This is a genomic window from Lysinibacillus sp. AR18-8 (assembly GCF_001705465.1).
GTDB lineage: Bacteria > Bacillota > Bacilli > Bacillales_A > Planococcaceae > Lysinibacillus > Lysinibacillus capsici.
On record NZ_MDGU01000027.1, the window covers coordinates 1 to 57,671 of the forward strand.

At 37.0% G+C, this 57,671-nt stretch carries 52 protein-coding genes, 1 rRNA gene, 1 pseudogene and 4 riboswitches (1 of these 58 running past the window's edge); of the genes and pseudogenes, 13 read left to right on the forward strand and 41 right to left on the reverse strand.

Annotation, left to right across the window (positions count from 1 at the left end; translation table 11 throughout):
* From BFM98_RS18290 to BFM98_RS18360, 15 genes are all read right to left on the reverse strand, one after another.
* A 16S ribosomal RNA gene (locus BFM98_RS18290) occupies positions 1-107 on the reverse strand; the annotation flags it as partial.
* Between the two features lie 421 nt (positions 108-528).
* The gene (locus BFM98_RS18295) at positions 529-1,830 is read right to left on the reverse strand and encodes an NCS2 family permease (RefSeq protein WP_004230532.1); all 1,302 of its coding nucleotides are present in this window, start codon (positions 1,828-1,830) and stop codon (positions 529-531) included.
* A gap of 131 nt (positions 1,831-1,961) precedes the next feature.
* A riboswitch (purine riboswitch) is annotated at positions 1,962-2,063 on the reverse strand.
* 209 nt (positions 2,064-2,272) lie between these two features.
* On the reverse strand, positions 2,273-2,941 hold the full coding sequence (locus tag BFM98_RS18300) for an MOSC domain-containing protein (protein ID WP_066038119.1): 669 nt from the start codon (positions 2,939-2,941) through the stop codon (positions 2,273-2,275).
* A 174-nt stretch (positions 2,942-3,115) separates the two neighbouring features.
* Positions 3,116-4,669, reverse strand: a complete 1,554-nt coding sequence (guaA, locus tag BFM98_RS18305) for a glutamine-hydrolyzing GMP synthase (protein WP_036076059.1) — start codon at positions 4,667-4,669, stop codon at positions 3,116-3,118.
* Between the two features lie 155 nt (positions 4,670-4,824).
* Positions 4,825-4,926, reverse strand: a riboswitch (purine riboswitch).
* A gap of 32 nt (positions 4,927-4,958) precedes the next feature.
* Positions 4,959-7,142 (reverse strand): DUF4129 domain-containing transglutaminase family protein, encoded by a 2,184-nt coding sequence (locus BFM98_RS18310; RefSeq protein WP_066038120.1) that lies wholly within the window; start codon positions 7,140-7,142, stop codon positions 4,959-4,961.
* Positions 7,139-8,320: a DUF58 domain-containing protein gene (locus BFM98_RS18315; RefSeq protein ID WP_066038121.1), complete on the reverse strand. Its 1,182-nt coding sequence runs from the start codon at positions 8,318-8,320 to the stop codon at positions 7,139-7,141. Before BFM98_RS18315 ends, BFM98_RS18310 begins: the two co-directional genes overlap by 4 nt.
* Positions 8,317-9,261 (reverse strand): AAA family ATPase, encoded by a 945-nt coding sequence (locus tag BFM98_RS18320; protein WP_048395021.1) that lies wholly within the window; start codon positions 9,259-9,261, stop codon positions 8,317-8,319. Before BFM98_RS18320 ends, BFM98_RS18315 begins: the two co-directional genes overlap by 4 nt.
* Before the next feature lie 194 nt (positions 9,262-9,455).
* Positions 9,456-10,136 carry an ABC transporter ATP-binding protein gene (locus BFM98_RS18325; RefSeq protein ID WP_083225410.1) on the reverse strand — a complete coding sequence of 227 codons (681 nt, stop codon included), beginning with the start codon at positions 10,134-10,136 and terminating at the stop codon, positions 9,456-9,458.
* On the reverse strand, positions 10,133-10,933 hold the full coding sequence (locus tag BFM98_RS18330) for an ABC transporter permease (RefSeq protein ID WP_066038122.1): 801 nt from the start codon (positions 10,931-10,933) through the stop codon (positions 10,133-10,135). The genes BFM98_RS18325 and BFM98_RS18330 overlap by 4 nt, the downstream gene beginning before the upstream one ends.
* Positions 10,933-11,385 carry a nitrous oxide reductase accessory protein NosL gene (locus BFM98_RS18335; RefSeq protein WP_233436264.1) on the reverse strand — a complete coding sequence of 151 codons (453 nt, stop codon included), beginning with the start codon at positions 11,383-11,385 and terminating at the stop codon, positions 10,933-10,935. Before BFM98_RS18335 ends, BFM98_RS18330 begins: the two co-directional genes overlap by 1 nt.
* Complete coding sequence (locus tag BFM98_RS18340; protein WP_254660060.1) at positions 11,382-12,653, reverse strand: NosD domain-containing protein; 1,272 nt, start codon at positions 12,651-12,653, stop codon at positions 11,382-11,384. The genes BFM98_RS18335 and BFM98_RS18340 overlap by 4 nt, the downstream gene beginning before the upstream one ends.
* A gap of 58 nt (positions 12,654-12,711) precedes the next feature.
* Positions 12,712-13,335, reverse strand: a complete 624-nt coding sequence (locus tag BFM98_RS18345) for a hypothetical protein (RefSeq protein WP_066038150.1) — start codon at positions 13,333-13,335, stop codon at positions 12,712-12,714.
* Positions 13,336-13,540: 205 nt separating this feature from the next.
* Positions 13,541-13,861 (reverse strand): NAD synthetase, encoded by a 321-nt coding sequence (locus BFM98_RS18350; RefSeq protein ID WP_066038124.1) that lies wholly within the window; start codon positions 13,859-13,861, stop codon positions 13,541-13,543.
* A gap of 159 nt (positions 13,862-14,020) precedes the next feature.
* Entirely contained in the window at positions 14,021-14,845 is an 825-nt protein-coding gene (gene nadE / locus BFM98_RS18355; protein WP_048395002.1) for an ammonia-dependent NAD(+) synthetase, read from the reverse strand.
* Between the two features lie 18 nt (positions 14,846-14,863).
* On the reverse strand, positions 14,864-16,324 hold the full coding sequence (locus BFM98_RS18360) for a nicotinate phosphoribosyltransferase (RefSeq protein WP_082148178.1): 1,461 nt from the start codon (positions 16,322-16,324) through the stop codon (positions 14,864-14,866).
* 312 nt (positions 16,325-16,636) lie between these two features.
* Here BFM98_RS18360 and BFM98_RS18365 point away from each other — a divergent pair, with 312 nt between their 5' ends.
* Positions 16,637-16,978 (forward strand): P-II family nitrogen regulator, encoded by a 342-nt coding sequence (locus tag BFM98_RS18365; RefSeq protein WP_016995352.1) that lies wholly within the window; start codon positions 16,637-16,639, stop codon positions 16,976-16,978.
* Between the two features lie 14 nt (positions 16,979-16,992).
* Complete coding sequence (locus tag BFM98_RS18370; RefSeq protein WP_016995351.1) at positions 16,993-18,291, forward strand: ammonium transporter; 1,299 nt, start codon at positions 16,993-16,995, stop codon at positions 18,289-18,291.
* A 179-nt stretch (positions 18,292-18,470) separates the two neighbouring features.
* Here the strand turns inward: BFM98_RS18370 and BFM98_RS18375 are convergent, their stop codons facing one another.
* Positions 18,471-18,971, reverse strand: a complete 501-nt coding sequence (locus BFM98_RS18375; protein ID WP_066038125.1) for a methylated-DNA--[protein]-cysteine S-methyltransferase — start codon at positions 18,969-18,971, stop codon at positions 18,471-18,473.
* Positions 18,972-19,065: 94 nt separating this feature from the next.
* Between BFM98_RS18375 and BFM98_RS18380 the strand changes: the two genes are divergently transcribed.
* The 3 genes from BFM98_RS18380 (at position 19,066) to BFM98_RS18390 (ending at position 21,595) form a co-directional block, all read left to right on the forward strand.
* Positions 19,066-19,797: an ABC transporter ATP-binding protein gene (locus BFM98_RS18380; RefSeq protein ID WP_016995349.1), complete on the forward strand. Its 732-nt coding sequence runs from the start codon at positions 19,066-19,068 to the stop codon at positions 19,795-19,797.
* Entirely contained in the window at positions 19,794-20,546 is a 753-nt protein-coding gene (locus BFM98_RS18385) for an ABC transporter permease (protein WP_066038126.1), read from the forward strand. The genes BFM98_RS18380 and BFM98_RS18385 overlap by 4 nt, the downstream gene beginning before the upstream one ends.
* 74 nt (positions 20,547-20,620) lie before the next feature.
* Positions 20,621-21,595 (forward strand): proline dehydrogenase family protein, encoded by a 975-nt coding sequence (locus tag BFM98_RS18390; RefSeq protein ID WP_048394992.1) that lies wholly within the window; start codon positions 20,621-20,623, stop codon positions 21,593-21,595.
* 44 nt (positions 21,596-21,639) lie between these two features.
* Here BFM98_RS18390 and BFM98_RS18395 read toward each other — a convergent pair whose 3' ends face one another.
* The 10 genes from BFM98_RS18395 to BFM98_RS18440 form a co-directional block, all read right to left on the reverse strand.
* Entirely contained in the window at positions 21,640-22,251 is a 612-nt protein-coding gene (locus BFM98_RS18395; RefSeq protein WP_048394990.1) for a response regulator transcription factor, read from the reverse strand.
* Between the two features lie 16 nt (positions 22,252-22,267).
* On the reverse strand, positions 22,268-23,416 hold the full coding sequence (locus BFM98_RS18400; protein WP_419776226.1) for a sensor histidine kinase: 1,149 nt from the start codon (positions 23,414-23,416) through the stop codon (positions 22,268-22,270).
* 130 nt (positions 23,417-23,546) lie between these two features.
* Positions 23,547-24,578: a Delta(5) desaturase DesA gene (desA, locus tag BFM98_RS18405; protein ID WP_054548858.1), complete on the reverse strand. Its 1,032-nt coding sequence runs from the start codon at positions 24,576-24,578 to the stop codon at positions 23,547-23,549.
* Between the two features lie 109 nt (positions 24,579-24,687).
* Complete coding sequence (locus tag BFM98_RS18410) at positions 24,688-25,188, reverse strand: GNAT family N-acetyltransferase (RefSeq protein WP_048394984.1); 501 nt, start codon at positions 25,186-25,188, stop codon at positions 24,688-24,690.
* A gap of 95 nt (positions 25,189-25,283) precedes the next feature.
* Positions 25,284-28,715 carry a methionine synthase gene (gene metH, locus BFM98_RS18415; RefSeq protein ID WP_066038127.1) on the reverse strand — a complete coding sequence of 1,144 codons (3,432 nt, stop codon included), beginning with the start codon at positions 28,713-28,715 and terminating at the stop codon, positions 25,284-25,286.
* On the reverse strand, positions 28,708-30,555 hold the full coding sequence (locus BFM98_RS18420; protein ID WP_066038151.1) for a bifunctional homocysteine S-methyltransferase/methylenetetrahydrofolate reductase: 1,848 nt from the start codon (positions 30,553-30,555) through the stop codon (positions 28,708-28,710). Before BFM98_RS18420 ends, metH begins: the two co-directional genes overlap by 8 nt.
* An 89-nt stretch (positions 30,556-30,644) precedes the next feature.
* A riboswitch (SAM riboswitch) is annotated at positions 30,645-30,745 on the reverse strand.
* Between the two features lie 99 nt (positions 30,746-30,844).
* Positions 30,845-32,239: a protoporphyrinogen oxidase gene (locus BFM98_RS18425; protein WP_066038128.1), complete on the reverse strand. Its 1,395-nt coding sequence runs from the start codon at positions 32,237-32,239 to the stop codon at positions 30,845-30,847.
* Positions 32,240-32,478: 239 nt separating this feature from the next.
* Positions 32,479-33,771, reverse strand: a complete 1,293-nt coding sequence (locus tag BFM98_RS18430) for a globin-coupled sensor protein (RefSeq protein WP_048394980.1) — start codon at positions 33,769-33,771, stop codon at positions 32,479-32,481.
* A gap of 630 nt (positions 33,772-34,401) precedes the next feature.
* Complete coding sequence (locus tag BFM98_RS18435) at positions 34,402-35,688, reverse strand: tetratricopeptide repeat protein (RefSeq protein ID WP_066038129.1); 1,287 nt, start codon at positions 35,686-35,688, stop codon at positions 34,402-34,404.
* A gap of 72 nt (positions 35,689-35,760) precedes the next feature.
* Entirely contained in the window at positions 35,761-36,777 is a 1,017-nt protein-coding gene (locus BFM98_RS18440) for a YdcF family protein (protein ID WP_066038130.1), read from the reverse strand.
* A gap of 184 nt (positions 36,778-36,961) precedes the next feature.
* On the opposite strand from BFM98_RS18440, the gene BFM98_RS18445 reads away from it, so the two are divergent.
* Both BFM98_RS18445 and BFM98_RS18450 read left to right on the forward strand, forming a co-directional pair.
* Positions 36,962-37,423: a hypothetical protein gene (locus BFM98_RS18445; protein WP_048394976.1), complete on the forward strand. Its 462-nt coding sequence runs from the start codon at positions 36,962-36,964 to the stop codon at positions 37,421-37,423.
* A complete protein-coding gene (locus BFM98_RS18450) occupies positions 37,411-37,698 on the forward strand; it encodes a DUF2653 family protein (RefSeq protein WP_004224435.1) in 288 nt (95 codons plus the stop codon). The genes BFM98_RS18445 and BFM98_RS18450 overlap by 13 nt, the downstream gene beginning before the upstream one ends.
* 49 nt (positions 37,699-37,747) lie before the next feature.
* On the opposite strand, the gene BFM98_RS18455 is transcribed toward BFM98_RS18450, so the two are convergent.
* The 4 genes from BFM98_RS18455 to BFM98_RS18470 form a co-directional block, all read right to left on the reverse strand.
* Entirely contained in the window at positions 37,748-38,116 is a 369-nt protein-coding gene (locus BFM98_RS18455; RefSeq protein ID WP_048394973.1) for an ion channel, read from the reverse strand.
* 88 nt (positions 38,117-38,204) lie between these two features.
* A complete protein-coding gene (locus BFM98_RS18460) occupies positions 38,205-39,830 on the reverse strand; it encodes an S-layer homology domain-containing protein (protein ID WP_048394971.1) in 1,626 nt (541 codons plus the stop codon).
* 109 nt (positions 39,831-39,939) lie between these two features.
* A complete protein-coding gene (locus BFM98_RS18465; RefSeq protein WP_066038131.1) occupies positions 39,940-41,106 on the reverse strand; it encodes an endonuclease Q family protein in 1,167 nt (388 codons plus the stop codon).
* Between the two features lie 72 nt (positions 41,107-41,178).
* On the reverse strand, positions 41,179-41,349 hold the full coding sequence (locus BFM98_RS18470; protein WP_175400775.1) for a hypothetical protein: 171 nt from the start codon (positions 41,347-41,349) through the stop codon (positions 41,179-41,181).
* Positions 41,350-41,531: 182 nt separating this feature from the next.
* On the opposite strand from BFM98_RS18470, the gene BFM98_RS18475 reads away from it, so the two are divergent.
* The 3 genes from BFM98_RS18475 (at position 41,532) to BFM98_RS18485 (ending at position 42,852) form a co-directional block, all read left to right on the forward strand.
* Positions 41,532-42,110, forward strand: a complete 579-nt coding sequence (locus tag BFM98_RS18475) for a TetR/AcrR family transcriptional regulator (protein ID WP_048394966.1) — start codon at positions 41,532-41,534, stop codon at positions 42,108-42,110.
* A 74-nt stretch (positions 42,111-42,184) separates the two neighbouring features.
* Complete coding sequence (locus BFM98_RS18480; protein WP_048394965.1) at positions 42,185-42,538, forward strand: DMT family transporter; 354 nt, start codon at positions 42,185-42,187, stop codon at positions 42,536-42,538.
* Positions 42,538-42,852 carry a DMT family transporter gene (locus BFM98_RS18485; RefSeq protein WP_048394963.1) on the forward strand — a complete coding sequence of 105 codons (315 nt, stop codon included), beginning with the start codon at positions 42,538-42,540 and terminating at the stop codon, positions 42,850-42,852. The genes BFM98_RS18480 and BFM98_RS18485 overlap by 1 nt, the downstream gene beginning before the upstream one ends.
* Positions 42,853-42,939: 87 nt before the next feature.
* Here the strand turns inward: BFM98_RS18485 and dapF are convergent.
* The 3 genes and pseudogenes from dapF to BFM98_RS18500 form a co-directional block, all read right to left on the reverse strand.
* Positions 42,940-43,796 (reverse strand): annotated as a pseudogene (gene dapF, locus BFM98_RS18490) (diaminopimelate epimerase).
* Positions 43,797-43,848: 52 nt separating this feature from the next.
* A complete protein-coding gene (locus tag BFM98_RS18495; protein ID WP_066038132.1) occupies positions 43,849-44,640 on the reverse strand; it encodes a heme ABC transporter ATP-binding protein in 792 nt (263 codons plus the stop codon).
* Between the two features lie 5 nt (positions 44,641-44,645).
* Entirely contained in the window at positions 44,646-45,692 is a 1,047-nt protein-coding gene (locus BFM98_RS18500) for a FecCD family ABC transporter permease (protein ID WP_066038133.1), read from the reverse strand.
* 146 nt (positions 45,693-45,838) lie between these two features.
* A riboswitch (cobalamin riboswitch) is annotated at positions 45,839-46,025 on the reverse strand.
* A 153-nt stretch (positions 46,026-46,178) separates the two neighbouring features.
* On the opposite strand from BFM98_RS18500, the gene BFM98_RS18505 reads away from it, so the two are divergent.
* Positions 46,179-46,775, forward strand: coding sequence for a biotin transporter BioY (locus tag BFM98_RS18505; protein ID WP_048394956.1), 597 nt, complete (start codon positions 46,179-46,181; stop codon positions 46,773-46,775).
* A gap of 103 nt (positions 46,776-46,878) precedes the next feature.
* The gene (locus tag BFM98_RS18510) at positions 46,879-47,448 is read left to right on the forward strand and encodes a YdhK family protein (protein WP_066038134.1); all 570 of its coding nucleotides are present in this window, start codon (positions 46,879-46,881) and stop codon (positions 47,446-47,448) included.
* Positions 47,449-47,489: 41 nt separating this feature from the next.
* Here BFM98_RS18510 and BFM98_RS18515 read toward each other — a convergent pair whose 3' ends face one another.
* The 6 genes from BFM98_RS18515 to BFM98_RS18540 form a co-directional block, all read right to left on the reverse strand.
* Positions 47,490-48,191 carry a response regulator transcription factor gene (locus BFM98_RS18515; protein WP_048394952.1) on the reverse strand — a complete coding sequence of 234 codons (702 nt, stop codon included), beginning with the start codon at positions 48,189-48,191 and terminating at the stop codon, positions 47,490-47,492.
* On the reverse strand, positions 48,169-49,563 hold the full coding sequence (locus BFM98_RS18520) for a sensor histidine kinase (protein ID WP_175400776.1): 1,395 nt from the start codon (positions 49,561-49,563) through the stop codon (positions 48,169-48,171). Before BFM98_RS18520 ends, BFM98_RS18515 begins: the two co-directional genes overlap by 23 nt.
* 483 nt (positions 49,564-50,046) lie before the next feature.
* The gene (locus BFM98_RS18525; protein ID WP_048394950.1) at positions 50,047-50,589 is read right to left on the reverse strand and encodes an NADPH-dependent FMN reductase; all 543 of its coding nucleotides are present in this window, start codon (positions 50,587-50,589) and stop codon (positions 50,047-50,049) included.
* A gap of 63 nt (positions 50,590-50,652) precedes the next feature.
* Positions 50,653-51,270: a nitroreductase family protein gene (locus BFM98_RS18530; RefSeq protein ID WP_004224402.1), complete on the reverse strand. Its 618-nt coding sequence runs from the start codon at positions 51,268-51,270 to the stop codon at positions 50,653-50,655.
* 70 nt (positions 51,271-51,340) lie between these two features.
* Positions 51,341-52,324 carry a ring-cleaving dioxygenase gene (locus tag BFM98_RS18535; RefSeq protein WP_048394949.1) on the reverse strand — a complete coding sequence of 328 codons (984 nt, stop codon included), beginning with the start codon at positions 52,322-52,324 and terminating at the stop codon, positions 51,341-51,343.
* Positions 52,325-52,374: 50 nt separating this feature from the next.
* Complete coding sequence (locus BFM98_RS18540; protein ID WP_004224400.1) at positions 52,375-52,809, reverse strand: MarR family winged helix-turn-helix transcriptional regulator; 435 nt, start codon at positions 52,807-52,809, stop codon at positions 52,375-52,377.
* A gap of 152 nt (positions 52,810-52,961) precedes the next feature.
* Between BFM98_RS18540 and BFM98_RS18545 the strand changes: the two genes are divergently transcribed.
* Positions 52,962-54,956, forward strand: coding sequence for a catalase (locus BFM98_RS18545; RefSeq protein WP_066038135.1), 1,995 nt, complete (start codon positions 52,962-52,964; stop codon positions 54,954-54,956).
* A 47-nt stretch (positions 54,957-55,003) separates the two neighbouring features.
* On the opposite strand, the gene BFM98_RS18550 is transcribed toward BFM98_RS18545, so the two are convergent.
* Positions 55,004-55,468, reverse strand: a complete 465-nt coding sequence (locus BFM98_RS18550) for a YusW family protein (RefSeq protein ID WP_048394947.1) — start codon at positions 55,466-55,468, stop codon at positions 55,004-55,006.
* A 105-nt stretch (positions 55,469-55,573) separates the two neighbouring features.
* Positions 55,574-57,671 carry the 3' portion of a YcdB/YcdC domain-containing protein gene (locus BFM98_RS18555; protein WP_066038136.1) on the reverse strand. It continues 110 nt past the right edge of the window, so the window shows 2,098 of its 2,208 coding nt (coding positions 111-2,208); its start codon lies off the right edge, out of view; its stop codon occupies positions 55,574-55,576.

Here is a 57,671-nt window from a genome sequence, read left to right on the forward strand (position 1 = left end):
TCCGCCGCTAACGTCAAAGGAGCAAGCTCCTTTTCTGTTCGCTCGACTTGCATGTATTAGGCACGCCGCCAGCGTTCGTCCTGAGCCAGGATCAAACTCTCCATAAAAGAAATTTGATTAGCTCAAATTTTGCTGGCATCATGTTTGATGTCCAAAATTTTTGTTTTGTTCACTAGCAAAACTAGCTACTTAAAACTTTATTGATTACGTTTTGCTTGTTCAGTTTTCAAGGTTCATTTACTAGTTACACTAAGTAACTTTTTATAATTTAACATAATGTTAACTCGTTGTCAACTGTTTATGTTAATATTTTTTAAGTTGTTCGTTTTTTCGTAACAACGTGTTTAAATATATCATCATGAATTTAAGTTTGCAAGTGTTTCATTAAAGTAAAACTATTCGCATTATTTAAAACCGAGTTTCTTCTATATAAATGTAAAAATAATACCTTCTTTTATTTTGGATCAACTCAATAAAAAACACCTTTAATTGTTAGCAACTTACTAACAATTAAAGGTGTCTGTTTAACTAACGTACCCAAATGAAGTATGCAAGGAAAACAAAGAATAGACCATACATCATTGGGTGAATTTCTTTTTTACGACCTGCTAATAACATTGTAATTGGGTAGAATACAAAGCCGATTGCAATACCAGTAGCAATTGAATAACCAAGTGGCATCATTAATACTGTAAAGAATGCAGGTACTGCTATTTCGAATTTGTCCCAATCAATTAAGCGTAAGGACGATACCATTAGTACCCCTACGATTACTAAAGCTGGAGCAGTAACTGCTGGTGTTACCACTGCTAGTAATGGTGAGAAGAATAATGCAACTAAGAACAGTACTGCTGTTACGACTGCTGAAAATCCTGAACGAGCGCCTGCAGCAACTCCAGAAGTTGACTCTACGTACGCTGTTGTTGTTGACGTACCAAATAAAGAACCGATAGTTGTTGCTAGTGCATCTGCCATTAAGGCACGTCCTGCACGCGGTAATTTATTATCTTTTACTAAACCTGCTTGTGTCGCTACAGCCATTAAAGTACCAGCTGTATCAAAGAAATCAACAAACAAGAATGTTAACACTACTACTAAAAACTTCACGTTAAATAATGTACCGAAGTCACCAAGTGGTTCTAGTGCTACCATGAATGTAGAATCTACACTTGGAATAGCTGATACAACGGCTGTCGGAGGATCAATGATACCTGTGATCATCCCAATAACTGCAGTAATCACCATCCCTAAGAAAATACCGATACTGCGCAATTTAATAATAAGAATAACTGAAAGAATAATTCCGAATACCGCTAATAATGTAGCGCCTGTGAAACTTCCTAAAGTGACTAAAGTAGCTGGGCTATCGACAATGATCCCTGCTCCTTGTAAACCAACAAAAGTTATAAATAAACCAATACCTGCAGAAACTGCATATTTAAGTTGTACTGGTATAGCATTAATAACAGTTTCGCGGATACCAGTTAAAGATAAAATAATAAAGATAATCCCTGAGAAGAACACGCCTGTTAAACCAGTTTGCCACGGAATACCGTATGCTCCGACTACAGTAAATGCAAAGAATGCATTTAACCCCATCCCAGGAGCAAGTGAAATCGGAAACTTAGCGAAAATCCCCATAATCAAAGAACCGACTGCTGCTGCTAATGCTGTTGCTACGAAAACAGCACCTTTATCCATCCCTGCATTTTCTAGAATACCTGGGTTAACAGCTAGAATATATGCCATTGCAAGGAAGGTTGTAATACCGCCTATTATTTCGCGGCGATAATTAGTTCCTAATTCATCGAACATGAAATATTTTTTCATTATCAAAAAATCCTCCGTGTGGTCGTCTTCAATATCGAAAACAAAAAAGACACGCTGACTACTCTACTAGTCGCATGTCTACGATATATTTCATCACAATTAGTGTGTGAAACAAATTAGTGTTTATACATTTATGTATAAACCTAAATCGTAGTCAAGTTATTTACGGTAACTTGGTAGAAACTCACGGGCCTTATCCCCGACATTATACGACGACGTATTTAATTTACATTCGTAATATATCATTTCGTTTTTTAGATTTCAACCCTATTTCCGAACATTTTTCTAAAAAGAAATACGAAAGTTCGTGTAAAATTCTTATTTAATGTTCAGATTCTATTAAATGTATTACTAAAGAGGCTTTGTACTGAACATTTCAGCAATTAGTTTAAAGAAAAAATCCCCTAGAAATTCTAGAGGATCCTTCTTTTGAACGTATGTTTTAACTCATCACTTTACTTTGCAAGACTTGAATTCTTTTTTCTAATTTTTCTTTCCAATCTTCTGCTAATGCATCTACTGCTTGTATTTGTTTCATAGCGATTGCATCATTGTTTTTGAAGTACACTTCATTGCAATACAAAACAGAGATACGTGCAGGATGCTTTTCTACAAGCTCAATTGTTGAATCTGCACAGATTGTCCCTTCTTCAAGTACACGCGCAAGGAAACCTGTATAGCCTGTTTCGATTAAACGTTTGAGTAATGTGTTTGCCTCGGTATATCTATCAATCGTACTACATGGAATACGTCCCTGTGTAACTTGAATGACAGCATCTCCAATTTTATAAATATCACCAATACACACATCTGCTTCTAACATATTTGTTACGGTTAAATTTTCGCCAAATGCAGCAACGGGTAACGTTTTTCCAAGTTCCTGTTCCCATTGTATGTAATGCTCCGCAGGATATAAACAAACTGCTCGATCAGGGCCACCGTGATGTTTTTTATCTGCCACATCATCCCCTTCAAAGCCTTGAGAGGACAAATAAACTTCTTGCACTCGTTGCTTTTCAATCCCTGTAATCATTGAACGTCCTTTACTATCAACCAATTCTTTTGGCATCCCAACCGTTAATGTATAAATCATTGGTTTATTTTTCTCCATTTAAATCCCCCCTAATCTGAATAGTATAATTTCTTGTGCATTCATTTAGTTTACTACATACAACACTTTACCAGCAATTGTTGCAGTTGAGATACTTCATTAAGCCATAAATTCAGAAGGAAATAAATCAAAAAAAGCCCTAAAAACCTCTCAGGGCTTTTAGGGCTTTTGCTATTATTCCCACTCAATCGTTGCTGGTGGCTTAGATGTAATATCATACAGCACGCGGTTCACGTGTTTTACTTCGTTTACAAGGCGGACGGAGATTTTCTCTAGTACATCCCAAGGAATACGTGCCCAGTCAGAAGTCATACCGTCGATAGATGTAACGGCACGGATACCGATTGCATAGTCATACGTACGAGCATCGCCCATTACACCAACTGAACGGATATCAGGTAATACCGTAAAATATTGCCAAATGTCACGATCAAGGCCAGCTTTTGCAATTTCTTCACGTAGAATGAAATCAGATTCGCGAACGATTTCTAATTTTTCTTCTGTTACTTCACCAAGCACACGGATACCTAATCCAGGACCTGGGAACGGTTGACGCCAAACGATTTTTTCGTCTAGTCCAAGCTCTAAGCCTAGCGCACGTACTTCATCTTTAAATAAAGTTTTCAGTGGCTCAATTAGTTGGAATTGCATATCTTCAGGAAGACCACCAACATTATGGTGTGATTTGATTGTTTGTGCAGTTGAAGTACCAGATTCAATAATATCTGTGTAAAGAGTTCCTTGTGCTAAGAAATCCATACCTTCAAGCTTAGATGCCTCTTCATCAAATACATAAATGAATTCATTACCGATAATTTTACGTTTTTTCTCTGGATCAGAAACCCCAGCAAGTTTGTCCATGAATCGTTTACGTGCATCAATTTTAATAAGATTCATGTCAAAGTCTTCTGTGAATGTTTTCATTACTTGTTCAACTTCGCCTTTACGGTTTAAGTTGTGGTCTACGAACATACAAGTTAATTGATCGCCTATTGCTTTATGGATTAACACCGCTACCACTGATGAGTCTACACCACCAGAAAGTGCACATAATACTTTTTTATCGCCAACGATTTCACGAATTTTTGCAATTTCAAGCTCAATGAAGTTTGCCATTGACCAATCGCCTTTCGCTTCACAGATGTCGAATACGAATTGACGTAATAGATCATTACCATATACAGAGTGACGTACTTCTGGATGGAATTGTACAGCATATAGTTTACGTTCAACGTTTGCCATTGCAGCAATCGGACAAGATGCACTAGTTGCGATGACTTCAAATCCAGCTGGAACTTCTGTTACATGGTCACCATGGCTCATCCAAACGATTTGTTCTGTAGGTAATTCACCAAATAATTTGTTTGGTGTTGTTACTTGAATTTCGGCTTTACCATACTCGCGTGTTTCAGCACCTTCAACTTTACCGCCGTTTGTATGGGCCATTAATTGCATACCATAGCAAATACCTAAAATCGGTAAACCTAATTCGAAGATAGCTGGATCCACATGAAAGGCATTTTCATCATAAACAGAGTTTGGACCACCTGAGAAAATAATACCTGTTGCGTTCATATCTTTAATTTCTTCTGCAGTTACCGTATGTGGATGTAATTCACTGAAAACACCAAATTCACGAATACGACGTGTAATTAATTGGTTAAATTGGCTACCGAAGTCTAGTACAACGATTTTTTCTTGCTCTTTTAATAAAGGGCTAGCTGTCAAAATTTCCACCTCTTCTATTATTTTTAAAGGATTTTTCATGTGTTCAAAGAAAAACGCGAAGAAAGTAAAAAAACTTTCTACGCGTTCATAAGCTCTAGAATATTGATAAAGGCGAATGCGTAGCAAAGTAAAGTGATTTACTATACTTTTCACCTAACGAAAACATCCGCCTTCATAGAGAAATCATTTAAGGTGATTTCGTAGAAACATCCGAACCCTATTATCGAACTTATATGAAAGCAATCCTTGCATTTAATTTTTTTCATTTTACTCTTTGTCTACGTTAAAATCAACTGATAGTGCGATTGATTAAATATTCCCAACTTTCTTTCAGCTTCACAAAATCAACATCTTCTTTGTCTTTCCCATAAATATGTTGCTCGTAAACTACCGTCAGCTTTTGCATTTCATCTGTTTCTAATGCTGAATCTACACGCTCTGCGAATGCACTTAACGTTTCTCCATCTTTTCTCCGCAAACCAATACGGGATAATTGCTTCAGTAAAACATGGTAGGAAGAATCGAAATTTGACCAATCCGCTACTTTTTTACGGTATGCTCGAACATGCATCTTAGGAATCCACGTTTTACGCTGTAAGAATAAAGAAATACCTGTGATTATTAATAATACAACAATTATCACCCAAACATAGGCAAACTTTTTCATCCATAACCACATTGCATCAAAGCTAAATGTTGATTTTGTCTGTTCCTTCTCGGTTACCTGTTCTTGTGGTTGTGGCTGCTCGGGTTTTCGTTCTGGCTGCGCCACTTCCTCCTCATCAGACGTATCTAACGGAATATCATAATCGATGTTAACATTCCCAGAAAAGCCGATTGTAGGCTCAAACTCCATCCATCCCGTTCCAGGTATAAAAGCTTCTACCCATGAGTGCGCATTGTCATTCGTGATGCGATATTCGCGTAATCCATCTGACACAGGTCCTGCAGTTCCAGGTGCAAAGCCTTTCACCCATCGAGCTGGGATTCCTACTGAGCGTAAAAGTACCACCATTGAAGTGGAGAAATTATCACAATATCCAACTTTTGTATCGAACAAAAATTGATCGACATAATCCTGATTTTCACCAGGAATGGCAGCTTGCGTTTTATCGTACTTAAAACCATTTGTTCTAAAATAACTTTCTACAGCCTTAATTTGTTCATAAACCGTATCTTTCTTTTGCGTTATTTCAGACGCTAAGTCCCTTACACGCTGAGGAAGTTGGTTAGGTAACTGCAAAAATCGATCAAAGGAAGAATCCATTGTTTCAAGTGTTGCTGGATATGACAATTGGAGCTGCTCCATACTATAAACAGGCTCACTATAAGACAATGAATAGTTTGATAATGATTTCGATTCCCCTACCTGTTGTTCTATATTCATTTTTTCAGTCTGCTCATCTTGAATAAATAAAGTGGAATCTTGAGCCGAAACAGAAAGCATACCATATGTTTGAATTAAAAATGGCATTGGAACAGCAATATCTAATTGAATCTGACGTTCACTTTCGGGCGGCCCTACTTGTAAAGAAGTCAGAATGGGTGTATTTGACTCATAAACATTTTTCCCAAAGTTCCCCTCTGAAACAATCCAACCTTTTGACGTATACGTATCTTTTGTTTCAATACGCCAATAATGACGATCACGGGAAGAGGCAGTGAATATTAAAGTATTATCTCCTTGGAACGGACCACCTAACTGACTATCATCCTGGCTATAACCAACTGATTTTTGACCATTTCCATTTCCGTCTTGTCCAGTAACCCCTTGGATAAACGGCACCGGATCTGCCCATGTTGGCCCAGTCTTTGGTAAAAAGTATGCTACAGAACTAACGAGTAATACAGATACTAGCATGGGAATAACAATTTTCCATTTCTCCATTACCGTACTTGTAGTTTCTACTTGAAGCCATAGGCGCTTGACAAAAAGAACACCTGTCATGATTAATCCTAAAACAACAACTTTTACAATTGCCGCTTTACCGTCATAGTCACTAAATGTATCCAAAGTAGCAATAAAGAATACGGTCATGGCAAAGAAGTAGAATATATTTTTTCGCACCGAAACCCAATGGTGAATTAAATAGACCAGCATCCAAATCAATACAAGAAATAACACTGTTCTGAAAACATCTGAAACCTGTCCAAAGTCACCTGTTAGAATCGTGGCCATGTTCCCTCTCCATTCAGCCAATAAAAAAGGCAATGTATCACCAGATAATACAGGACTAGGGCTATAGATAAAAACGACAAACCAGGTAATATAACCAAACTTCACTAATCCTGATAATAAAGGATGTACGCGGAAAAGACTTAGCGCTAAAGACATACCGATAAACACTAAGAAAAGATGCATCCCACCTGTATTCGTTAATTGCATAATGGGAATAAGCCATTCACGCAAAATGAAAAATACAATAACATAAGCTATGGCTAATTCTAAAAATTCTCCTAATGATTGCTTCACGGTCTTATCACCTCCGTGAATAAATGATAGAAATCTGCTGGATTTACATAAATAACTTGTATATGTTTATACCGCATCGCAAGCTCAGATTGCACTGGTTGCTGCTTTGCCACTACAAAACAAATACAGCTTTTCACTATATTCGCAAGAGTATGTAGGAATTCATCTGAAACATCACTTGTCACATAAAGCAGTGTTGCAACTTGTTTAAAGGCTTGTTGGTCATGAAATCGAAACTTGACATTCTCTGTAGGTTTTATCGCAGCTAAATGATACATGACTTGATCTAAATGCTTGTCACCCTGTATAGCTGGGAATACTTTCGTCATTGCTCCAGCAGAAATAAATGATAAATCTCCTCGTTCCTGAACGATCATTTGTAGCATTGAAGCTACTAACTCTACTTTTTCTTCAAACATCGAGGATTTTGTAGCGTCTAGCACTAACATTAGTTCAGATGATTGTCGATCCTCAAATTCCTTAGACTGTAACTTTTGTGTACGTGCAAATGATTTCCAATGAATCCACGAAAAACGATCTCCTGGAACGTACTCTCGTAATCCAACAGCCATCGATGTGTCCTTCACAATAGAGTATGGAGACATCATCAAGCCAACATCATATTTTGTTTGAAGCGCAGCATATTTCATCTCTTGTACTCTTGGGTAAACTAAAATAGTTTGGTCCTTTTCTGCTACGACAACCTTTTTAGCCCAGCCAAAAAAATCATAGAAAACAATTGTAACACCTAGGTAACGATGTTCACCACGTGGCATATTTTCCAATTCATATTGCCAGCTAAAGGTTTTTTTAAATCCAACGAACTTAATGGCATTCGCATTTTGTATTTTAGCTTGCACTAATCCCTCACTATCCACAAGTTCCTCCATTACGATATAGGCAAATGGAAAACGTGTTTTACGTTCTATCGTAATAAGCACCTTCGCTGATTGACCTCGTTCTATATGAATCGGGTCAACCTTGCGTTCGATTAGTAAAATATCTTCTCTAACGACAAAGAAAATGAATGCATATACTAAAAATGGGCTAACCGTAAAAAATACAAACCAGCTCACAAACCCACCTTGGAACATTGCATAACAAAATGTTATGATCATCAAGAAAGCGATTAATAGGAAATGTTTACTTTTTTCTACAAAAGCTTTCCATTGCCTCATTGTTCTGCAAACCTCTTTGTCGGAACTGGTGTTTTAGCAATGATCCGCTGGATAATTTCGTCTGCTGTCACGTTATCATAGCGTGCATCTGGTTTTAAAACTAAACGATGATTAAAAACAAATGGCACTAAATATTGAACATCATCAGGGGTAACATAGCTTCGTCCTTTTAAAAATGCGTAAGCTTGAGAAGCTTTCATTAGCGCTATTGTGGCACGTGGACTCACACCTAAATAGACATAATTATTTTCTCTTGTTAGGGTAGCAAGCTCCACCATATAATTTTTAACAGAATCTTCTACATACACACCTTGAACAAGTTCCTGTAATTCGATTAATTGAGCTACCGATAATACTGCTTCGATTTTTTCAATGGCTTTACCATTCTCAGCTCTTCGTAAAATTTCAACCTCTTGCCCCCTAGATGGATAGCCCATTTTTATCTTTAAGAGAAATCGATCTAGTTGTGCTTCAGGTAAAGGATAGGTACCTTCATGTTCAATCGGGTTTTGTGTAGCCATCACAAAAAATGGCTGATTGATCATCAGCGTTTTCCCATCAATTGTAACAGAAGCCTCTTCCATCCCCTCTAACAACGCTGATTGAGTTTTCGGTGACGTTCGGTTAATTTCATCGGCTAATACAACATCCCCCATGATTGGCCCTGGACGAAATTCAAACTCCATTGTTTTGGGATTATAAATAGAAATACCGACTACATCTGATGGCAATAGATCTGGCGTAAATTGAATACGCTTAAATTGTGCATCAAACGATTTTGCAAGTGCTCGCACCATCATTGTCTTTCCTACTCCAGGTACATCCTCCAATAAAACATGTCCCCTTGCTAATAATGCGACAATACTGAGCTCAGCAACTTCTCTTTTACCAATCATTACCTTTTCTATATTTTCTAAAACATTCTGTATTTGAGCATTCATTAATCGAAAAGCCTCCCATTCCATCAAGCAATTGTGTGAATTGCAAGCAAACTTAATCTAAGCATAGCGAAATCTGTCTTGTAAAACAATTATCTGAAACTTCTACTTCCTACGAACATTCATAAAAAAGGCTTGTTTGATAACATCCAAACAAGCCTAATCCTTATTATATAACGTCATTAACCATTAGAATGTTACAAATTCAATCTTTTTAACCATATTTCTTCTAAAGATGTAGAATTTTCTTGCAAGAAAATTTCAGATATCGCCCCAGAAATGATAATTTCACCTTCATGTAAAACTAATACATCATCTGCTATTTCTTCAGCAAAAGATAGCAAATGAGTAGAGAAGATAACGGTATTGCCTTTTTTCTTCTCCTCCAACATCATGTTTTTCAACTGTGCTATCCAAAAGGGATCTAGACCATTCGTTGGCTCATCTAAAATTAACAATGACCCGTTACCAAGTAAGCTCTGGGCTAGGTTTAGCCGTTGGAGCATCCCTTTGGAAAAGTGTTTAGCTCTTTGCTTCCGAACATCCCACAAGGAAACACGCTTCAGTACATTCTCTTGCTCATATTTATCTACTTGTTTTAAAGATGCCAACAGCTCTAATATTTCAGCTGCAGTTAGCATAATTGGAAAGTTTACATCATCAGGCATAAAACGGATTGTTTGTGGTTGATGCCATATTATTTCACCAGATTGCTGTTTCTCTTGACCCGTTAACAAACGAATCAAAGTACTCTTTCCAGCCCCGTTTCCTCCAACCAATGCAAGAATTCGACCAGCTTGCAGCTGAAAGGAGGCTTCTTTTAATCCTCTATCATTTTCATAAACCTTAGCTACATTTTTTCCCTCTAACAGAATCATCGCCGCTCCCCCTCCTTTAACAGCTTCGTAGCAAGCATTAACGGTAGTACAATCCAGAGTATTGTTATTATTCCATACACCACCTGACCAAGCGGTGATAAGTAAAACCTCGTTACATCATAAAAGGCTGGACCAAGCACACTAGCTTGATTACTAAATATAAAATAGCCGAAGCGCAGCCATTCTACTGGATTAATATGTATCGTTATGATGATGAGCTTTTGTAAAAGATGCCCTGAAACAACTGCACCTATCGCCATTAAAGCATAAGAAATGAGCAATAAAAGAAAGGACCATACTACAAGTGATAATGCAAGTGCAAATAATCTTGTTTTTGCAAATACCCCTAGCAAGATTCCTAAAGACACAAAGATAATAATACATAATAGCGTAAGAATAACTAAAACAATTGGTAACCGTACCCCACCTAGTAACCCACCTACGGTTAATACAAAACCAAATGCCACTACTATTACTAATAAAAACGCAAGTACCGTAGCTACATATTTGCCTGTAATATATTGCTTCCGCTTCATAGGGTATGTTTTTAATAACGATAACCAACCTGATTCTATATCACCAGCTATACTCATACTACCAATGGTGAGGATAAATAGCGGCAGCAGAAATAATAACACACTTAAAAATGATGCAGTTTGACGTGTAAAGCCTTCAATATCTGGTAAAGCCATTTGTTGAATGACGACTATGGCAACGAAAACAAACGTAAACAGAAAGGCTACTAGTTGCATCCATCGACTTCTTAAAATCTGCTTCAGCTCTATTTTTACAAACATCACTCATGAATCCCCCAATTCAATGTCAGCAAATCACGATAGGCAAATAGTTGACCTTCTTCTTCATCATTCATCCATTCTTTGGCTTCGTCTTTTGTAGCAAATGCAATAACACCATAGTTCATCGGCGTCCAATAATTTTTGTTGTACACATAAATCGCTTTATAAACGTCAATCCATTCATTCGTTGCTTTATTTTTAATATAGGCTGCTCCCACTTCACCATCGCCATTTAGCTCAATGTAATCCATTAAGCATCCAATATCATCAAAAGTCTCATAGTCTCCATTTTTCAAAACAATTTGCCCTGCGTATTCATTATGAACAATACTCATATTACAAACTTTACAAACATCTGTTTCACTATTGATTTCACGTGGATGGTATGCTTTTTCACCACAGCCTCCTAAAATAACGCCACATATAATTACTATCATTATCCATCTAGTCACACTCGTATCCCCCTTTTCCAAAGCCATAAACTTCCCATAAACACGATAAAACCAATCACTAATTGTAAGATATTTAATGAAAACTCTATCTCTTTCATATTGCTCAGTAATTTTGGTTCATTATCTACCAGTAGATTTCGTTCTGTTTTATTAATCTGTTGATCTAGTGACGTCAGGATAACAACGCTTGGTGATGCCACAAAAAATTGATAAACCGGCTGTCTCACCATCCATTGTCCAAAACTTGACACAGCCACATATGGAACATCTCCAAAACCATCACCTGTAACATCTAGCCCTGTATAATCATCATAAAAATTATGAATTAAACGTAACCCCCGATTGTCTGACCTTGCTGTTAATATATTGCCTGTAAACTGATTATCCATAATGATCGAACGCTCATCGACTTTTGTACCTTCTAATGCAGTTTGATTCATCTGAAAGCGATTTTCTTGTATTTGAATCACTGAACTCTTCTGCAACGCTACCCCTACACGATTATGTAGAAAGCTATTTTCTCTTACCATTGCCTCCTGTGTGTCATACATCATAAGTCCATAACTATTGAAGCCATTATGAGCACTAATTGTATTACTACTTATTTCTAAATTAGTAGTCATCATCACCATAAGACCTGTAACATTCTGTAAATATGTATTGAACAACACCTTCACATTACTTGAATACATAAAATGTGTTCCATAACGGCTATTTGTTACCTTGTTTCGCTGTACATCTATTCGCGTCCCTTCTTCAACATATATACCATCCTGGACTTGTTCGATCGTATTTTGATCGATCACGACATCTTCACTTTTAAAAATCGCAATTCCATTTCCTTTTTCAGCAAAGTGAGATTCATTTCCAATGATCCTATTTTCTAAAATTCGAATATGCCTTGATTGTTGAAGATATATACCAACTCGGATATCTTTTAGTTCAATAGCTCTTAGCTCTAAATTATCCGCCTCATTAGCAACAATTCCTTTATTTTTTGCTGTTATTCTTATATTTTCTATGGAAACATTCGTTGCATGTTCAATTTTTAATGCAGGTTCATCATTTTGGGCATAAAGCTCAGTCCCTTTTTGTCCGTACAGTTTGATCGGTTTCTTCACAACGAAATTCCCTTGGTAACGACCAGCAGGAATATGAATACTATCTCCAGCTTTTGCTTGATCGATAGCATATTGAATATCAAATTCTGCATACGCCGTTTGACTGGTAAATAGAAAAAACAAAAAGAACAACATGATTTGCTTCATCACTTTCCACCTCCTCATTCAGCAAGAAAAGACTAGAGGATTTCCCCTAGTCTATGATTTAATGACTGTGCCCTTCTTGATTCATCTCATTCGAATGCATAGAGCCGGATGCATCTTTTTCATCCTCAGCCTTTTTTTGCATCATTTTCTTACGTCTCTCCAATGCATCATCTTTAATTTTTTGTAGTTCCTCCTCATAAGCTTTCGAATTTTCTTGCATATATTTATCTGCTTCAGCCTTGTCCACGAAATAAATATAGCCCCAGTTCATCGGAGATTTCAGTTCCGTTTTTATAATTGTTACATCTTCAATCTTTGCCCAATCTTTCGTTACAAAATCACGTACAAATTTTTCGTTTTTTTCTTCATTAGCAACCTCCGCATTTAATAAACAGCCAATATCGTCATAAAAAGCAATTGTTCCATCTTCTTTTATTGCCTGTGCTGAAAATACACCCATCTCATGGTCTTTCATATAAACTTTCATATTACACATTTCACAAATTGTATCTTCTTCTGGCTCTTGTAACCGTGTATCTACTAATGAAGCAACTTGCACGGTTTCTGATTCATTTTTCGTAGTTTCTTGCTCATTTTTCGTTTCTTCTACCTGTTTTTTTTCGCTACCACAAGCTGCAAGTACAAATAATAATATTAGTGCAGGTAACCATAATTTTTTCACAACTTTATCCTCCAAATTTAGTTTTTTGTTGCCACCTCCTACATTACAGATTAGTTGTGAAATTAGTTAAAAATCGCTGTGAAGAAATGGAAAAATTACCTTGAACATTCCATGAACATCTTCACTTCAAATATTTTGAATTTAGTACTTTCGTTTACTTCCCCTCAAAAATAAAAACTCTCCACACTGATGTGGAGAGTTTGGCTTATATGGAAGACCGGTAACTATTGAGACGCTTCTTTTGTTTGTTTAAACGACTGAGCTTTAATGCCGTTTCATTTAATTCACGGCGAATTTCCAAATCACTAGCGCTATCTATATGGATAGGTGTAATCGGTTGCTGCTGTTGTGAATTTATAGAAATAGTTGTTGAATTGTACGTCTTCTCTTTATTTTTTTGTAATCTATTCCGAAATTGCTTTTGTGGATTTTGCCCAAAGTTATGGCTGAGATCACCAGCATGTAAATACTGTTGTTCCTGCCGAAAAACACTACTTGTCGTTGCACTCACTCTAGAAGTCCTCATAAAAAGTTACCCTCCCCTACATTTTATTATCCTTATAGGTAATTATATCGACATTATATGCTGACAATTAACAACATAGAACCGTAATACATAAAAAAAGAGCGAAAAGAGCTATTTTTAAAAGTGAAACCACTTTCTTTATAACCCTTTTCGCTCATCTTACTTCCAAAAATCATCAAATATTGTAATTGGCATATGACGTTTATGTTGGGAACGCAAATAATACCCTTCTAATCTTTGGCGAGGTTCTTCTGGAATTTCTTTCCCCTCTAAATAATCATCTATTTGATCATACGACACACCTAGCGCCACTTCGTCTGGCAATGAGGGACGATCTTCTTCTAAGTCTGCTGTAGGCACCTTTTTATAAAGATGCTCAGGGCATTGAAGTTCTGCTAACAATTGCTTTCCTTGTCGTTTATTTAAACGAAAGATTGGCATTAAGTCTGCTCCACCATCCCCGAACTTTGTATAGAAGCCTGTAATAGCTTCCGCAGCATGATCTGTTCCTAATACAACCGCTCCATTCATTGCAGCAATTGAATATTGGACCTTCATACGCTCACGAGCCTTTTCATTCCCTTTCACAAAGTCATTCAGCTCAACCCCCGCATTTGTTAGAGCTCTCACACTAGCATCCACTGCGTCTTTTATATTTACTGTATAAACCTTCGTTGGCTTTATATAATCAATGGCATCTTGGCAATCCTGTTCATCAGCTTGTACGCCATATGGTAATCGTACAGCGAAAAACGAATACTTCATTTCTCCCTCTTCTGCATTTAATTCATCAATAGCCAACTGCGCTAGTTTTCCTGTTAATGTTGAATCTTGGCCACCAGAAATACCAAGAACAAAACCTTTTACAAAACTATAGCGTTTTGCATATTCCTTTAAAAAATCAATTGATTTACGTATTTCCCTCTGTACATCAATGTTAGGCAGTACGCGTAATTCCTCAATAATTTGTTGCTGTAAAGTCATTGCACCCGTCACTCCTTTTTACATTCGTTTAACCATCGCATGCACTTCTTCAATATTACGCATCTTATTATCCCAGCATTTTTGACTGAGATCGACCGGATATTCTTCAGGATTCATCGCACGCTTATATTCATCCCACAACAGCTCTAAATTCTCCGCCGCGTAATCACGCATTTCCTCTAATGTAGGGTTTTGATAATTGATCGCTCCATTTTTAATAACATGCTGATGTAAATTTTTTGCTTCAAAATTTGTGACAAACTTTGAGACAAACGTATGAATCGGATGGAACATTTTGATACGTTCCTCAGCTTGAGGATTTTCATCGTGCATTGTGATGTAGTCTCCTTCTGCCTTTCCATTCTTTTTATCGATAATACGATAGACATTTTTCAAGCCTGGCGTTGATACCTTTTCCGCATTAGCTGAGATTTTTATTGTATCTTCAAGTTGCCCTTCGCTATTCTCGATAGCCACCATTTTATATACTGCACCTAACGCAGGCTGGTCGTAAGCTGTAATAAGCTTTGTACCAATTCCCCAAACATCCACTTTTGCTCCTTGAGCTTTTAAATTTAAGATGGTGTATTCATCTAAATCGTTTGAGACAATGATTTTGGCATCATGGAAGCCTGCAGCATCCAACATACGACGAGCTTCTTTTGATAAGAAAGCAATATCGCCGCTATCTAAGCGTATGCCAATAAAATTAATTTTGTCTCCTAGCTCTTTAGCTACTTTAATTGCAGTTGGCACCCCTGATTTCAATGTATTATAAGTATCTACCAAAAACACACAATCGCGATGACGTTTTGCATAAGCATGGAATGCATCATAATCATTTTTATAAGCTTGCACTAATGCATGGGCATGTGTACCAGAGACAGGAATTTTAAAAAGTTTACCTGCTCGAACATTACTTGTGGAAGCAAAACCACCGATAAACGCGGCACGTGTTCCCCAAATAGCAGCATCCATCTCTTGTGCACGCCTTGTACCAAATTCCATTGCCACTTCATTTTTAATAATTTGCTTGATACGGCTAGCCTTTGTAGCAATTAATGTTTGATAGTTAACAATATTAAGTAAGGCTGTTTCAATTAGCTGCGCCTCTACTAATGGAGCTTCAATTCGGACGATTGGTTCATTAGCGAAAACAAGTTCCCCTTCTACCATGGAATACATTTCTCCAGTAAATCGGATGTTCTTTAAATACTGGATAAAGTCATCTTTATAACCTACTTCATCACGTAAATACGCAATATCCGATTCACTAAAATGAAAATCACGTAGATAATCAAGCATTCGCTCTAACCCAGCAAATATGGCATAGCCATTACCAAAAGGTAATTTTCTAAAATACAATTCAAAAACCGCTTTTTTATTATGTATGCCATCCGCCCAGTAGGATTCTGCCATATTGATTTGATATAAGTCTGTGTGTAGCGCTAAGCTATCATCTGCATAGTTTGATCTCAAAAGAAACCCCTTCTTCCGCTTTGATAATTAGTCCTAGTATACACTATATACCCAAATTCTTGCGTATTACATTCCCTCTTGTAGATGTTAGGTTTTCTAACATAAATAGTCAGAAAATTTAGAACTGTACACATTTTAGACACAAATTTTAGTACCGCTTTCATTCCCTATATAAAAACCTTTTTTCTAAAATACTTCGAGACTGGAAATATTCTATGTAAACTAACCTTACATAGAATTCAAAAAAACAATTGCACTGTTTTTAATACCGTTTTAACATGTAAATTAAATTTACGCAAGGAGCTGGTACTCATGAAAAAAATTGAAGCAATCATTCGTCCTGAAGTTTTTGGAGCTGTTCGGGATGGTCTTGCACAGGAAGGAATTGCAGGGTTAAGCGTTTCTGAAATCGCTGGTTGTGGTCGTCAGCTAGGTCGAACAGGACTCTTCCGCGGCAATACGTATGAAATTGAATTTTTACCTAAATTAAAATTAGAAATGATTGTAGACGATGGCAAAGTTGATGCCATTGTAGAGATTTTATTGCGTGAAGCAGCAACCGGTAAAGTTGGGGACGGGAAGATTTTCATTTATCCAGTAGAACAAGCAATTCGTATCCGAACAAAAGAAGTCGGATCGATTGCAGTAGAATAAAGGGGGCGATATAGATGGATGAAGTACTATTATCTGTTAATTTAATTTGGGTGATGCTTGGCACTATTTTAGTATTCTTTATGCATGCAGGTTTTGCTATGGTTGAGGCTGGATTTACCCGCTCAAAAAACGCAGTCAATATCATCATGAAGAATTTTCTTACCATTTCTCTTGGTGGAATCGTCTATTTTTTATGTGGCTATGCCATTATGTTCGGAGACTCAGTAGGTGGCATTTTCGGCACAAGTGGCTTTGCTTTAAAAGGAGTAGATGATCTTTCTTTCTTTATCTTCCAAACGATGTTTGCTGCAACTGGAGCAACTATTTTATCGGGGGCTGTTGCAGAACGTACTAATATTTTCGCTTATGTTGGAGTTATTATACTTATGTCTTTAGTTGTTTATCCTGTAGTAGGCCACTGGGTTTGGAGTGGTCAAGGTTGGTTAACAGATTTAGGTTTTGTTGATTTTGCTGGCTCGACAGTTGTCCACTTAACAGGGGCTGTTGCAGCATTTGTCGCAGCAGTTATGGTCGGACCTCGACTAGGCAAATATGAAAATGGGCGAGTAAATGTTATTACAGGACACAGCATTCCATTAGGTGCATTAGGCGTATTTTTACTTTGGTTTGGTTGGTTCGGCTTCAATGGCGCTTCTACATTAGCAGCTGATCCAGAGCTAGTTCCTAGTGTTATTGCTAATACGTTTTTTGCAGCTGCAGCTGGTGTCGTTGCCACTGCTTTCTATACAAAATTTCGATACGGACATATCGATGGCTCTCTTACATTAAATGGTGCATTAGCTGGGCTTGTAGGGATTACTGCTGGTGCAGCGAATGTCAGCATTTTTGGCTCACTTATCATTGGTTTAATTGCTGCCCCTTTACTTGTGGAAGGTGTACGCTTCCTAGAGTGGAAGCTAAAAGTTGATGATCCTGTTGGAGCAATTGCTGTTCATGGTATTTGTGGTATTTGGGGAACACTGGCAGTTGGCCTCTTTGATATTGGTGGGCAAGGCTTATTTTATGGTGGGGGTTTTGGTCTATTAGGTATTCAAGCAATCGGCGTTATTGCAACTATTGCTTGGGTTAGTGTATCTGTAGCTGCAGGTTTATTGATCATCAAAGCATTTGTCCCATTACGAGTAACAGCTGAAGAAGAAATTGCTGGATTAGATGTAATGGAACACGGAACGCCTGCCTACGAATACCAAGATATTTTCAAAAGCTCCGCTGTACGAGGCGAAACCTTCGCTCATCGTTTAACACATTTCGGTAAAACGCAGAACAATGTTCAAGAAGAACAACATGTATAGCTAGTTCATCTGCTCCTTTATCTTTGGATAATGGGGCAGATTTCTTTTGGTGCACTCCTACATGTGAAACTGTTCGTTTACAGAGAAAGAAGGTTACTTTGTTTGAAGTGATCCAATCCATAGAAAAAGCGCTCTTTCCATTATTTCGCAAGAGACTAACATTTACCGCTTCACTCGTTCTAATCCTTCTCTAACTCAAGTAAAAATTGTTTCATAGCTAAGCCGCTTCTGAAGCCTGTTAATTGACCATTTTTGCCAATAACCCGATGACATGGAATAATTGCCAGGATTGGGTTTGCTCCAATAGCAGTCCCCACCGCTCGAACCGCTTTGGGATTACCAATGCGTTGAGCAATATTTCCATAAGTTGTTGTTGTACCATAGGGTAATTCTTTTAATGCATCCCACACTGCTAATTGAAATGCTGTCCCTTTCACATGGATTGGAAGATTAAATTCAATAAGTTCCTTCTTAAAATAGGCTGTTAACTGCTCTTTATATGGGAGCAACTTTTCTGAATTCTCTTCAAAACAATATCCTTTAAATGGTTTTATAGCCCACTCCTTTACTTCATCGAATGCTGCATTTGGTGTACCTATATAAACAAGTCCTTTGTCTGAAGCCACAACATACATATCGCCTTGTGCATATGTTAATGTATCGAAATACAATATTTCCATTCCCAAATCCCCTTCTTTCTTTTATTTCAACACCATCTTCCAGTCATTTCATGCTACAGTTATTTTACTGACTAAAGTAAAGGAGTTTCAATAGATGAATATGTTATATGAACCTGCCATTCACTTTCAACAAGTTCATTTTTCAGTAAATGACAAAATGATATTAAAGTCAATTACTGGGTCATTTCCGAAAGGGCAAATCACAACTCTCGTTGGCCCCTCTGGCGCTGGTAAAACAACATTACTTAAATTATGTAATGGCCTTCTCTCACCATCAAATGGGCATATACTCGTCGATAATCAACCTATTTCTACATATGATCCAACAGCTTTAAGAAGGCATGTTGGTATTGCTTTACAGGCAGCTCCTATGATAGCAGGTACAGTGTTAGAGAATCTTGCACTTCCCCGTACACTGCAAGGACAAAAACTTTTGCAGCAGGAGGCTATTCAATATTTAGAGGACGTTGGGTTAAACGAAAGCTTCCTGCATCAATCTACAAATGATCTATCAGGCGGACAACGTCAAAAGGTATCCATCGCTCGAACACTTATCAATAAATCCTCTATTTTATTATTAGACGAAATAACGTCTGCCTTGGATCGTCAATCCGTACAGGATATTGAAAAATTGATTGTCACCATTAACAAAAAATACAATGTTACCATGATTTGGATTACCCATAATTTGCAACAAGCGCTAACGATTGGTCACTATACATGGGTTATGATGAATGGGGAGCTCGTTGAAACTGGTAAAAGTTCATTACTCGATGCACCAACAAATCCACGTGTTGCCGAGTTTGTACAGGGGGTAAACAAATGACATATACAGCCTTATCACTGACATTAATTTTTGTTTGTATCCCTTTACTATTATCCAAAATATTAAAATTAGACCTTGAAAAAGATACGCTTATTGCAACATTACGCTCCATCATTCAATTGCTTGCTGTCGGCTATATATTAAAGTTTGTGTTTGATGCAAATAGTTATAGCTATATTTTACTGATGGTAGCACTAATGATTATCGTAGCCACGTTAAATGCACGAAAAAAAGGAGCAGGTATTAAAGGAATCACCTGGAAGATAGCACTGACTCTTGTCATGATAGAAATAATTACACAAGGTGTTTTGCTAGGCTTTCATATTGTTCCAGCAACCGCTCAGTATATCATTCCCATTAGCGGGATGCTAATTGGTAATTCCATGGTGCTATCCATTTTATTCTTAAATCGTTTTACAGCTGAAATTATTAACCATAAGGATCAAATGGAACTAATACTATCCCTGGGTGGCACACCAAAACAGGCTATTCATCGCCAATTAATTAATGCCATAAAAGCTAGTATGATTCCTACGATTGAGAGTCAAAAAACAATCGGGCTAGTACAGTTACCAGGTATGATGAGTGGTCAAATTATTGGGGGAGCCGACCCTATTCATGCAGTCCAATTTCAACTTTTAATTATCTTTGCTCTCTTAACTACTGCAACATTATCCAGCGTTATGATTGGCTTTTTAAGTTATCCTGCACTATTTAATGAACGTATGCAATTACTCGAAATGAAATAATTGTTAGGCTGAATGTAATATAGTTTAAAAAATTTATGTTATACTAAAAAGAAAATGCAGTTAGGAGAATGACCATGTTATTACGCGATTTTTTCATCCACTTATCTGAGAACCAACTATTAAATAGTGCTGCAAAGAAATATGGCCTAAAATTAGGAGCACAAAGTGTAGTAGCTGGTACAAATATCGAAGAAACAATTGCAAGCATCAAAGAACTAAATGCACATAATATTTCTTGTACAGTAGATAACCTAGGTGAATTTGTTTCAAGTAAAGAAGAAGCGACTGCTGCTAAAGAAAAAATCCTTACTGTGATCGAAGCTATTCACGAAAATGGTGTAGCGGCACATATTTCATTAAAGCCATCTCAATTAGGCTTAGATATTGATGTTGATTTTTGTTATGACAATCTGTATGAGATTGTAGAAAAAGCCGCTTCATACGATATCTTTGTTAACTTTGATATGGAAGACTATGGACGTCTACAAACTTCCTTCGATATGGTGGAAGAATTATCGAAAACATTTAATAATGTTGGTACAGTCATCCAATCATACTTTTACCGTGCAAAAGATGATATTGAAAAATTTAAGGACTACCGTTTACGTATCGTAAAAGGTGCTTATAAAGAGCCAGTTGAAGTAGCCTATCAAGATAAATTAGATATTGATTTAAACTTTATTGAGTTGATTGAATATCACCTACTAAATGGTAAATTTACATCAATCGCAACTCACGATCACAATATTATTGCGCACGTAAAACGCTTTGTAGCTGATCATAATATTCCGCTTGATAAATTTGAATTCCAAATGCTATATGGTTTCCGTACAGATATGCAAAAAGAACTTGCAAAAGAGGGCTATAACTTCTGTGTGTACGTTCCATTTGGTGAAGATTGGTACGGCTATTTCATGCGCCGTTTAGCTGAGCGTCCTCAAAACCTTAATCTTGTCACAAAACAAGTATTTACGAAAAAAACGAATACTGTTCTTGCAGTAGCAGCAGGTGCATTCGTTCTTGGCCGTTTAACTAAACGTAATAAGTAAAAAAAAGAGAACCTTTTCGCTTATGATGCAAAAAGGTTCTCATTTTATTTATTCCATCCTTTTTCTTTAAAGCGTGCAATGGCCTCAATTCGATTGCCGACGTTTAGTTTTTCTAAAATCGTCGAAATATAGTTACGAACTGTACCAGCAGACAAAAACAGCTCAGCAGCAATTTCCTTTGTCGTCTTGCCCTCTGCTACAAGTGTCAGAACTTGACTCTCTCGCTCCGTTAAAGGATTTTCACTATCATCTTCATAGACAAAATCAACGAGCTCTGGCGCATAAATGCGTTTACCGTCCATGATTGTACGGATTGCGCTCACTAACTCCTCTATAGGGCTATCCTTTAATAAATAGCCTCTGACACTCGCTTTTCTAGCACGTTCGAAATAACCAGGTCTAGCAAATGTAGTTAAAATAATGACTTTACAACCTGAGCCAGTGCTATGCATTTCTTCTGCTGCATCTAGTCCCGTTTTCACTGGCATTTCAATATCCATAATACAAATATCAGGCTGATGCTCTTCCACAAGCATCAATGCTTCCTCACCATTTTTTGCTAAGCCAACAACCTCCATATCCTCCTCCATACTAAGTAAAGAGCGGAGCGCGCCTAATAGCATCCCCTGATCTTCAGCAATCACAATTCGTATCATGTCACAATCCTCTTTTCTATATATTCTTCAGATTGTCTTTGACATTCTGATGCGTAATAGCTACTGGGATAGTTACCGTTAATGTGGTGCCCTCAACACTTTCAATTTTGAAGGACCCATTAATAAACTCTAAACGTTCCCGCATTCCTTTCAATCCATTACCAGTTCTCCAGGCTTGTTTTTTCGTAATGCCCTGTCCGTTATCTCGCACTACTAAGTAAACTTCTTTAAAATTTTGATGGAAAGCAATTTCACATTTTGTTGCTCCACTATGTTTGACAACATTATTAACCGCCTCTTTTAAGCACATAGATAAAACATTCTCTACAAGTGGTGGAACTTGCAGTGCGTTTTTATCCCCCTCAAAGACAAACTCCATTTCAGCTGCCTTTAGTATTTGTGAAATACGCATGATCTCATCTTCAAATTTTGCCGTGCGCATATCTGAAACTAATTCCCGAACCTCTTTTAAAGCAATACTAGCCGTCTGGCGTATATCCTTAATCTCAATCAAGGCCTGCTGGGGATTTCGTTCAATCAGCCTAGAAGCTAGATCACTCTTCAAACCAATCATGGACAATTTTTGTCCTAATGTATCATGCAAATCTCGAGCTATTCTTTGTCGTTCTTCAAAAACAATTAACTCAGCAATACGTTCATTGGCTGTTTCTAACTGTCCCTCTAAATTTTCACGTTTATTTTTGGAATAAAGCGTTAGCGGTAAAAGGACAACAGCTAAAATAGTTAATACAACGAAAGGCAACTGCGATAAAAATAGGTTGAGCTCTACAAAGAATCCAGCACCAGTTGAAATAACTGTAAAGCCAATATGTAGACCATACATAATATAAAAGCCGACGGGTCTTCGGATATTCCCAATAAAAAATGCTGTAAAAATGGACAAATAGACATAGCCATACAAGATGGTCATAATAATGTTTATGACCATTTCAAAGCTAATCCACATATAAACTAAACCGCTTTTCGAATTCATGGCAAATCGATAGAAGATAAAATAGAGCATTAAAAATGTAATGCCTATCGATATTTCGATATAAGATGATTTCCTAAAAATGAAGAAAAACGGTAGGAAACAAAAAATTATCCACAAATATACACTGAGCATCGGACTATTCGGAATAATACTATGCCATTTCCTCAACATAATCTCACGCTCTTTCCTACTTTTCCCTTATTATAACAAGAAAATTAAATTTATGCCTGTTCATGCTTTGACCCATATTCTTCTCTTTACATAAAACAGCCATCTCTCTTGCAGAGATGGCTGTTATCAGCTAAGCGGCAATACTGCCTCTTGCTTTACGTTTTATTATTTCATTTACTTCTTTAAACGTTACAAATTTACCTTGATCTTCATCATATAACTTGTAACGTAGTGATTCTAAACTCGTACGTAAAGTAATCGTTGTTGCCATGTGTAATGGCGGTGTCTCATTGTGTGCCTTTTCAAGATTATAATTAGGTACACGAGGAGCTAAGTGATGTACATGATGGAAGCCAATATTCCCTGTTACCCATTGTAAAAGTTTTGGCAATTTATAATAGGAGCTTCCTTCAACTGCAGCTTTCACATAATCCCACTCTGAATCGTGTTCAAAATAAGAATCTTCATACGTGTGCTGGATGTAAAATAACCAAATTCCTAAAGAACCTGCAATAAATAAAGTAACGCCTTGCACTAATAAAAACGCTTGCCAGCCCATGAAGAAAATTAAAGCAGCACAAATTCCCACAATGACAATATTCGTTAAAATTGTATTGAGACGTTCCTTCTTCTTCGCATCCTTACGATTAAAACGATTTAAGACAAGAACCATATAAAGTGGGCCTAATCCAAACATCACAAATGGATTACGATAGAAGCGGTACCATAGACGTTGCCCTTTTGAGGCTTGCATATATTCTTCAACTGTCATCATATCAATATCACCGATACCACGCTTGTCTAAGTTTGAGCTTGTTGCATGGTGAATTGTATGTTCACGTTTCCATTTTTCATAAGGGAATGATGTTAGCACCCCAGTAAAAAATCCAACCCAGTCGTTTGCCTTTTTACTTTTGAAAAATGAGCCGTGTGTACAATCATGAAAAATAATAAAAGTTCGTACGACAAAACCTGCTGAAATAGCACTTAAGCCGACTGTTAGCCAAGGTGATACATCCACTAACAAGTAACCAGCCACCCATAATGCAATTAACGGTACAATTGTATTTATAATCTGAAAAACACTTTTACGCGTATCTGATTTGGCAAATGGCGCTACATCTTGGCGTAACTTTTTTGTTTTTTCTTTAATAGTTGCCATCTTTTACTCCCTCGTTTCTTTTTTTCTTATGACCTCATCATAAAACAAGAATACAAGTCAGTAACAGACGCAAACATCACAAAAAGGATATGACATTTGTCATATCCTTTTATGATTTCGGTCCAGTCAAATGAAGTTGATAGAACACAAGGTCTAGCCATTGTTCAAATTTATAGCCTGCATTTTTAATGGTTCCTGCATATTCAAAGCCTAATTTTTCATGTGCTTTAATACTACCAATGTTTTCTCCATCAATACCAGCAACAAGCGTTTTGACACCATTTTCTTCAGCGATCGCTATCAGCTTGTTCATGAGCTTTGTCGCAATCCCTTTTTGATAATGTTCTTTATGCACATAGACAGAGTGCTCCATTGTATATTTATAACCTGGGTAAGGACGGAATTGACTATAGGTAGCAAAGCCAGCGACAAGCCCATTATCCTCAAATACAAGTAAAGGATTATCTAATGCTTGTTGCTCCCTAAACCACTGTACTTTTTCATCTAAAGTTTGTATTTCGTATCGATAGACAGCCTTGCTTGTTAAAATAATATCATTATAGATAACCAAGACCTCGGGAATATCTCTTTCTTCCATGAATCGTATCATTCTGCTCACTTTCCTTAACCAAATTGTTTTCTTCTATAGAGAAACAGAGATAGACAGTCATTGAATAGACTATCTATCTCCTCTTATTTTATGCCTTAAACATTGAAGTAGCGAGCATCAGGATGAGCAAAAACGATTGCAGATACGGATGCTTCAGGCTCCATCATAAAGCCTTCTGTAAGATGGACACCAATATCCTCAGGTTTTAATAGGCCGAATAGTTTCTCTTGATCCTCCAAGTTAGGACAAGCAGGATATCCGAATGAAAAGCGTTGACCTTGATATTTTGCAGCAAAACGATCTCTCATAGTGAAATCTGTTGCATCAGGGAAGCCCCATTGGTCACGAATTTCCTGATGCATACGTTCAGCAAAGCCCTCTGCTAATTCTAAAGCAGTCGATTGCAAGGCATGACTTTCAAGAAATTTCCCAGCCTCTTTTAACTGGCGTGCTTTAGCCATAACTCCTTGACCTGCTGTTACAACCATGAGTGCAATATAGTCCATTTCACCGCTCTCTACCGTTTTTAAGAAATCTGCAAGACATAAAAATGGTTCAACCTGCTGACGAGGGAAGGTAAAACGTTCAATTTCTGTCTTACTATCAGCAGGATTATACACAACGACATCATCACCATCTGCTTGAGCAGGGAAAAATTGATACAAACCTGATGGCTTTAATAGATCACTTTTTAAATAATCATCTACTAAATCCTTGAGCTCTGTTGCTCTTGAATCGCCCGCATCAAGCAATTGCTGAACTTGCCCTTTCAAGCCTAGATGGTGTCCCAGTAATGTACGCATATTAACATAAGGGTATAAATGAGATACAGAATAGTCTTTTTTCACATGACGTCGTAAATCCGCTGGTAAAAATACTGGCGCTCCTTTTACTGTTCGTGCAGGCTTTATTGTTACCTCTTTTGCCGGACGAGCAGCTCGTTTTTCATCGGCCGCTAAACGTTTTTGACGGGATTCTTCAATTTCTGCTAAGAAATTTTCACGTGTCCCTTCACCCATTAATAGATTCGCTTGCTCTAAGCCTTGCATAGCATCCTTTGCATAAATAACAGGACCACCATATTCATCTGCAATTTTTGTTTCAGTAAAACGACGTGAAAGTGCAGCACCACCAACTAAAATAGGAACATCAATTCCCGCCTCTTTAAAATCCTGAGCAGTAATAACCATCTGTTGCGCTGATTTCACGAGTAAACCTGACAGCCCAATAAAATCAGGTTTTTCCTTACGAATCGCTTCAATCAATTGGGCAGGAGTTACTTTAATGCCCAAATCGACTACCTTATAGCCATTATTACTTAATATAATATCAACAAGGTTTTTCCCAATATCGTGAACATCACCTTTTACTGTAGCAAGTACCATTTTCCCTTTTCCAGCACTCTCTTCATCCTTCTCCATGAATTGCTCTAAATGAGCCACTGCGGCCTTCATCACACCTGCTGATTGTAAAACCTCTGCTACAATGAGTTGATTATCATTAAATAATCGACCCACCTCAGCCATGCCCTCCATTAAAGGACCATTAATTATATCAAGTGGCGCCTCGAAGATTTCCCGTGCAGCGTCTAAATCCTCAATTAGCCCTTCTTTTGTACCTTCTAATATATAGTAAGCTAAACGACCTTCAACCGTTTTTGGAATATCAGCTTCCGTTTTTTCCTTCTTTTTATCTCGATAAAAATCTGTAAACACTGCTAATGTTTCATCATTTGTATTAAAGAGCAGGTCATTTGCGAGTTTGATTTCCTCTTCAGGGATGGATGCATAACGCTCCAATTTCTCTGTATTAACAATGGCATAATCTAAGCCCGCCTGTGTACAATGATAGAGATAAACAGCATTCAGTACTTCACGACCAACAGGTGGTAAGCCAAATGAGATATTACTTACGCCAAGTACAGTCAATGTCTGCGGCAATTTTTCTTTGATGAGACGAATGCCTTCAATTGTTTCTAGCGCTGAACCAATATACTGCTCATCCCCAGTTCCTACAGGGAACATTAATGGGTCGAAAATGATATCCTCTGGTGCAATCTCCCATTTTTCCGTTAAAAGTTGATAGGAGCGCTCGGCAATTTCGAGCTTTCGATGACGGTCAACCGCCATCCCCTTTTCATCTATCGTTCCAACAACTAATGATGCACCATATTTTTTCACGAGTGGTAATACTGCATCAAATCGTTCTTCACCATCCTCTAAATTAATAGAGTTAATGATGGCTTTCCCTTGTGAAAACTTTAATGCTTCCTCAATTACTTTTTCATCAGTTGAGTCAATCACAAGAGGCACCTTAACCTTTTTTACAACCTCCTGCATAAATCCACGCATATCGGCTAATTCATCGCGATCAGGGTTGGCTAAACAAATATCAATAACATGTGCACCATTTTTGACTTGAGCACGTGCAATCTCTGCGGCCTCCTCAAATTTCCCGTCAATGATTAAATTCTTAAATTTACGAGAGCCGATTACATTTGTTCTCTCCCCAATAAATAACGGACGCATAGAATCGTCATACAATAACGGTTCAATTCCTGATACCGCATGACCATGTGTTTTTTCTGGTAATTGACGAGGTTTTTCATCTTTTAAGATCTCACGAATGGCTGCAATATGAGCGGGTGTCGTCCCACAACATCCACCTACAATATTAAGCCAACCCTTTTCTGCAAAGCCTTTTAATTTTTGCGATAGCGATTCTGGTGATTCATGATAACACCCTTCTTCATCTGGTAAGCCAGCATTTGGGTAACAGCTAATATAGCCTGTTGAAAGCTCTGCTAATGAACGAATGTGATCCGTCATAAACTCAGGTCCCGTCGCACAGTTTAGGCCAACTGATAATGGTTTAATATGCTCGATCGAAATATAAAAGGCATCAATTGTTTGCCCTGCAAGCGTTGTACCCATCGGTTCTATTGTTCCTGAAATCATGACAGGTAGCTCTTTTCCCGTTGATGCAAAAGCGCGCTTTACGCCAAGTGTGCCTGCTTTGACATTGAGCATATCCTGACTTGTTTCTAATAACAAAACGTCGGCTCCTGCCTCAATTAATGCCTTTGCCTGTACATAGAAATTTTCCTCTAGCTCTTCAAATGTAATACCACCTGTTACTGATAACGTTTTTGTTGTTGGCCCCATAGCCCCTGCGACAAAACGTGGCCAATCCGATGTCGAATAACGATCAACTGCTTGGCGAGCAATTTCCACTGCACGCTTATTAATTTCTTCTGCTTTTGTGCCAAGATCATATTCATTTAACACAAGAGGCGTCCCACCAAATGTATTTGTACAAATAATATCTGCGCCTGCCTCTAAGTATTTATGGTGAATTTTTTCAATGACATCTGGTCTAGTAAGCACAAGATTTTCATTACAGCCATCAAGTTCCTCGCCACCAAAATCCTCTGCTGATAAATTTTCATTTTGTAGCATTGTTCCCATTGCGCCATCAAGAATTAAAATACGTTTCTCTAGTTGCTCTTCAATCGAGTGCTTAGCCATGTATACTTACTCCTTTTTTCTGTTCATCCAATTGCTCTATATATTTCATCAACTCTAGTGTCACGTCGTAACGTAAAAATGGTGTAATAAGGTAAATCCCATTGAAATATTGCGTAGCCACTTCTACTAATTCTTTGGCAATAGCAATCCCTTCCAAGGTTGCCTTTTCTTTATCTTCTCCACATGCTTTCATTCTTGTTAAGGCATCTTCAGATAATTTGATACCTGGCACTTCATGATGTAAAAATTCAGCACTTTTATAACTCGTAACAGGCATAATACCAATGTAAATTGGAGCTTGTAAATGCTTTGTTGCCTCATAAATCTCTACAATTTTCTCTTTCGTATATACTGGTTGAGAAATGAAGTAGTCTGCCCCATGCTCAATTTTCTTCTCCAAGCGTGTCACAGCACGATCTAACACACGGACGTTTGGATTAAATGCAGCAGCAACTGAAAAATTTGCTTTTTTACGAAGTGGCTTACCTGAGAAAGAGACCCCTTCATTTAATTGCTTAATTAATTGAATTAGCTCCATGGAAGATACATCATAAACACTTGTCGCACCTGGGAAATCTCCTACTTTCGTTGGATCACCCGTAACGGCCAACACATCATGAATACCTAAAGCATTTAACCCCATTAAATGAGATTGTAGACCAATTAAATTACGGTCTCGACATGTAATATGAGTTAGTGGGCGTACACCATGTGAGCTCTTCAACAATGCGCCCATTGCAATATTGCTAATACGTGGAGAGGCCAATGAATTGTCTGCCATCATAACTACATCTGCACCTGCATCATATAATTGCTTTGCTCCTTCAAGGAACCCATCAATCTCTAAATGTCTAGGCGTATCCAACTCTACTATGACAGAACGTTCACGTTTAACTTTTTCATGAAGAGGCTCATACTTTGTTGGCTCCGCTTCCCGAACAATCTCAATCTTTTTAGGCTTCGCAAGCTTCTCCTGAACCGGTGATAACTCTTCTAAATACTTCTTTGCTGCTGCAATATGTTTGGGTGTTGTACCACAGCAGCCCCCTATTAAACGTACACCTTGATCACGCAATTCAACAGCCGCTCGACCAAAATAATCAGCTTCTGATTCATAAACGACACGCCCATCCTCTAAGTCCAGTAGTGATGCATTTGGATAGGCCGACATAAATGCCTTATTAGGAAGTTCTACACCTTCAAATGCCTGAATTGTATGGTGTGGACCTAGTCGACAATTGACACCAACAATATCAGCACCTAGGGCTTCAAGCTCATGGAGAGCATTATTTAAAGACATCCCATTTTGTAGAACACCGGGCTCATGCATAGAAACTTGTGCAATAATCGGCAATTTTGTTTTTTCTCGTAGCATCTTTAAGGTTGCTGTTAATTCTTCAAAATCATAATAAGTTTCAAGTAAAAGGCCATCTGGATTCCCTGCAAGTAAGACGCTTGCTTGTTCTTCAATAGTCGCTAATATTTCATCCAAGGTTGCATCACTTTTACGAATTCCCCGAATACCACCAATTGTTCCTAAAACAAATTGACCGCCATCAGCCGCTGCTCGTTTTGCGATGGTGACAGCAGCTTCATTAAATTGTTGGACACGTGATTCCAATCCATAGCGAGCTAATTTAATGGCATTTGCACCGTACGTATTCGTTTGAATGATGTCAGCACCAGCTGCAATATATTCTCTATGAATCTTTTCAATTAACTCGGGTCTCTGAACATTCATTTCCTCATGGCAATACTCCAATCCATAGCCATATAGCACTGTGCCTATTGCACCGTCTGCCGTCAATACATGCGTTTTTAACCTTTCAAGCAATCCCATAAAATTAGCCTCTCTTCCTATGTCTCTATATAATAAAAAGCCTTCTTTCATAAAAAAAGAAGGCTTTAACGATTCATCATTGTTGTTCCTTCTCATCTTCGACTCAACGGTCTTCTGGATTTAGCACCTGACAATAAAGTTGGTTGCTGAAGCTTCAATGGGCCAGTCCCTCTGCTTCTCTTGATAAGAATTAAGTATGAATTTTTTAAATAATTAAAAGAATCATATCGTTTACTGACGAATGAGTCAAGACTATTTCACATAACAAAGTTTTTTTCCACTTAAAACCCTAGAAATTGGCAAGTTCCTTTGCAAGCTCTTCACCAATTTTTTTCCCGTTTTGAATGCAAGCACCAATACCTACGCCAAAATACGAGCACCCTGCAATCGATAAATTAGGATATTTCTCATGTAATTCTTGTAGTAATCCTTGTAATGCTTCACGATGCGCTAGATCATATTTAGGCATTTGATCAATCCATTTTGTTACATTCACAACGGTTGGCTGCTCCTCTATTCCTAGGCTCTTTCTCACATCTTCTAAAGCAACTGCTGCTAATTCTTCATCCGTCATGGCGCGTAGTTGCTCATAGGCTGGATTGATGCTCTTATAAAAGAGTCGCACAAGTAATTTATTTTCTTTCGATGTATGCTTCCATTTACGACTAGTCCAAGTTGCTGCATTACAAGTTACGTCTGAATTATGGGAAACAATATAGCCCGTTCCATCTACTGGCAATTTAGCGTCTGGCACATCAAAACCCAAATAGATAGTAATCGCTGACGCTGTCGTAAATTGGTCAAAATAGCGGTTTAAAGATTCATCCTGTAGCAGATTTTGTACAGTATCGTTCGGTAATGCTAAAACGACATAATCTGACTCAATAATTTCACCATTAGCTAAGTAAATTGTGTAGTTCTTATCTTGTTTTTGAACATTTAGTGTAGTAACACCCTTGATAATTTCTACATCGGATAAGGTTTGTTCAAGTCGATCAATTAAAGAAGATAAACCATTTTTAAAGGATATAAATTTTTTGTTCGCTGCTTTAACAAATTGCTCACGATTCGCATCAAAGCCTTTAATAATACTTCCAAAATCATTCTTATAATCAATTAAATACGGTAAAGTAGAGCCAATAGAAAGCTGATGTAAATCTCCCGAATAAACACCTGCAAGGACTGGTGCAATTTGGTTTTTCACCAGTTCCTCTCCTAAATAGTAAGTTAAAAATTCACCGATAGAACTTTCCTTTGTGAAGCCATTGTTTGGCAATGTTAAATCCTTCAACGCTTCTTTTTTTCCCTGCTCTGAAATAAGTGTACTTTCCTCTAAGGATGCTACACTCATCGGTATTCCGAAAGTTGAATCTGCCGGAATAGCATGTAACTCATTATTCGTATAAATATAAGAAATACCTGTTTCGTTGTAAACTAATTCCGCCTCAAAATCAAGCTCCTGAACGAGTTCCATAACGCCTTGATGACGGGCTACAATAGAATCAGCACCCGTTTCCATGATGAAACCTTGTTCATGTGCTGAATATAATTTGCCTCCTAAATATGTATTTTTTTCTATAAGCACTAGACGAACATCTAAATTATGTTCCTTCACTTGACGTTGCAAATAATGCATTGTACATAGTCCTGTAATACCGCCGCCTAAAACAACAACTGTTTTCATCATAACCGCCCCTATTATTCATTCTTTCTACAGTATAATCCTTTTTCATTGAAAATTACGTTAAACCCTTTACAAATTTAGCAAAAATAGAGCTATTTCATCAGTGAAATAGCTCTTACTTTCTGAATCTCTATAAAATTGATCCTCTATAGCGATAACTTCACAACAAACATTTAAATAGGTACTATAGTGTTTATTACGTCTAAAAATATGAAAAATAGAATGTAAATGTTAGTAGTCTATCCTTTTAAATTTTGCGCAAAGCTCGCTAATTTTTCAGCTGAATTTGTTACCTCAGTAAATGAAGTGCCTAATTCACTTAATATGCCTACAATTGCTTGTATTTTTGTTGCCATACACTCATTTTGATCTTTTGCTTCTGTCATGGCTCCCAATATACTCGTAAATTGGCCTTCAGTTTGTAACATATTTTCTTCACCTGCTGCAACTTCATCTTGAATGTTGGTCAAAGAATACTCTAATTTCTCTGTTCGTTCACCTGTCTTTTTCAATAACAAAGCCACTGCTGTAACAGATTCTTTTGTCTGAATTGATAATTTACGTACTTCATCGGCCACTACGCTAAAGCCCTTTCCCGCTTCCCCAGCACGTGCTGCTTCAATTGCAGCATTTAAAGCCAATAGATTCGTTTGATTCGCAATATTGGTCACAACACTCATAATTGTTTCCATTTCCTTAGACATACCTGATAATTGTTCAATATTTTCTTCTATATCATGAAGAGAATGACTAATATTGAGCATATTTTGTGATTGATTTTTTAAACGCTCGCGACCCTCAAGTGCTTGGTTTTCAGCCAGTGTAGACACATCGAGTGATTTTTTTGCCAAATGTTTAATTTCGTCAGATTGCTTACTTAAGCAGCAAAAAGAATTATTGGTTTCCTGCGAGATAGCTGCAAGTGCTTCCGAAGAATCTACAATCTGTCGTTCAATCGCTTCTTTTTCATGAACCATTTTTTCTTTCAGTTGTTCCACAGTGTTTTCAAAAGCTTCTAAAACGAGTTGTTGCTCAAAATTACAAATTTTCGATATAGCTCTGATCGTATTAAATTGATCTTGTGGAAATTCTATATTTTTTTCGACTAAATCAATAAATGATATCGATAAATCTTGGAATGCGCAGATATACCACTGTGTTCTAAGCCCAATGTGGACATGCACCTTTGCAATTTTTACACGCCTTTGGTAATACATCTCATCGATGGTTCCGTTAAACATTTCAATAATATGTTGCCGTAATGTTACTTTAAGCTTTTCTACAGAACTATGATGACTGATAATATCTACCAAATGATGCTCTGTTCCAATCATGTTGTAAAAACGGTTTACGATGTGATCTACATTATCCATAACTATTGGCTGGAAAGCTTTTAAATATTGTAAGTCGTTCTTCGTTAAGTTCAGCATTTCAATTTGCTTCGCCATCGATTGACGAGAGGACAAATCCATTTTCACTGTGTATTGCTGTAAATCCAATACCTTCGTCTTTCTTTGTTTTTGAAAAATCACACATCTTCCCTCTTTCATTCCGTTTACTTTCATCAGGCTGAGAAACATCAAATCCCTTTTAACATATTGATGGATACACGAAAAAATACCGATAAAATCTGATTAGTCAGATTTAATGGTTACATTCGATAGTGCAATTCCGTATGACAAACTTCCTCCAAAAGTATGTGGGGTACCCATTTGCTCAATTTATCCTAAGGTCATTTGCTCTCAGCAAACAGATATAGTCCCTACATGACTAACAGTAAATTATTTACGTATGCTTCTTTTCAAAATCACTCATTTACATTAATCATTTTATAAATGACTGTCAATCTTATTAATACCATTATTTTACACAAAATGTATAAAAAGTCCTTGTTGTTAAATAAAGCGTAATAAACTATAAAAAAGCTACCACAATATTATTGGGTAGCTTTTTTAACTATTTTTTTGTTTATTATGCTTACTTGCTTTATATTTATTCTACTTTTTTATCGATCATCTTCAAATTTCACTATACTAATATTTTTTATCCTCAATCATGATCTATCTAAATACTCGTAAACAGCAGTCTATTTTAGACCCAAATACCCTCATACCGTAGCAACATAAATAATTCTAAAAACCTATGTTTGTTTAACACTAAATTTACAATCCTTTAAGTTCCTGTAATATTTTAGCCGCTTCTTCGGATCCTGCATCTGCCGCGAGTCCATACCATTTAATAGCTTCTTTCAGATTTCTATCTAACCCTGTATCTTTATTAAAAATATGCCCCAACTGTAGCTTGGCTTCCACATCTCCTTGAAGTGCAGCCTGCTTAAACCAATGAATACCTTTTTCGAGATTGCGTATTCCTGCCAGACCATTACTCCATATATAACCTAAATCATAAAAGGCGTCTACATGATATTGCTCCGCAGCTCTTTCATACCAAAACAGACCACGATTGACATCTTTCGCTTGGCCTAAGCGCCCCTCTAAATAAATTCCACCAAGTCGATATTGTGCTTCCACATACCCTGCCTCAGCTGATTTTTTATAGGCGTTAAAAGCTTCTTTCTCATCTACCTCAACGCCTAACCCCTGCTCATAAATTATTCCTAACGTAAACATTGCCTCTGCCACATTCTTTTGTGCAGCATAATCAAACCATTTTTTTGCTAATGTATAATTCGTTGCTACGCCCTCGCCATTAAAGTACATATCTGCTAAATTATTGGCAGCATCCGCATGTCCCTGCAAAGCTGCTTTTTCATAGTATGAAAAGGCAAGGGAATAATTTTCCTCCATACCTATGCCCCCAAAGCAAAAATTCCCAAGCATATATTGAGCATCTGCATTTCCCTGGGCAGCGGCTAGCTCAAACCATTTCAATGATTTTTCAGGTTGAAAATGTTTACCCTCTCTAGAATTATAGTATTCACCCAGTTGATATTGGGCATCCCCATCCTGCTCTTCAACCGCTTCTTTATACAAATCAATAATGAGCTCATGATCTAAGTCCTCTTCATCTAGAGCAGCAACTTGTTCATCTTGATGGCGAAAATACCACTCTACAATATCAAGCACATCATCTACTACTTCTATACTGTTTTTTAACTTTTCTAGCGAAGAAATTTGCCAAATGAGTATATAGATAGGCTGTGGAATGGCATCGCGCAAGACATCATCATATTCTGCCAACAGCGTTAATACATTCTCCTGTATCGATTGAGATTGCACTGTATGGACAATCTGTAAATGACGTTGTTGCTGTTCTTTTAATAACCCTCGTACTACTTGATACAGTATTTTCTGCAAGGCTGTTAGGTTAACTTCAGCGAATGTAAGTAATTTTATATTTTGAGCAAACCACTGATCTTGAGTTTGTGTAAGATTTTGTAGGGAAATTATTCGTTCTTTATTTCGCTTGGCTAAAATTTGCTCGTACATTATTTTCCTCCCTTGCACACTATGTAAAAAAACTGCCTTACCACTATTATATGGAAGACAGTTGAAGTTTGGTTACACATATGCTCTCAATAGTAAGCCTACTAATAGCGTAATAATTAAAAATACTGTGACATGGGTCCATTTATACATGGCTAATAAACCTATAAATTCTCGTGTGAATGCATTAGGAACATAGTAAAAAGCAGTTTTTGAGCCAATCCCCTCGGCATCTAATGCTGCTTTCCTAGCATAAATACTTGCGCGAAACACATGGAAATTATTCGTAACAAAAATGGAACGATAGTTCTCTCCATGAGAATGGTGGTCCATTATTTGCTTTGAAAAGATCATATTTTGTTCTGTATTGGCTGAACAATCCTCCATAATTATCTTGTCAGTCGGAATATGATGTACTTCTATTAGGTATTGTTTCATTGCATATGCTTCTGATACCTTTTCATCATTTCCTTGACCACCAGAGACAATGATATAAGGCTTCATCTCATACTTTATATATTGCTTTACTGCTTCATCTAAACGGCTTGCTAAAAGTGGAGGTACTCTATCGCCAATTAATCCTGAACCTAATGCAATAATGTAATTTGGTTTATAACGTATTGGTGTAAGAAGATACAATATTGAATAAGCAAGGACACTAGTGTATAAGAACATTGTATAACCAAAAATCAAAAACGCATAGAAGAAAAGAATATGCCAAAATACATTTTCAATTTCAATAAAAATGACGAATACATACCATAACATCATAATAACAAAACTTAGCCCTAATATGGCTAACATTAAGTTACGGAATTTGCGTCCTTCCTTTTCCAATAATACTTTACTATTGAAAAACATGGCTATTGATAAAATAAACATAATACTTGGAAAGCTTCCTAATATAATGAATATCCCCATTTCAGAAATAATCCCCTGATCATTTGGTAGCAATAAAGGATAATGAATAATAAACGCTCTGACAATATATATCCCTATCACGCCAAGGGCTACAACGTTGAGAAAGCGCCTTTTTTCTGTTAGGTACAAAATGATAAAAATGGTAAGGAAGATTGATAAAGTTAGTAGCATTTTTTCACTCCTTCCTATTGCATAATTTCTACAATCATTACATCTGCCACTATTTGTCCATATTTTTTGATATAGCTTAATTTTTGAAAGCGTTTGTTTTATTTTTTAATATAGTTCATGTAATATTACTATATAAGAACTAGTTTATGATTAGATTAAAAATTATATTGGAGGAATGTATGTAATGAAAAAAATTCTTGCCGCTCTTTTTGCAGCGACACTGATATTTTCGACTGTTGGTGCAACATTATTTATTTCTGATACGCCAACGGCAGAAGCTAAATCCTATAAATCGGGTAAAAAAGGCTTCTCTAACAATAATAATAGCTCGAATATCCAAAAATCGGATACTACTAAAGATCAAAACAATGCAACAACAAATAAAAACAACTCAACATCTACTAATAAAGCAGATACTACTAAAAAAGGTGGTTTTTTCTCAGGTGGTCTGATGAAAGGATTAATGCTTGGCGGACTTGCTGGATTATTATTCGGTAGTCTATTTAGTGGTATGGGTATACTGGGGAATATTTTAGGTTTACTTATTAATGTGGCAGCAATTGTTGTTATTGTGATGCTTGTTGTGAAGATAATAAATATGTTTAAAGATAAAAAGCGCAAAGAGGAAGCACAATGGCACAAATAATCAACGAACAAGATATTATTAATGCTATTTGTTTATCTCAAGCCTACTATCAAAACATTCGCCCTGAGGATGTTCTTGTTGAATTAACTTACGAGGATGATGCAGGTTTTGGTGCAGAGGTCGAAGTCAACGGTCAAATCGAGGTGCTTAATACAGCAGCCATGATTGGTGCCTTACGTGTTTGGATCAAGGATGTTCTACACGGTGATCCATTCTCGACAGGGATTGAACTAGTTTTAGATGACGAAGAAGGCATTATTGCCAAACTATCATAAAAAAATAGCAGTACAATGAATCGTCCAAAAAATTCATTGTACTGCTATTTTACTTTTTCAAACGTTTTTTAACCTCTTCTTTTTCTTCTTCATTCAGAGAAAAATCTACGATAGAGCGTCCCAGCATTAATAACATGATAAACATTACTCCTGTACCAACAATTAAATAAATCATTGTAAATACTTTAGAATAAGCCGTTGTTGGATATAGTCCTGTTTCGACTCCAGTTGGAATTAAGCTCACTACAGCAAAATACATGGCATCCAACCAGTACCATCCTTCTGTCCCCTTGTAGAATAGAGTTCCTGATAGAATGATTAAAAATAGTGTAGTAAATAATGATAGGAACTGTGGACGTTTAAAGGACCTCCACAGTCCTTTTCCTAATCTTTTAGCAGATAATATAAATGACAGCATCCCATTCTCCTTTATTTAGATAGACTATACTTCGTTTTTTACGAAAACATCAAAAGGTAGAGGAGACAATCCCCCTACCTTTTAATGATTATTGAATGAGTAGCTGACTAAGATTGGTAAATATTTTAGCTGCTTGACCTCTTGTTGTGACAGCCTCAGGTGAAAATTTCCCTCCATCCCCTGTCACGATTCCTAATTCATACAGCATTGTGATTGCACGTTTGGTTTCTGCATTATATGAAGCGACATCTACAAATGGCACATTGCCTTTTGCAATATACGGCTGATTAGATTGCTGTTCATAAGCGCGATGAATCATTAAAGCTAATTGAGCTCGTGTCACAGGGTGTCCAGGCTTAAATTTCCCATCTGTTCCTTTAATAAGACCATGTACATATGCTGCCGCAATTTCTGCCTGTGTTGCTGCATCATAATTTTCGATATCAGTAAATGGTGCTTTTTCTTCTGTAGTTAAGCCAAGGCTTCTTACAAGAATAGCTGCAGCTTGGGCACGTGTTACACTACTCTCAGGTCTAAATGTCCCATCAGTATAGCCGTTCATTATACCTATATTTGCAGCTGTTTGAATATAATCTTTTGCCCAATGATTCTGTGTATCTGTAAAGCTAACTGTTCCTTTCGTAGTGAAAGTTACTGTAGGATTTTGAACACTTTCATTACCAGCAGCATCAATTGCTTTGATAGATACATTGTAGGTTGTATTTTCTATTAAATCTTTGAGCGTAATTGTAGTAGTGTCAGCATTTAATGTTGAAGTTAATTTTCCATTCACATAGACAAGGTAATTTGCTACGCCTACATTATCTGTCGCTTCTTGCCAGCTAACCTTAACAGTTGTACGATCTTTTACCTCTACTCCAATAGCCTGCGTGACATCCCATAAAGAGCTTGTTTTAATGATTGGTAAAAATGCTTCATTTGCTACTGCTAAATAACCAGCTTCACTTAAATGAATATTTTCAGGGTTTGGTAGATAGTTGGCAACATCCTTTGCAACAACATCATATGTAGGAACAAAAATAGCGCCCGCTTTTTCAGTAGTTGTTTTAATTGTTGCATTCAATGTAGCTAATAACAAATTAAATTGTTTTTGTAAGTTCTCACTATAGTATGGGAAGGAATTATAATAGCCCATTACATATACTTCAGCTTGTGGATTAATCTTTTTGATTTCAGATAGAATAGTAGCAATGTTCGATACAGCTTCTTTAGTAGCTTTTATGATAGCCACAGTGTCAATTCCCGTTGCTTGAGATTCTTTTAATATTGGCAATAGATCATTTGCCCCAGCTGTTAATGTGATGATTTCAGCTTCTTTAATAGAAGCCCGTAACTTTGCCTGTTCGTCTGTATAGCCAAAACCAGTCACTGTTTTTGCAACATCATTTTGTAGATCAGCTAAAACATTTTTAGTTGTGTAGCCTGACATAGCAAAGCCCTTATTAAAGGAAGTAAGGAAGCCGTCTTGCTGTAATGCCTGTGCAATAAAATCGGTATAGCCTAATCCAATTACACCTACTTCATTCATTCCATGTGCTAATGAATCACCAAGTGCCACATAATCGGTTTGTACAACCCAACTTGGTGCTATATGGTCACCCTGTCCTTCTTCTGCACTAGCTGCTACAGGTATAGCTAATTGCAAAGCCAATACACTTGAAGCTAAAAAACGAAATTTCTTTGATAATCGCATTTACTCTCTCCTCTACTTATAAAATAGTCGTTATTTTCACTATTTTACTAGAGGAACGATAAAAATAGGTTAAATTACAACAATCTTTTTGAAACATTTCATTTTTTATCTAATCAACCTGTATCTTTCCATAAATCCCACCACCACCAACTTCAATGGCTAATTGACCCGTTCTCGCTAAATCGATTAAATGGGCTAGTTTATGTGGCACAATTTGTTCAAGCTGGTCGATTGTTACACGATGCAAAATATTCATTTCTGTACCAAATGCTTCGATTAAACGTTCCATCATTTTAGGACCAATACCTGGAATGAAATCAAGTGGTATTTGATGAATATAAGGTGGTCTATTTCGTTTATCGGGAAAGTCTTCAGATAGCTCCTGTATACGGGTAGCTACTCCCTTTATAATTTGAGTACTCCCACATTCTGTACAAATGGTAGCCTCTTTACTTAGCTGTTGACTACATTTTGCACAAACTGTTTGATGATATTTGCCAAGCAAAGGGTTTAGGCCATAATTGGCTATTATCGCTCGTCCCTCTTGCTCATGCAGGGCCATTTTTAATTCTGTAAAATTCGCTTCTGCTAATCGTAACTTTTGATACTCTCGTGCTAATTTCCCAAGCGAATGTGCATCAGAATTGCTAACGAATGTATATGCTTGTAATTCTTTAATATGACTTACCATATTTGTATCAGAGCTTAAACCTAATTCAATACCATCAATAAGCTGCGGATCAAAGACTTCAGTTAAACTTCGACGAACCCCTTTGCCAAACAAGCTTTTAAATGGTGTAAATACATGTGCAGGAATAAAAATACCTCCCAATTCATGTACCTTTTGCTGCAAGGTCTGACCATCACAATAAATACGCTGTGAACTTAAATGGATATTCTTCATATGTTGTGACATCCATTCTGAGAACAGCTTCATGAGCTCTAGTGTAGGAAAGTAAGCAAGCACATGAATAGGACCCTGACAATGTTGATCATAAATTTCGATCTCTGATCCGGGAATTAAAGTTGTTTCCTGAAATCGCAGACCACCTTCTTTAAGTTCTTGCAGTTCTCCGTGTTCAATCATCCTCACCATTTCTTCGATTACTTCAGGTGAGTGACAGTCAATGATCCCAATGATGTCTAATCCCTTTCTTGCACTAGCCGTCTCTAAAATTCGTGCTAATGTTAACGTTTTACTGCCAGTAATTTTCACTGCCCTTCCACTAGAAGTACGTCCAATATGAATATGTAAATCAGCATAGAATTCATTCAATTCAAACACTCCTTTAAATACATTCTATAAAACAAAAATACCTTACATTACTGCAAGGCATTTCTCACTTCATTATGATGGATGATTTGTAGTAGTGCTATTATTTGACTCAAAAGCGCCGGAACCGTGTGATGGTGTGGAGGAAGCATCATAGGCAACTAATGTTACACCAATCTTTTCTTCAAGCTCATTAATTTTTTCTAGTTGCTGCGGGTCTAATTGTGCAAACTTAATTTCTTTCATGGTCATCAATCCTTTCAATTATACAATTCCCCGAAATATAGAAAATATACTCCTTCGCATAATTGTGGAATTACGAACGAACATTGGATAATAAAAAATGACTGATAATCAGTCATTTTTATTGACATTATTTTTCTTATTCTATAACATAATAATTAAGTAAGGCAAAAGTGAGGGATTGCATGTCAAAAGAAGAAAAAATTATTCAAGCTGCCATTGAGGTTTTTCGAGAAAAAGGTATAGAAAAAACAAAAGTTTCAGATATCGTTAAAGCTGCTGGGATCGCTCAAGGAACATTTTATCTTTATTTCCCATCACGCCTTTCTGTTATGCCTGCTATTGCAAAAAATATGGTAGAAAGAATTATTGCTACCTTAGATGAAGGTATTTCAAGTCATAAGCCCTTTGAACAGCAACTTGAAGAGGTTGTGGAAATGGTTTTCTTAATCACGAAAGATTATGGAGATATCGTTGCACTTATTTATGCAGGTATTGCGCAAACTGAGCATTTAAAAGAATGGGAAAATATATATGCACCCTATTATGACTGGATGAGTCATTTCTTATTATCTGGCCAGCAACAGGGAATGATACGTGATTCAATTGACCCAACACGTTCTGCTAAACTGATGATTGGTCTAATTGAATCTGCTGCTGAACAAATTTATTTATTTGATGATAGCAAGGACGAAACAATGAAATTGCTCAAGCTTGAGCTTATAGACTTCCTATCTCACGCACTTGGCCTACGTCACCCATAAAAGTGACGTTCTCTTTTACCTCGAAAATGACTGAATGTCAGTCATTGTATTACCTAATAGAAAGGATTTTATTGATGAAAAAAGAATGGATGTACGTCGTTTTAACAAGTTTATTTGAATTGCTTTGGGTATTTGGCTTTAACGTAGCAAGCTCATGGTGGCATTGGATAATTATTGTGACAATCATTGCTATAGATTTTCATTTCTTATCGAAGGCTTGTGAGAGCTTACCTACTGGTACAGTCTACGCTATTTTCGCTGGAGCAGGTGCAATCGGTACCACATTAATGGATATTTTCATTTTCGAAGGAGAATTTAATGCCATTAAAGGACTGTTCATGATTATTTTATTATTAGGTGTGATTGGTCTAAAATTAGCGGATAATTCCTCTAAAGAGCAGATGCAAACGAAAGGAGAGAATGTATAATGGGTTGGATACTTATTATCTTAGCTGCATTGTCTGAAATTATAGGTGTGGTTGGCTTACGCTTCTATAGTCAGCATAAAACATTACGAAACTTAATGTTATATATTGGTGGTTTTGGTGTGTCTTTTGCCCTTTTATATGCATCCTTCAACTATTTGCAGTTAAGTATTGCCTATGTTGTTTGGGTAGGAATTGGTACTGTTGGAGCTGTACTCGTAAATATCATTTTCTTTGGCGAATCCAAAAATCTATCACGTATTATCAGTATCATAGCAATTATCGTAGGTGTAGCAGGCTTAAAAGCAGTATCTTAATGGCTTTACAATATAGGACGCCACTCTTAAATCGGAGGCGTCCTGTATTCATCTTATTTAAAATGGCATGACGAAGAATGGGAGTAATTAAGATAAAAATTCATAAATACCATCCGCGATAAATTCTGCAGGTCCACGCATCCAGATATGATCATTGTCAGCCCATCGTATGACTAAGTCACCGCCACTAAGTTGGACTACTATCTCTTCTCCCTTCTGACAAAAACCATTTAATATAGCAGCCACTACCGCTGCACAAGCACCTGTCCCACATGCCTCTGTTATACCCGAACCTCGTTCCCAAACGCAGCATTTTAATGCCTTCTCATGAACAACCTCTACAAACTCAACATTGCAGCGATAAGGAAATCTCATATCGTTTGCTATAATACCGCCTAATGTTCCTAATGGTACTTGCTCGATCGCATTCACAAAAACTACAGTATTCGGATTGCCAAAAACAAAGCTGTTACCAAAAGAGATTGTTGGGGTAAAGGAAATATCTCATTGATGACAAGCTCATTTGGGTTTCCTAACATCGGAATGTCTTTGCGCAATAAGAGAGGTTTGCCCATATCGACAATCACTTCTATTACACGATTGTCTTGCACCACTACCTGTGCCAGCATAATCCCGGATTTCGTTTCAATCGTAATTAGCTCTTGTCGTACAATATGACGTTCAAAAATATACTTAGCAACACAGCAAAGACCGTTACCACAATTTGTCCCCTCAGATCCATCTTTATTAAATACACGCATACCACAGTCAGCAATTTTAGAGGGTTGGATAATAATCAATCCATCTGAGCCAATACCAGTATGGACATTGGCCATTTTTTGAGCCAATTCACAAAAGATATCTTCCTTGTAATCATGTTGGAAAAGATCAAGATAGATATAGCTGTTGCCAATACCATGCATTTTCGTAAAGGCTATTTGCATACAGTCACTCCTTAAAGGATGTTTTATGTATCTAATAGAAGATGAAACTTTTCTATATTTGGCTAAACCCCTTCGTGAACTGTTCAGGAACATATGTAAGATACGGCTTCCCTGTCATTGGATGTATTTGAATATCCGCAAAAACACCAAATACATCTTGCAGCACTGTTGGCGTAAGTACTTCCTCTGGTGTACCATGACAAACTATTCGCCCTTGCTGTAAAACGTAAATTTGATTGCAATACATAGCAGCAATATTCAAATCATGTAAAGCTGCTACTACGGTTAAATGCAAAGTCTGAATTAAATCCATAAGTTGAAGTTGATGTTGAATATCTAAATGATTCGTCGGCTCATCTAATATTAATATCTGTGCTTGTTGAGCGAGTGCCCTTGCAACCATGACACGTTTTTTCTCGCCACCAGAAAGCGAACTAAAGCTTCGTTTCTCTAAATGCGATATGCCCGTTTGTCTAAGAGCCTCTTTAACAATTTGAAAATCTTTCTCTTGATCAAGCTCTAACAGCTTTTTATGTGGGGTTCTTCCCATACTGACTAAATCATGCACAGTGAAATCAAATAATACGGGTGTCTCTTGGCTTACAACAGCCAAATTTTTCGCAATTGCTTTACTTGATTGCTTTAATATATCTTGCTCATTTAATACTACTGATCCACTTTCAGGTTTTAGGAGACGATACATATTTTTTAACAATGTTGATTTTCCGCTCCCATTAGGACCAATTAATCCAACAAATTGCTTTTCTTTTATTTGAATGCTTACATCATGCAGTATACGCTGATCGTAAATGGAGAATGATACTTTTTTCGCTTCTAATGTCATGGAAGTTAATCTCCTTCACCGAAAGAATAGTTGTTACGACGGAGAAGCCAAATGAAAAATGGTCCTCCACAAAAAGCTGTAATAATACCAATTGGCATTTCCTGAGGAGCAATAATAATTCGAGCAAAGGCATCTGCCCATACTAAGAATATTCCACCTATTAAAGCACTGATAGGTATTACGTATTTATAGTTTGAGCCCACAATTAAACGCACAATATGGGGAATAATCAATCCCACAAATCCTATAGAACCACTAACTGCGACAAGCACACCTGTTAATAGAGATACTAGTAGTATTAACTGAATACGGAATTGCTGAAGATTAACGCCTAATGTCACTGCCGCCTCTTCTCCTAGTAATAATAAATTTAAATTGCGATAGTGTAGCCACAGTAGCCCAAATACAACCAAGAATACGAAAGCTGGAATCACAATATTATTCCATTTGGCTCCAGCTAAACTACCTAGCATCCAAAACATAACAGCCTTTAAGGCCCCTTCTTGCTTTGACATCATTAAAATAAAGTTAGAGATAGCCGTTAAGATAAAGGACACAGCCATGCCTGCCAATAGCAAGCGGAAAATAGAGACACGTCCCCCAACACGTGATAAGAAAAAGACAAGTGCAATGGCAAGTAATGAACCAAGGAATGCGGATACTGAAAGAGCGTAAATACCTAAAAATGAAAAGGCTCCTAAAATAATCACAGAAGTAGCTCCGACAGCTGCCCCTGAAGAAATCCCTAGAATATACGGGTCTGCAATAGAATTACGTACTAGTGCCTGAATGGCTGCCCCTGCAATAGCTAACCCCGCTCCTACTATCGCAGCTAGCAAAACACGAGGTGCTCTTATTTGCCAGATGATGATTTCCTGAGAGCGACTCCAATCTTGCTCGATCGAATTTTGTATAAAAGGAATTTTAGAAAGAATAACTTTCCATACATATAACGGTGTAACTGAAACTGAGCCAACCATTACAGCAAAGGTCATTGAAACAATTAATACCATGAAAAGTACGAAGGAAAATAACATAAATTTTTTATTCATCTGTTTTAAACTCCTACTGAATATTGATGAATGAAGCAATAAAAAAAGGTATCCCATGCGAAAATGCGCATAGAAATACCCAAGATTAAACAAAGTCAGAAAAATATCCAGCTATTGTCCGTAATTGCTTGCATCCTCGTGGGCATTACAGGTATTACTAAATGGCAGGTCTCCTGGCTTCGATTCACTATCCTATAATTGCCTTCCCATTCTTAAACAGTGGCAAATCATATTATAGGATTCCTCGTTACAGTTGCGGGACAGCGTCGGACTTCCACCGACTTCCCTTTTAAGTGACATTCAAAATGTCACACCAATAGTATTTGAAGTTATAAAATTGTGACGGTTCTATCATACATTTTTATAGATAGATAGTCTACTTCAATTTAATTCAACAATTGAGTTAACTTATATAAATAATAAGGTTGACACAAATACATTCGTTTTTTACACTAGCAGTAATAACTTATAAAACGAGGTGAAATCATGGCAACTGTTACACAACATAGTCACCATAAGTTAAGAACTGTTGACATTACCTACATTGGATTATTTACAACGTTAATGATGGTGGGTGCTAATATCACTTCCTTTGCACCTTTTATGGTAGTTGGTGGTGTACCCATTACGCTTCAAACCTTCTTTGCAATTTTAGCAGGGCTTATTCTTGGTAGTAGAAAAGGTGCGCTCGCCTGCACAATTTATATGTGCGTAGGATTGGCAGGAGCTCCTGTCTTTGCTCGTTTCGGTGGTGGAATTGGCCAAATTTTAAGCCCTACCTTTGGGTTTATTATTACATTTATATTTGCGGCATTTGTTGCGGGGTTAATCGTAGAACGAAGCGGAACAAAGAAAAGTTTTATCGTAGCTGCTTTGGTAGCAACGGCTATAAATTATTTGATAGGAACAAATTGGATGTTTTTTGCCTATAAGCTATGGGCAAGTGCGCCAGAGAATTTTTCATATAAGCTCGCTTGGCTTTGGATGATTCCTCCACTACCAAAAGATATTATTTTAGCTATTTTTGCTGGTATCTTCGCCCATAGATTACAAAAAACATTGAAGATCATGCCCATTCAATAGCATATCTCCCCGCCAGACTAAAGAAATGTTTTTCATAGGTTATATCCATCGTTTCTGCACATTTATTTGCTACATTAGGAGCACATAGTGAGGAGGATATCATATGAAATTCAATAAAAGATGGTCAGTCGGACTATTATCAGTAGTCGCTCTAATTAGTTTATCGGCTTGTACAGAGGATCAAACAAAACCTGCGTCCACTTCTAATGAAGCTGCTGAAGAAATGGATCATTCTACAATGAACCATTCAAGTTCTGGCGAAGTACCAGTAACGTTAAAAAAAGCTGAAAATCCGAAATTTCCTATAGGAAGCACAGCCATTATTACAGATGGACATATGGAAGGTATGAAAGGGGCCGAAGCAACAATAGTAGGTGCCTATACTACAACTGCCTATGTTATTTCCTATGAGCCTACAACTGGTGGAAAGCGAATAGAAAAGCATAAGTGGGTAATTCATGAAGAATTAATTGACCCACAAGAAGCACAACTGGCTCCTGGAACAGAAGTAAAAACGGACGCAACACATATGGAAGGTATGGAAAATGCGACTGTCCTTATTGACGAGGCTGTGCAAACAACTGTATATATGGTTGATTATACTTCCACTACAAGTGGTGAAGCTGTAACAAATCATAAATGGGTAACAGAAGAAGAGCTTAGTCCAAAATAATAGAAATAACCTCTACCTTCAATTCTGGTAGAGGTTATTTTCTAGCTTTTATGTTCCATTTGCTTTCTCTTTGCAGACTTATGCCATTTATAGCCGATGCCCCAAACGGTTTGCAAGTAATCATCCGCCGGAAAACCACTTTTTCTTAATTTTTCTCGTAAATTACGTACATGTGAATCAATGGTACGATCTTCAATCGTTACATCATATCCCCAAACGGCATGTATAAGGTGTTCTCTAGAAAATGCTCTATTTTGATAATCTAAAAATAGGGCGAGCATGGCAAATTCCTTTGGTGTTAATGGAATTGCCTTATGTTGAAAATATACTTCAAAGGACTCTCTATCTAAACAAAGCCCTTCAAAGTTAATCACTTTTTCTTCAGATATCGTTCTTCTTAATACAGCATGTATGCGTGCTAACAATTCTTCCTCATCAAAAGGCTTTAAAACGTAGTCATCAGCACCAAGATTTAAACCTTTTACAATATCAGCGTGTTCTCCTTTTGCAGTAAGCATAATGATAGGAACATCCCAAAACTTCCTAATTTCCTGGCAAACCTGCCACCCATCCATCTCTGGCATCATAATATCCAAAAGAACTAAATCCACATGCTCTTCTTCTAAAAAATGCAATGCCTCTTGTATAGAAGACATTGCTCTACAATTAAATAGTGGTTCCAAATAAAGGGTTAATAAATCTAACATTCTTGGTTCATCATCAATGCATAAAATCGTTTTCATTCATTTCTACTCCTTTAAATGATAATTCAAAAGTAGTCCCTTTATTTATTTCACTTCTAACCTTTATTTCTCCCCCATGTGCTTGTACTAGCTCCTTGACAATAGCAAGCCCAAGTCCAGATCCACCTAAAGCACGACTACGTGATTTTTCCACTCGATAAAACCGATCAAAAATATACGGTAAATCCTTCTTTGGAATTCCTTTCCCTGTGTCTTCAACGATGATGCTTAAAATTCCACTGTCTTGTTTTACAGTGACTGTAGTCATATCTCCTGGTGCACAATAGATTAATGCATTATTTAATAGATTAATCAGAATTTGCTCAAGTCTTGCTTCATCTGCACATAGTGTTAAGCCATTATCACAACGTACAACTAAATAGATACCTTTATCTTGAAAAGCGGGACTTAATTTTTCTTCAATGCTTGTAAAAAACGGCTCTAAATGTAAGCAATGTTTTTCAATTACAAATGAGTTTTCATCCATTTTCGCTAAATCAAATAAATCTTTGATTAATCTAGAAAGTCTATTTGTTTCTTCTATTATAATAGCTAAATACTTTTGACGATCTTGCCCTGTTAAATCCCGTTTAGCAAGAATGTCTGTATAGCCTTTAATAAAAGTTAGCGGTGTACGAAGCTCATGTGCAATACTCGATAAAAACTCCTTACGCTCTTGCCTTAGATGATTTAAATCATTGGATAAAAGCTGGATAGCATTTGATAAATCCCCAAGCTCATCTTTTCCATTCGTAGAAAGAGCAACTGTAAAATCACCCTTACTCATTTTCAATGTAGCCTCTTTCATTTGAATAAGTGGCTTAGCCAGCTTACGAGATAGAACAACAATGACTGCAATACTGACTAGACCAGATACAATACCCACGATGAGAAAATGCTTATTCAGCCGTTTCATTAATGCATGGATGGAATCGGTATTTTGAAACATAAATACATAGCCAATCGTTCCTTGCTGATTTTGAATAGGGCTTATAGTCGCAATTGCTTTAACTTCTTGCCAATTGTCTTGTAAAACCCTTCCTTCATAAGGTATTTCCCCCTCTATTTCACGAATCAGATCACTGATTTCTTGATGTGGCTGTGAGGATGCAAGGATTGTCCCGAAATGGTCAGTCACCACGACATCTGTACTTGCTTCTGATTCCATAAGAACGACATGTGCTAGTGTTTCATTATTGAAGTTCTGTTCTAATATAGTACGATGTGAATTTCCTCTCGCTTGTAAACGCTCTAGTTCCTCTTCCACTCTAGAATTCGTCAAGGAAACATGCAAAAAAAACATCATAAAGGTTTCAATACAAAACAATGTGATGAAGAAGATAATGCCCAGCTTTAATGATAATTTTCTCATCCGTAACCACCATTTTAGAATTTCTTAAAAGTATATCTTGAAAGTGTGAAGATTTCATGCAGAAGTAGCATCTTTCCAAACAAAAAATGCCCATAAGTATATTGTATACCTATGGGTCATAGTATTGAACATTCATTAGAATTTGTATGAAAAAGGCTTGCCGTTTCACAAGAATTACCATCTTAGCAAAGATTTTATGGGTAACTAATCACTTCTCCAAGTGCCTATCATTTCTCTAATGGGCTATTTTATCCGCTACTGCTAATATGAAAAATAATCTCTTGATGTATGGTTGATGGGAGAGGAGCTAGCGTCACAGAGTAGACCCTAGAGCGAACGGAATTGAGGGAAGCGGCATCGGACGCTAGCGGAAACGAAATCAACCATTCGCCTTAACAAAAGAGCTTTTTTTGCTAGTGACATCCTCTTTTTTTCAACAATATAACCCATAAGTATATTGTATACTTATGGGTTATATTTTAATTAAACGTATTTTTTTGCCCAACTTAAGAAATTATCAATAACTACGTCAAGGAATTTCACTGTACCTTCATCAGTTAAATTGCCTTCTTCATCAAATTTAGTGTGAACAGCACCAATATAAACGTCATTACCGCTAAGTAATGGTGAGTTAATGCCTGGAGAGAATAAAATATCACGTAAATGTAATTGTGCTTTTACAGTACCTAAATTCCCCATTGATGCACCCATAATGATAGATGGTTTGCCAATCATTACTTTATCTACACGAGATAGCCAATCAATAGCATTTACCATAACCCCAGGAACTGTACCATTATATTCTGGTGTAACCCAAAGTACAGCGTCTGCAGCTTTTACTTTTGCTTTAAAATCAAGAACTGCTTGTGGAGCCTCATTTTCAATATCTTGATTATACATTGGTAGGTCCTTTAAGCTTAATACTTCAAGATCTAACTTTTCTGTATAACGTTTTTGAATAAATTGAGCTAATTGCATATTATAAGATTCTTTACGGATACTACCTACGATTGCTACTACTTTCATGATGTTTCCTCCTAAATGTACATTATTCATAGTATTTGTATAGCTATTGTATTTTATACCATTTCAATAATAAATGGCAAATTCTTCAACTGGCTTGCGATACCCACGTAATCGACGACTGCTTTCTTTTTCTTTTCCAATAGTAATCATTAAGGCTATTTCATGTGTTTCTGGCACATTGAAAAGCTCACGCATTTTCTGATTATCAAAGCCAATCATTGGGCAAGTGTCCCAACCACGATTTTTCGCAGCTAGCATGAATAACATTGCAGACAGAGAAGCATTACGAATGGCTTCATCTTTCATGAATCCTTCACCGCGATCCTCATAAAATCTTGTATTCTCTGCTACAATATCCTCTAGTTCACCCGCTGTAATTATGCCTAAATCCACCATGCCCTGACTTAACTCAGCAGTATTTTTATATGCTTCCTTGTCACCTAGTACAAGAATTACACCTGAAGCTGAATGTACTTTATATTGACCATATGCTGCCTCTCTCACCTTTTCTTTCATATCCTCATCCAGCACAACAATATAATTAGCATGCTGTAAGTTAAATGCTGAAGGGGCAAGCTTAACATCCTCCAAAATAGGGCGTATATCTTCTTCAGTCATTTTAACGTCCTTGATAAAATTATTAGCAGAGCGACGCTTATCAATCAGCTTGGAAAATTCCATTTTTTTATCCCCCAATACAGTTATGTATACATCCAGTGGGGCTTTGCTTTCCCAACTGGATGAAATTGTGTTACTCATATTCTTTATCGAACATAATGGAACTTCTTACAGTGTCAATCGGACGAACAAGACTTTCAATCTGTTCACGTTTTGGTTCTAAAAATGGTGGTAATGACAGTTTTTCTCCTAATGTTTCATATGGTTCATCGCCCATAAATCCTGGACCATCTGTAGCCAATTCAAATAAAATCTGCGGAGCTACTCGTGCATACAATGATTCAAAGAAATGACGATTTACATAGCCAGAAGTGTGGAAACCAAAACTTTCGAAACGTGCAGTCCATTCATCTAATACCGAACGATCCTCTACACGAAAGGCAGCATGGTGAACAGTACCAAAACCTTGACGAGCAACGGGTAACACTGTGTTGTGCTCGACAATAATCTGGGCGCCATTTCCTCCCTCGCCTACTTCAAATAAATGGAAGTCCCCTTCATCTGCAATCTCTGTAAAAAGCATTACCTTTTCTAAAACATCCTTAAAGTATTTAAAATTAGCGACACGGACAAAAACTGGTCCTAAACCTGTAATGGCATACTCAAGTGGGATGGGGCCATTCTGCCAAGGCGTACCTGCCGCCACACCTGTATTGTGCTCATCAGAAATTAACTGATAGTGCTGATCATCAAAATCTACGAAAGATAGTGTTTTTTTACCAAACTGTTCTTTCATACCTGTATGCTTCACATTTAAACGGTCAAAGCGCTTTATCCAATAATCTAAAGCAGCATCCGTTGGTACACGGAAAGAAGTCTTTGAAATTTCATTTGTACCATGTACACCTTTTGGGATATTAGGGAAATCAAAGAACGTCATATCTGTACCCGCACTACCCTTATCATCTGCAAAGAATAAATGGTATGTTTGAATGTCATCCTGATTCACTGTTTTCTTTATTAAGCGCATTCCTAAAACATAGGTAAAGAATTTATAATTTTCTTCAGCACTACTTGTGATAGCCGTTACATGGTGTACACCTTTTAAATGATTCATAGTATGCTCCTCCTATATATCTCGATATCGAGATATATATTTAAATTTTTTTATTGGTTAGTGGCGTTCTTGCCAACTTTTTTAAGTGATAAAATCATGTTGTCCAGCTCCTGGGCTTCCAATACTTCAAATATCTCATTTATTTTCTGTTCATGCTTAGGGAATATTTCCTCCATCAAAACCTGTCCCTCAAGCGTTAGTAATACGTACGTAACACGACGATCTCTTGGACATGCCTTACGGTACACATAGCCCTTTTGCTCGAGCTTATCAATCACATAAGTAATACTACTGCTTGCAATTAATATTTTTTTACCAATCATTTGAACTGGTTGTTCTCCATGGTGATACAAAAATTCAAGAACCGAAAATTCAGTTTGATTTAAATCGAATTGAAGTAAATCTCTTCTAGTTGCATCTTGAATCGTTTGATATGCTCGGAACAAGACCGTAAATGCTTTTAAGTTACGATTGTTTTGCTTCATACGACTCCCTCTTTTTACTTCGAATTTAATTATCTCTAATTCGAGATAATAATAACATATACATTTTTAAACAGCAAACAATTTGTTTCTTTATGTTTGTCATCTTTTCGTTCGGGTAGAAGGTAGTTGTAACTTATAAAGGAGGATTCTAAATGAAAAAAGATGTCAATCAAAAACAACAACAGCTAGAAGCATTCCGAGTAAGTGATAAAGATCAACCTCTCACAACCAATCAAGGATTAAAAATATCGGAAGATGAACATTCACTAAAAGCAGGTGAGCGAGGACCCACTTTACTAGAGGATTTTCATTTCCGTGAAAAAATGACTCACTTTGACCATGAACGAATTCCTGAACGAGTAGTACACGCACGTGGCTCAGCCGCTCATGGAATTTTTGAAACTTATGAATGCGCAAGTGATATTACAAAGGCTCAATTTTTAAATGGAAAAGGCACTAAAACCCCTGTTTTTGTCCGCTTCTCTACCGTTGCTGGGTCTAAAGGCTCTGCAGATACTGTTCGTGATGCACGCGGCTTTGCTACTAAGTTTTATACACAAGAGGGCAATTATGATTTAGTCGGAAATAACATACCAGTATTTTTTATTCAAGATGCTATTAAATTCCCCGATTTTGTACACGCTGTAAAGCCAGAACCAAATAACGAAATACCACAAGCACAAAGTGCCCATGATACTTTTTGGGATTTCATTGCAAATAATCAGGAGTCTGCTCATATGGTTATGTGGCATATGTCAGATAGATCGATTCCACGAAGCTACCGAATGATGGAGGGCTTTGGTGTTAATACTTATCGCTTTATCAATGCCGAAGGAAAAGCCCACTTTGTTAAATTTCATTGGAAACCTGTACTTGGGGTAAAATCATTAGTATGGGATGAAGCACAAATCATTGCTGGAAAAGATCCCGATTTTCACCGCAGAGATTTATGGGAATCCATTGAACGTGGGTATTTCCCAGAGTGGGAGCTTGGTGTGCAACTTATTCCCGTTGAAGATGAATTCAAATTTAGTTTCGATATTCTTGATGCCACGAAAATATGGCCTGAAGAAGAAATTCCAGTACGCATTCTTGGGAAAATGACCTTGAATAAAAATGTGGATAATTTTTTTGCAGAAACGGAACAAGCCGCATTCCATGTCGGGCATGTTGTGCCTGGCATTGATTTTTCAAATGATCCTTTATTACAAGGTCGTTTATTCTCCTACACCGATACACAGTTAATACGACTGGGAGGACCTAATTTCCATGAGCTTCCTATTAATAAACCAATTTGTCCATTTCATAATAACCAACGAGATGGCTATGGCCGACAAACCATTAATGTGGGACAAGTTAGCTACCATAAAAATTCCTTAGCCAATAATACACCACATCCTGTTTCTGAAGCAGATGGTGGATATAAGCATTATGAAGAAAAAGTTGAAGGGCATAAAGTACGTGCACGTAGTGAGAGCTTCAAAGACCATTTTTCTCAAGCAAGATTATTCTGGCTTAGTATGACAGATATTGAGAAAAAGCATATTATCGATGCCTTTAGCTTTGAACTTGGCAAAGTAAAAAATAAAGCGATTCGAAAACAAGTTGTAGACATGTATGCTCATGTCAGTTACTCACTTGCTTCAGCTATCGCTGAGCGTATTGGTATAGTTCCACCTGTAGAAGTGGAAGTACCACATATTCAACAAACTTCTCCTGGTGTTAGCCAAGTAATCAATGCAAAGGAAAGTGTCAAATCTAATAAAGTAGCTGTAATTGTTACAGAAAATAGTAGTGAAAAATTAAATGAACTTATTGCTACATTTTTAAGTGAAGATATCGTAGTTGAACTAGTAAGTAATAAACAAGGCATAGTAAGCGGTTATGAAATTCACGAAACATTTGCTACTACCTCCTCAGTTCTTTATGATGGGGTTTATGTTACAGGAGCCTTTCAGAATTCCTATGAACAAGCAAAAGCAGAACAGTTTATTGAACAAGCCTATCAGCACTGTAAAACAATAGGTTATACGGAAAATGTTTTATTTTTACAGCATATAGCCAATAAACATGGGGTTGCAACCGATCCAAAATCTTTTGTTCATGCCCTTGCTAAACATCGACATTGGGGACGAGAATGTAAATGAATGTAAAGCCAGCTAACTGATTAAATCAGCTAGCTGGCTTGTTTTTATTATTTAATTCGTTTAAATTCCTTTTCATTGCCGTCTACAAATTCGACATCCACTTCAATGGATTGATAGTTATCTTCAATATTAAATACTTTGATTACTTGATCAATCACTTCATCATTAGATGTTGTAGAATCAAAATTCAACTGCTTAAATAACGGCTCTAATTTAGTATAAGCTTCATCGCCCTGCAGTTTTTCATTTTTTCGATCATCTTCTAATTTTGCTTCTATTCCTGTTTTTTTATCCTCATATTCTACCTCATAAGACTCCGTTGCAGAGTAATCAACATCTAAAGAAAACTCTAAAAAATTAAATGTCACTTGGTCAGTTGGCGTCTCACCCGTCTGTTGTGTAGCATTCTGATCTGCTGGAGCATTTGCAGGCACATCTTTTACCTCATCCTTATTACAGCCGTAAAGAATAACAGTCATTAAAGAAATCACTAAAATAAATTTCAATTTCAATTTATTCACTCCTTTCTTTACATATTATTTCCCCATTCTTCTACAAACTAACCTAAAAAGGGCATCTCCTACAAATAAGGAGATACCCTTTTCATGGAATGCGACTTAATAATAGAAGTTACGATCCACTTTATTTTCTTGAATAGCTTTTGCTAAACGAACTGTTGACACAGCTAAATCAGCATATGACACACTCTTGGTAGCATTAAAGTTATTTTGCTGTGTATCAATCAGCCCCATCCCATTTGCTATTGCTATATAGCCTGTATACGCTGGATCAATAGAAGCTGCATCCGCAAAGTTTAATTTGTAAATATCCTTATACTTTGCAACATTCTCCAATTGCATTGCTTTAACAGCCCATACTGCTAGCTCTTGACGAGTCAATGTTTCATCCAAAGCGAATTGGTTTGCTGGCTGTAAAATTCCCATTCTTACAGCTTGTTCAACCACTCCATATAATGGATGGTTTTTATCGATATTGCTGAAGGTTTGCTTTTCACCATCGCCACTACCAAAATGGCCATATGTTAAAGATTTTAGTAGAATCTTTAATGCTTCTCCCTTTGTCACAGCAGCATCAGCATTAAAGTTTGCTATATCTTTTACCTCTAATACATTTTGATGTAAAAGATAATTTAATTCATTGGCTGCTGTTGGGTGTGAAATAGATGGTTTTTCTTTTGAGTCATCTACCTCATACAACCATTCACCAGTAATTGCATCAATCTGATTAACTAAGCTACCGTTGTAAGTTGGAGCATAGACTAGATCATAATGTTGTTTACCTTCAGTATCTTGTTTTATATATTGTAACTGTAATGTAAGGGCCTTACTATATGCTTCTTTTGCTTTATCAGCAGAGATTACCTGACTAAGAGAAGGCCAGTTATTAATCTTTTGCTTATTAACATTCAATGAACGTAATGACCCATCAGAGCCAATACCTACGTTTATTTCATCTCCAACAACCGCAATCCCGTTTACGATGCGTGGGAAGGAGAAGTAATAATCTTTACTATAATCATCATATACAGGATCATCAATTGGCATCGAATACTCATGTAAATAGGATGGAGCCCATTGCTTTAAGTATTCAACAGCCTTTGCTAATGCCGCATCCTTAGAGAGGGTAGTTGTTTTGTCAGTGTTGATAAAATCTCTCATAATATCGTGATACTGCACGATATCGCCTGTTGCCTTATTAATTTCTAAAGAGGTACCAGACCCGCCATTATTGTACATATACATGTAATTTACTGTATAAACCGTTTCACCATTGTCATTTTCTCTTTCGTCAACCATATCAATAGTGAGCTTTGCCTTGTCTTCATCGACTTTTAATAAATTTTTAGCGAATTCCTCAACCTCTGCTACTGTCATACCGCTTTTTCTTGGTGGTAATTGCTGTGAGGATATTTTCTCGGCGCTTTTCGTCTTTGGAACTTGTGTAGAGAAGCCATTCGTTGTTTGCCATTGACCTGTTAAAGCATGTACACCATTAAATCCTGTTGCTGGCATATAGACAAGCTTCACATTACGTTGATCGCTAAAATAGTCAACGTAATAACGAAGTTCAACTGCTAAGCTATCACGTACTTGTGCAACAATTTCTTCCTCATTTTTTTTCTGGCTTGAGCTATCAAAGGTTGCTTTACCAATTGATTCTGTATTTTTATACATTCCTGTTATTTGACCATTAGCAAGAACATCTATAGTGATACTTTGATCGCCAATAAGCACTCCATTATAGGTTGGTGAATAAACAAATGAGTAGGTAATAGGTTGTGATAATGGACGATTAATGTCATTGTAATAACCGAAGCCATCTTCACGGAGTTTATAGTTCTCTATTTTCGCAAATTTTCTTAGGAAGTCATCTGCAATTTTTTTTGCTTCAGTCTCTGAATATTTTGCGGGATATACTGCTTCAGCGATATTAGCTGGCTGATAATAGAAATGTTCTAACTCTAAATCTTCACCTTTAAATGTAAAACCACCATATACATCTTTACCATTTACCGTTTTATGGAAGTTCAAATCATAACGGACCGTTGTATCATCTCTAAAGAAATGACCGCCTCCAGAATTAAACTCATTATCAGCTACAAATTTGAACTCTTCAGGGAATAGTGCACGTAATTTGTTAATTAGCATACCTTTTGTCACTTTCGTCTCTGAGGCAGCCAACTGTATTGCAATA

Excerpts from the sequence above, each read along its gene's own strand:
- BFM98_RS18295 (WP_004230532.1), bottom strand. The coding sequence starts at position 1,830 with ATGAAAAAATATTTCATGTTCGATGAATTAGGAACTAATTATCGCCGC.
- BFM98_RS18300 (WP_066038119.1), bottom strand. The coding sequence starts at position 2,941 with ATGGAGAAAAATAAACCAATGATTTATACATTAACGGTTGGGATGCCA.
- BFM98_RS18315 (WP_066038121.1), bottom strand. The coding sequence starts at position 8,320 with ATGAGGCAATGGAAAGCTTTTGTAGAAAAAAGTAAACATTTCCTATTA.
- BFM98_RS18320 (WP_048395021.1), bottom strand. The coding sequence starts at position 9,261 with ATGAATGCTCAAATACAGAATGTTTTAGAAAATATAGAAAAGGTAATG.
- BFM98_RS18325 (WP_083225410.1), bottom strand. The coding sequence starts at position 10,136 with ATGATTCTGTTAGAGGGAAAAAATGTAGCTAAGGTTTATGAAAATGAT.
- BFM98_RS18330 (WP_066038122.1), bottom strand. The coding sequence starts at position 10,933 with ATGTTTGTAAAAATAGAGCTGAAGCAGATTTTAAGAAGTCGATGGATG.
- BFM98_RS18340 (WP_254660060.1), bottom strand. The coding sequence starts at position 12,653 with ATGAAGCAAATCATGTTGTTCTTTTTGTTTTTTCTATTTACCAGTCAA.
- BFM98_RS18350 (WP_066038124.1), bottom strand. The coding sequence starts at position 13,861 with ATGAGGACTTCTAGAGTGAGTGCAACGACAAGTAGTGTTTTTCGGCAG.
- nadE (WP_048395002.1), bottom strand. The coding sequence starts at position 14,845 with ATGACTTTACAGCAACAAATTATTGAGGAATTACGCGTACTGCCTAAC.
- BFM98_RS18365 (WP_016995352.1), top strand. The coding sequence starts at position 16,637 with ATGAAAAAAATTGAAGCAATCATTCGTCCTGAAGTTTTTGGAGCTGTT.
- BFM98_RS18370 (WP_016995351.1), top strand. The coding sequence starts at position 16,993 with ATGGATGAAGTACTATTATCTGTTAATTTAATTTGGGTGATGCTTGGC.
- BFM98_RS18375 (WP_066038125.1), bottom strand. The coding sequence starts at position 18,971 with ATGGAAATATTGTATTTCGATACATTAACATATGCACAAGGCGATATG.
- BFM98_RS18380 (WP_016995349.1), top strand. The coding sequence starts at position 19,066 with ATGAATATGTTATATGAACCTGCCATTCACTTTCAACAAGTTCATTTT.
- BFM98_RS18385 (WP_066038126.1), top strand. The coding sequence starts at position 19,794 with ATGACATATACAGCCTTATCACTGACATTAATTTTTGTTTGTATCCCT.
- BFM98_RS18390 (WP_048394992.1), top strand. The coding sequence starts at position 20,621 with ATGTTATTACGCGATTTTTTCATCCACTTATCTGAGAACCAACTATTA.
- BFM98_RS18395 (WP_048394990.1), bottom strand. The coding sequence starts at position 22,251 with ATGATACGAATTGTGATTGCTGAAGATCAGGGGATGCTATTAGGCGCG.
- BFM98_RS18400 (WP_419776226.1), bottom strand. The coding sequence starts at position 23,416 with ATGTTGAGGAAATGGCATAGTATTATTCCGAATAGTCCGATGCTCAGT.
- desA (WP_054548858.1), bottom strand. The coding sequence starts at position 24,578 with ATGGCAACTATTAAAGAAAAAACAAAAAAGTTACGCCAAGATGTAGCG.
- BFM98_RS18410 (WP_048394984.1), bottom strand. The coding sequence starts at position 25,188 with ATGATACGATTCATGGAAGAAAGAGATATTCCCGAGGTCTTGGTTATC.
- metH (WP_066038127.1), bottom strand. The coding sequence starts at position 28,715 with ATGGCTAAGCACTCGATTGAAGAGCAACTAGAGAAACGTATTTTAATT.
- BFM98_RS18420 (WP_066038151.1), bottom strand. The coding sequence starts at position 30,555 with ATGGGATTGCTTGAAAGGTTAAAAACGCATGTATTGACGGCAGACGGT.
- BFM98_RS18425 (WP_066038128.1), bottom strand. The coding sequence starts at position 32,239 with ATGAAAACAGTTGTTGTTTTAGGCGGCGGTATTACAGGACTATGTACA.
- BFM98_RS18435 (WP_066038129.1), bottom strand. The coding sequence starts at position 35,688 with ATGTACGAGCAAATTTTAGCCAAGCGAAATAAAGAACGAATAATTTCC.
- BFM98_RS18440 (WP_066038130.1), bottom strand. The coding sequence starts at position 36,777 with ATGCTACTAACTTTATCAATCTTCCTTACCATTTTTATCATTTTGTAC.
- BFM98_RS18445 (WP_048394976.1), top strand. The coding sequence starts at position 36,962 with ATGAAAAAAATTCTTGCCGCTCTTTTTGCAGCGACACTGATATTTTCG.
- BFM98_RS18450 (WP_004224435.1), top strand. The coding sequence starts at position 37,411 with ATGGCACAAATAATCAACGAACAAGATATTATTAATGCTATTTGTTTA.
- BFM98_RS18455 (WP_048394973.1), bottom strand. The coding sequence starts at position 38,116 with ATGCTGTCATTTATATTATCTGCTAAAAGATTAGGAAAAGGACTGTGG.
- BFM98_RS18460 (WP_048394971.1), bottom strand. The coding sequence starts at position 39,830 with ATGCGATTATCAAAGAAATTTCGTTTTTTAGCTTCAAGTGTATTGGCT.
- BFM98_RS18470 (WP_175400775.1), bottom strand. The coding sequence starts at position 41,349 with ATGAAAGAAATTAAGTTTGCACAATTAGACCCGCAGCAACTAGAAAAA.
- BFM98_RS18475 (WP_048394966.1), top strand. The coding sequence starts at position 41,532 with ATGTCAAAAGAAGAAAAAATTATTCAAGCTGCCATTGAGGTTTTTCGA.
- BFM98_RS18480 (WP_048394965.1), top strand. The coding sequence starts at position 42,185 with ATGAAAAAAGAATGGATGTACGTCGTTTTAACAAGTTTATTTGAATTG.
- BFM98_RS18485 (WP_048394963.1), top strand. The coding sequence starts at position 42,538 with ATGGGTTGGATACTTATTATCTTAGCTGCATTGTCTGAAATTATAGGT.
- BFM98_RS18495 (WP_066038132.1), bottom strand. The coding sequence starts at position 44,640 with ATGACATTAGAAGCGAAAAAAGTATCATTCTCCATTTACGATCAGCGT.
- BFM98_RS18500 (WP_066038133.1), bottom strand. The coding sequence starts at position 45,692 with ATGAATAAAAAATTTATGTTATTTTCCTTCGTACTTTTCATGGTATTA.
- BFM98_RS18505 (WP_048394956.1), top strand. The coding sequence starts at position 46,179 with ATGGCAACTGTTACACAACATAGTCACCATAAGTTAAGAACTGTTGAC.
- BFM98_RS18510 (WP_066038134.1), top strand. The coding sequence starts at position 46,879 with ATGAAATTCAATAAAAGATGGTCAGTCGGACTATTATCAGTAGTCGCT.
- BFM98_RS18515 (WP_048394952.1), bottom strand. The coding sequence starts at position 48,191 with ATGAAAACGATTTTATGCATTGATGATGAACCAAGAATGTTAGATTTA.
- BFM98_RS18520 (WP_175400776.1), bottom strand. The coding sequence starts at position 49,563 with ATGAGAAAATTATCATTAAAGCTGGGCATTATCTTCTTCATCACATTG.
- BFM98_RS18525 (WP_048394950.1), bottom strand. The coding sequence starts at position 50,589 with ATGAAAGTAGTAGCAATCGTAGGTAGTATCCGTAAAGAATCTTATAAT.
- BFM98_RS18530 (WP_004224402.1), bottom strand. The coding sequence starts at position 51,270 with ATGGAATTTTCCAAGCTGATTGATAAGCGTCGCTCTGCTAATAATTTT.
- BFM98_RS18535 (WP_048394949.1), bottom strand. The coding sequence starts at position 52,324 with ATGAATCATTTAAAAGGTGTACACCATGTAACGGCTATCACAAGTAGT.
- BFM98_RS18540 (WP_004224400.1), bottom strand. The coding sequence starts at position 52,809 with ATGAAGCAAAACAATCGTAACTTAAAAGCATTTACGGTCTTGTTCCGA.
- BFM98_RS18545 (WP_066038135.1), top strand. The coding sequence starts at position 52,962 with ATGAAAAAAGATGTCAATCAAAAACAACAACAGCTAGAAGCATTCCGA.